We start from the raw sequence: 51,804 nt of genomic DNA on the forward strand, positions 1-51,804 counted from the left end.
TTTAAAGGTGGCTAGCGCTTTAAAAAATAGCTAATCAAATAGAAGTGAAATTTAGAGTGGCAGCCAAAACTGCCACTAAATTTATTGTTTCTCGCTTAAGCTCACAAAGTTTCTTGTCTGATTTATAAATTTTATTCTTATCTTGAGCTGGGATAAACGTTTGAAAATGCCTTAAATTTCCTATCTTGGCATAACACCTTGAAAATAAGAATGTGTAAATTTCGCATTTTGCTCGATCTTACTATCGCCTGTTTTGGCTAAATTTTTATCTCTAAAATCACAAAGTCCCCAAAGTCCAGCTCTGATCTTATAAAATTCTTTATTAGTCTGCACTATTCGTCTTATACTAGCAAATGGAGTTTTGCTGCCCCAAGTACTCACATCAGTTTTATGGTAAAGATCAAAAAGCGTTGCCATGCCGCCAAGGCTAACCAACGCTTCTACTACGCACTCTTTTTGGTTCATCTCTCGCTTAGATACTCTTGTAAGCTTTTTACTTCAAGCGCTTTGCCAGTTTGAACTGTGCTTAGCGACTTAGCAGCTGCAAGTGCTGCGCGGATAGTTGTGAAGTAAGGGATCTTAAATCTAGCCAAATTTTAAGCTCTCAAGCATTTTTATATCACTAAATTTATCTCTAAATTTTATAAAATTTGCTTCTAGCTCAGCCTTTCGTTTAAGTGCGATATCTACAAATTCTGGCTCTTTTTCGAAGCACAAAAAATCCCTATCAAGCATATTCACATACGGGTATATTTATTTACATATTTTATTAGCAAATTTATCTAGAACAACAAATCGAATGCAGAATTTATTAAAGGCAAGGATTTGTTTAGATCAATAATCATATCAAAATAGTAGCAGGTATTTTTGATATGAAATTATAAAATTCTTTTTTATCTATCTAAAGCATTTTGTAATAAGTTAAAACAAAAATTTATGAATAAATTTACGTTTAAATGGTATCAGACTCAGGAGTCTTAATAAACTTTCACCATTATGCTTCTTTGATAAAGCTGACAGCCTCATGTGGATTTGCAAATATATGCTCGCTAAACTGCCTTAAATCAGACTCTTTGCCATATCCGCATGTAAGGCCAACGCCCGTTATAAGAGCAGCTTTAGCAGCCTTTAGATCCATTATGGTATCGCCAACCATAAACGCATTGTCTTTTTCTTTTTCTAATCTCTTTAAAGCTAAATTTATAGGTTCTGGATCTGGTTTTGGATTTACTACATCATCTCGTCCGACAACCGTTTTTATAAATTTCATAACGCCCAAATGTTCAAGTAAAATGATAGAAAATTTTGATGTCTTTGTCGTAACAACACCAATATCAGCAAACACACTAGCTTCTTTTAAAGCATCCATAGCATGCAGTAAAAGCACAGTCTCATCTAAATAGATCTTCTCGTAGCAAGCTTTATACTCTTTTACATATTCACCTATTAAATTCTTCTTGGCACCGAGTTTTTCAAACATTATTTCAAGCGGATATCCTACTAGAGATTTTAGCGCATCATGATCAGGCTCTTTCTTGTCATGAACTAAAAACGCCACATCAAAACCTTTTAAAATAGCAGAAGTAGAGTCTATAAGTGTGCCATCTAAGTCAAAAAGTATAGTTTTTTTCATGATAATCTCCGCAGAAATAAAAAAGGGCTCAGCCGAAGCCAAGCCCTAAAGAAGTAATTTTAAATAATAAAATTATTTATGGAAAGTAGCTTCAACACGTCTGTTTTGAGCGCGACCTTCTTTAGTTTTGTTTGTAGCGATTGGTTTAAGTTCGCCGTAACCAACTGTAGAAATTTTAGCTTTTTCTACGCCGTAACCAGCAAGGACCTCAGCCACTGCTTTTGCTCTTTTTTCAGATAGTTTTTGGTTGTAAGCTTCCGCACCTACACTATCAGTGTGACCAGCAAGTACAACTTTATAATCTGGGTGTTCACCCATAAAGTCAGCTACTTTTTTGATCTCAGCTGCATATTTTGGTCCAACTTTGTAGCTATCAAATGCGAAGTTAACATCTAGGTCTCTAAGAACGATAACTTTCTCGCATCCTCTTTCGTCAACAACTACACCAGCTGGAGTGTTAGGGCATTGATCGATATCATTTGGCACACCGTCATTGTCATCATCAAGAACTGGAGCTGGAGCTGCTGCTGGAGCTGCTGGAGCTGCTGCTACAACTGGAGCTGCTTTTGAATCAAGACCGATGCCAAAGCCTAGTGAATAGAATAGATTGTGATCAGCGTGCTCAAATTTGATAGCGTCTCTTGCCTCTGCTTTAAGAGCAAATCTATCTGTTACTTGGTATCTTAAACCAAGACCATATTGACCAAAACCACCATCTTTATTTTTCACAAAAGCGTTTGGTATATCTTCATAACCAGCACCGATTAAACCATATAGGCTAACTGGTCCAAAGTCAACGATATCTTTTACAAGGTTTGCGTGGTATCTAAGAGCTCTACCATGTCTTACAACGTCGCCTGTTCTCTCTTTTAGTTTTTGAGAGTAATCAACACCAAGTTCAACTTGATCAAAGAAGAAATCTTCAAGGTTTCTAGCTGCTCTAATACCAACAAAATTGTGGTCTTTTACACGTAGATTTCCTTCTGGATGAACACCACCGATAGTTGGAGTGATCTCATAGTTGTATGCTGCGTTAGACGCAAAAACCGCTGTTGCGGCAACCATAGCTAAAGCAATCTTTTTCATAATAGAATTCCTTTCAAATAGGGATTTTTAATGTTGACTATAATTTTACCTAAATAAAAATAAATCAACTTTAAATTATAACCAAATTCTTAATGTAAATCTGACAATTTACATAACCTAAATTTTGCAAATGCAAAAGCACTTGCAAAAAACCATTAACGTTTAGAGAATTGTGGGCTTCTTCTAGCCTTTCTTCTACCAAATTTCTTACGTTCAACAACACGAGAATCTCTAGTTAGCAAGCCTTTTGGTTTAAGCGCTGCTCTAAAATCAGCATCCATATCAGCTAAAGCACGTGAAATGCCGTGTCTTAAAGCCTCAGCTTGTGCTGAATAACCGCCACCTAAAGTTGTAGCTACTACGTCTATTAAACTCTCTTGTTTTGTTACTAAAAGTGGTTGAATAACTTTAAGCTTGATAGCCTCGTGACCGCCAAGCCAAGTGTTAAGATCCATACCATTTACTACGATTTTACCGCTTCCGGCTTTTATCCAAACCTTTGCTACGGCAGTTTTTCTTTTACCAGTTGCATAAACTTTTGCCATAATTATTTTCCTTCTTTTTTAGCTATTTGTGCCGTATGAGGATGCTCACTGCCAGCATAAACTTTTAGTTTTTTTATCATCTCTCTTCCAAGTTTTGTCTTTGGAAGCATGCCACGAACAGCTAATTTAAATAGTTTTTCTGGCTTATTTGCTATCAAATCGCCAAATTTCTCGCTCTTTACGCTGCCAAAATATCCTGAGTGTCTGTGATAAAGTTTATCTTCAGCTTTGTTATTACCAGTAAATTCTACTTTAGAAGCATTTATGATGATAACATAGTCGCCACAATCTACGTTTGGCGTGAAGCATGGTTTGTTTTTGCCACGAAGTATAGTTGCTACCTCAGTTAGCAATCTACCAAAGCGCTTACCAGCTGCATCAACTACGATCCAGTCTCGCTTAACTTCGTTTGGCTTTGTTATTTTTGTCATTTTCTTACCTTTGCCAAGTTAATTTTTGAGTTGTGATTGTATTTAAACAATGCTTTGACAAAGCTTAAATTAAGTAGCATTTAAACTTCAATATATGAAATTTTGCCCTCAAGTGCATAGAAAATGACGGCGATTATACTATGTTTTTCATAAAATTTAGCAAGCGCATCTTTATACTCTTTTACCTGCTTTTTGTTCTCTTCTATATTTTTATCTGTCGTTTTATAATCAATCACGCAAATTTCATGCTCATTAAAGCAAAAAAGGTCCATCTGCTTTAGCTCATTTTTTACTTTAAATGGCTGCTCTTTATAAATTTCTTCGCCTTTTATGCACTCTATAAATTTTGGCTCTCTTATAAGCATTTTTGCCCTAGAAAAGGCATCTTCAAGTGCCTCAAGTGGTAAAAATTTATGAAATTTATTTAGCATCAAATTTTTAGCTTTTTCTAGTGAAATTTCATCAAATTTCTCGCTCATCTCAAGCAGATAGTGAAACGCCAGACCAAAATATATCGCGCTTAAATTTTTGCCGCTTGTTTTTTGCTCTTTTGTCTCAACCTCCTGCCTCCCTATCTTTAAAATTTCAGGCATTTTTTCATCTTTTTTTGCCTCTTTTTGCTCGCTCTTGCTAGGCAAAATTTTGCCAAAGCTAAATTCTTTTAAGTCAAGATAGTCATTTGCTTCGCTCTTGTCGCTTCTTGTGTAAAACGAGAAAAAGCTTGGACTATTTCCGCTTGGGACGGCTTGTTTGATGATGATGAGCGACTTTGTTGCCCTTGTGAAAGCGACGTAAATTTTATTGATATTTTCTTGCTTTTCAAGCTCCTTCATCTGCTCTAAAACGCTTGCGTATTCGCTATCAAAATTTTCTCTGCCTGAAATTTTACTCTTTACGATCCACTCGCCCTTTTCGCTGTATTCGGTTATGAAATTTGAGTCATCTCCCCTGCCCTTGCCCATCATGTCGCAAACTATGACGTGAGCGAACTCAAGCCCCTTTGACTTATGCACGGTCATCACTCTCACGCCGTCGCTACTTTTTGGGCTGATTTTAGAGCTAAAGTTTTCAAGGTTAAATATAAAATCACTTAAATTTTTATACCCCGCGCTTAGCTCAAAAAGCCTTAAAATATCAACATCAGCCATGCTTATGCCTAAATTTTTCGCTAGGTAAAATAGACTATTTGTCGCGCTCACTTCTGGCTTTATATTTAGTTTTTTGACATTTGCATTTACTAGCGCTTTTACATTTTTTTCATAAATTTCTTCTTTAAATAGGCAAAATTTCGCATACTCGATGATAGTAGCGACAAGCGGCGTTCTTTTTAGCTCCAAAGTGCCTTCATTGACGCTTTTGATCCCCTCACTACCAAGCACTTCTGAGATGAGGCTAATGTCGCTATTTTTCCAGCAAAGTACGGTTATATCGCTTGCATTTACGCCAGCTTTTAAAAGCTCACTTGCCTGCGAAACGACCGCACCTGCGATATCTTCATCACTTAGCACACGCAAGTAGCCGTAGTCATCTTTTTCTACTTCAAAATAGTCGCACTCGCCACTTACCTCGTAGCTTAGCGTCTCATCTTTTTTAGCTGGCTCTTGTGGCTCAAAACTAAGCCCATATCTATGATAAATTTCTTCAAAAACGGCGTTATTAAATTTCACCAAAGCCTTTAAACTGCGGTAGTTGCTTGGCAAATTTTCTATATCTATCTGAGTAAAATCATCTCCCAGCTTGTCAAAAAGCTCCTTTTTACCACCTCTAAATTTATAGATGCTCTGCTTCGTATCGCCCACGTAAAAGAAGCTTCCAAGCCCGTTTTGTCCGTATCCAGAGACGATTTCAGCGATTAATGGCAAGATGATCTCATACTGGATCACGTTTGTATCTTGAAACTCATCGACTAAGAGGTGATTTATCCTGCCATCAAGCCTAAAGTAAAGCGCCTCTTTATCCAAATTTTGCACCAAAAGCTTAAAAACCAGCTTGTTTATATCAGCAAAACTTAGCGCATTTATCTCTTTGTTTAGCTCCAAATTTGAAGCCTTATAAAGCTTTAATAGCTTGCTAAAGCCACTTAGTCTATACTTTTCGACCTCTAAAATGTAGTTTTTCGCTGCCTCTTTTAGCTCGAAAAAGAGCCTATCAAGCTCAGGAGTATAAATTTTGTTAAAAGTGCGGTAGTCTAGGCTTTCTCTAGCAAAAACCTTACTTTTAAATAGCTCAAATAAATTCTGCTCGCCAAATGTCTTTTTAGCCACATCGCTAGCGCCATTTTGCAAGGCTATATGCTCATTTATCGCCCTTTGCGCCGCCCTTACTTTGCTATCATCTGGATAGCTTGCGCCACTATCTTTTAGCTCGCCACCAAAGCTTTCATAAAATTTCGCCAAAGTTTGCGAAAAGCTAGCCTCTTTTTGGCTTGAAATGATCATCATTAAGGCTAGCTCACTAAGAAGCTTTTTATCCTTGCTCGCCTCTTTTACAAATTTTTTCCACGCCATATCTTGCAAGCTATCTTGCACGCTGTAATCAGGGCTAATGCCTAAATTTTGGCTAAATTTCTTCAAAATCCCAGAGAAAAACGCATCAAATGTATAAATTTTTAGCTCACTTTGCAAAAAGACGCCAAGGCGCTCATCTCGCCTTTTTATCGCCTCATCTTGGCTTATATCAAGCTCCGCGCACACCGCTTCAAGCTCGCCATTTTTGTTTTGCAAATCCAAAAAAGTTGCGATTATGCGCTCTTTCATCTCGTTTGCTGCCTTTTTTGTAAAAGTTAGAGCGACGATCTCGTTTATATTTTCGCCTCGAAGCACCAAAGCGATGTAGCGAACGCTTAGCGCAAAGGTCTTACCGCTTCCAGCGCTTGCTTTTAGGGCTAAAAAATTTTTCATAACTCTCTCCTACAAAGTGTGACGTATTCGCAAAATGCGCAAGCACCGCTCTTTCTTTCAAAATTTATCTTAGTTTTGTTTATGGCTTTTAGCTTTTCTATCTCGTCACCTAGATCCTCTACGCTTTTTTTAGAGCTAACTAAGCTAGGCTCGTTTTTTAGGGCATAGTAAGCACTTCGCACCTCTCCGCCGTAAAGTGCTTCATAAAAGGCAAGCTGGAGCGAATTTACATTTGCCTCGCCCGTTTTATAATCAAGTATAAGCATGTCGCCGTTTGCGCCAACGTCGATCCTATCGATAAATCCCTTTATCTGCACGCCACAAAACTCGCTTTGCACCTCTTTTTCGCACTCAAGCACCCTAAAACCAGCCCTTAAACGCTCGTTTTCATAAATTTCATACTCTTTAAATTTATGCGTCCAAATTTCAAACTCAAGTGGCGTAAGATTTTGCCTTGCTAGCATCTCTTTAAAAATGGCTAGATCAAAGGTGTTATTTTGCTTATAAAACTCACTCGTATAGTATTCAAAAAGTGCGCTATGAACGCTATTTCCTTGCTTTGTGCCAAGCTCACCAGCTATAGCTTTTGGCGCATCTATGTGAGCTATCTTTGTGTAGTAGTATTTTCTTGGGCAAGTTAGAAATAAATTTAACGTCGAAAATGAGAGTGGATTTGCGAAGAAATCATGCTCTAAAATAACCTCATCATCACTTAAATTTAAGCTCGCACCACCTTTTAAAAATAGCTTTAAATAGGCCTCATCGCTAAATTTCTCATCTTTTATCGTTTTGAAATTTTTTAAAAATCTTGAAGGTATGCTCTCTTCATTTACGCAGCAACTTATCGCCACTTTTTTGGCGTTATTTATGAGGCTTTCGTAGTAAAATCTCTGCAAATTCTCACGCTCAATATAGCTTATAAGCCCCGCTTTTTGCCTCACTTTTGAGTTTAAAAACATCTCATTTGCGCTTCTTGCTGGGATGAAGTTGTCGTTGAAATCAACTATGATAACGCCATCAAATTTCATCCCGCGGCTCTCTAGCATGCCCATGACGCTGATCTTTCCTCCACCCACGTCGTCAATGCTTAGGCGCGAGATATTTAGCAAAAAAATCTCACTTAACTGCTTTAAGCTAAAGCTAAAATACCTGCATAAATTCTCCATCCTAAAAAGCTCAAGTGCAAGCTTCTCTTCGCATCTTGGCTCATTTTCAAGCACCAAAAGCTCATCTATTAGCTCTTTAAATTTAGTAAATTCACACGCCTCAAAATAGCCAGCCCTAAATTTCTCAAAAAGCTGCTCGCTCACGCCAAATTCGCTTAAAATAAAGCCAAGCTCCTCGTAGCTCTCACACTTACTTTGATTAAAAACTGGGCTTGCCTCTTCATTGATCGCTCTTGTGATGTAGTAAAGCGCCTCATAAAATTTTGTATTTTTAAAGCTCTCACCCATGGCGTAATTGAAAATTTTAGCGCTATCATGAAGCCTTAAAATCTCGCTAAAGCTCTCATCTGGCAAGATCACTGCGATGTTTTCAGGCTTTATGCCCTCACGCACAAACTCGCTCGCCTTTGCCATAGCGTAAGCGCACTGCAAGCTTCTTGTAGCAAATTCTCTTACTAAAACTGGCTCAAATTTTGTGATATTTTCTAAGCAAGTTAGCTCGTTTTTGTTTAAATTTAGCTCATATTTTTTATAGTTTTCAAACTCGCTAATGGCTGAGATTTGCCTTATCTTTTCGATTAGTTTTTTGTTAAAAACGCTAGTTTGAAAGATGATCTTTAGCGTGGTTAGTTTTGAAATTTTCTCTAAAATTTCCCACTCAAATTCGCTTAAAATGCCATCAATGTGCAGTGAAATTTCACTAAAACTTCTTATGTAAGCTTCATTTATCGAGTAAATTTTCGGCAGGGTTATATCATCATAAAGATCCTCTTTATCAAGCAACCTCTCATACTCTTTTAAAACCGCTTCAAGTATGCTTAAATGCTCCTCAAAATCAGCGTAAATGTCGTTAAATTTGATCTCTTTAATGCTCTTTTTACTGATGGCAAGCTCTTTGAAAAATGAAAAAAGATAGTCGTTGTTTTTCAAAAACTCAAAAAACTCAGTTGGGATTTTAAGCACCGAGTTTGCCTCTTTGACGCTGGCACAGGCTCTGTTCATAAGCACTAAAGCGTAGGTGCTATCGCACTCAAAGCGGCCATTTACAAAAACGGCCTTTTTATAAAACTCGGCGATACTTAGGCTCTTTGGCATGAGCTCGTCGTTAAAACCAGCGTTAAATTCCCTGATCTTACGCGAGTTTGTAAAGACGAAAAGTTGATTTAGATTGCGCATTTTTCTCTCTTAAATTTTTAAAAATGATAGCCAAAAGCTGATAAAAGAGCGCTTTTTCTCACTTAAGCTAAGCTTTGAAAATTTTTCTAAATTCATTAAAAATTTAAGCCTTAAAGTGCTAGGGGCTACAATTTCAAAAAGGAGCAAAAATGCATAAAGAGTTAAACAGATCTGGCTTTTACTACGGCTTTCCTGTCCTACTTGCCACTACAAAAGATCAAAAAGGGCGAGATGATATCACCGTGCTTTCCTCCTCTTGGACGCTAGGAGATAGCGTGGTGCTTGGCATCGGAGTTGATAACAAAGGCTATAAAAATATCCAAAATGGCTCAGACATCACGCTAAATTTATGCGATGAGAGCTTGCTTGAAGCTATAAAAAAGATAGAAAAACTAACAGGCGATGAGGACGTGCCAGAGGAGAAAAGAGCTCTTGGATATAGCTACGAAAGTGATAAATTTAAGGTGGCAAATTTACACAAAGAGCCTGGCATAAAGGCAAAAAGCGTGCGCATAAAAGAGTGCAAGATACAAATAGAAACGATCGTAGAAAAGTGCGAGATAAAAGAGTGGTTTTGCATCGTTACTTGCAAGATAGTTGGCATATTTGTGGATGAAAATTTGTTAAAAGATAAAAAGCTAGATACGCAAAGATACTCGCCTCTTATCTATAAATTTAAAGAATACGTTGCAACTGGCAAGCGTTTGGGATTAAATTTTGGCTTTAAAGAGGTTTGAGTAAGCGTTTTGGCTGGCTAGAAAGTAAAATTTACGGGTAAATTTATTTGGTTTTGACCTTGGCTAAAAACTTTTGGATGCAAATTTAGCCCTGCTATCAAGTCTCAAAAGCTCGCCGCAAACAGCCTTTGTACGCTTACATATATCTAAAATTTCATTCATTTTCGCTCCTTAATCTATAAAAACCGTGCGCAAGCGTCCCGCTCCCGCAAGCGCGGCATGGCAAATTTTAGCGACGCGTCTACTAAATTTACCTTTAAATTTGACTTGATTATAGCCAAATTCGCCCGAATTTTATGCGAGCGTAAAAATACGCTATAATCGCCAAAATTACGAAAAGGAAGCAAAATGGGCGGAATAAAAGAGTTTTTAAAACACGAAGCCAGCGGCGGGATTTTGCTGATGGTAGCTACGATCGCGGCGCTACTGTGTCAAAACACGTTTTTGAGCGATTTTTACAACGAATTTTTAAAGACCAAATTTACCGTAAGCTTCGGCGAATACGGACTAAGCAAACCCCTGATCTTGTGGGTGAACGACGGGTTGATGGCGGTATTTTTCTTTCTCATCGGACTCGAGCTAAAGCGCGAGGTGCTGGAGGGCGAGCTAAAAAATCCGTCGCAAATCGCGCTGCCAGCGATCGGCGCGGCAGGCGGCCTGATAGTGCCTGCGGTTATCTTCTATCTTTTTACGAAACACGACTCCTTCGCGCTTGGCGGCTGGGCGATACCGACGGCGACGGATATCGCGTTTGCTCTGGGGGTTTTGAGCCTACTCGGGCCTCGCGTACCGACTAGTTTAAAAATTTTCCTCATGACGCTAGCGATCGTCGACGACCTTTGTGCGATCGTGATTATCGCGCTATTTTACACGAGCGAGCTTAACGCCCAAATGCTTGCGGTCGCGAGCGTTTGTCTAGCCGCGCTTTTCGCACTAAACAGACTCGGCGTAAAGAGCAAGGCGGCCTATCTAATCGTAGGCGCGGTGATGTGGGTAGCAGTGCTAAAATCAGGCGTTCACGCCACGCTTGCGGGCGTCGTGGCGGCCTTTTTCATACCGCTTAGCTTTAAAGACGAGCCTGGCAAATCTATGCTAAAAAGTATCGAGCACGACCTGCACGGCTGGGTGGCGTTTGGCGTGCTGCCGATATTTGCCTTCGTAAACGCAGGCATCTCGTTGCGAGGCGTCGGACTGGACGAGATTTTGTCTCCGGTCGCGCTAGGCACGGCGCTGGGGCTTTTCATCGGCAAGCAAGTCGGGGTATTTTCTTTTAGCCTTTTGGCGATCAAATTTAAGCTAGCCAAGCTGCCAGAAGGGTCAAATTTCATCCAGCTTTACGGCATCGCCGTGCTTTGCGGCGTAGGATTTACGATGAGCCTTTTCGTTAACGGCCTAGCCTACAACGACACGGACGCCTTTGCCTACACCGACAAGCTCGCTATCTTGCTAGGTTCGGTAGTTTCAGGCGCCGCGGGGTTTATATTGCTTAAATTTAGCGCCAAAAACCAAAGCGCGCGCATAAAAGAGTGCAAGATACAGATAGAAACGATCGTCGAAAAGTGCGAGATAAAAGAGTGATTTTGCATCGTTACTTGCAGGATAGTTGGCATCTTTGTGGATGAAAATTTGTTAAAAGATGAAAAGCTAGATACTAAAAAATACTCGCCGCTCATCTATAAATTTAAAGAGTATGTTACAACTAGCAAGCGTTTGGGATTAAATTTTGGCTTTAAAGAGATTTGATCTAGCGTTTTGGCTGGCTAGAAAGCGAAAATTTAAATTTGATTTTGACCTTGGCTAAAAACTTTTGGATGCAAATTTAGCCTATTTTGTAGCGTTAAAATCAAATTTATAATATCTCGTATCTTGCTTATCGCTTAGCCTTAAAAGTAGCTGCCACCTGCCCTCTTTTAGGCCAACACTCTCGCTTACAAGCTCATTCTCTTGCCATGAGGCGCTTAATGTTTTGTTATCTTTGTTTGTTTGTGGGCGGGTTAGTAAAATTTCATAGCTAAGGCTTGAAATTTCGCCATTTTTTGGCATTAGAAGAAATTTAAACTTACCCTGCAAACCTTTAAATTCTGGCTCAAATTTAAGACCAAATTTCTCATCAAACCTAGCCTCGCTCTCTTTTATAAATGTGATGTTTTCATCGACACTTTGGTGACTTTGCATATAAGCGCTATCCATCTCGACTGGGTTGTTGATCGCAACAACGATGGTTGCGGCGCAAGCCAAGATGATAGCAACTATGCTAAGCACGATGCCGTAAGGCCAAAAGCTCTTTTTAGCCATTTTTTACCTTTTTATAAAAGATGATGAGAACAAAAAATGCGATCAAGCCGTAGATGAAAATTCGCAAGAAATTTAAGGTCGTTTTGTTTGAGCTACCGATACCGCTTTCTAGCTTTAAATTTAAGCTCTCAGCGATCTGCTCGGCGATATCAGCGTAGCCGTTTAAGATAGCGGCGTTATAGACATCTTTGCCGTTTTTTGAGACCAAAATGGGGATAATGCTGCCGGACTCTGGATTTACACTTAGAATTTGCTCCTTGTTAAAGAGCTTTGAAGTGTTTGTATCGCTAAAAATTTCAACCTTTTGCTTATCTTTTATGAGTGCTAAAAATACAAAGAGCGAGCTTAAATTTTGCTCTTTAAAAAGCATGCCAAGCTCGCCATCTTTATATACGCCAACTACTAAATTTATGCCGCTTTTTTGATAAAGCTCACTACCGATCTCATTTAGCTTTTGGCTCACTTTTTGGCTTAAAATTCCATCATCATTGATAACAAAATTTGCACCCCAAGCCAAATTTTGCCAGAGCAAAATGATAAAAATGAGTGCAAATTTCTTCAAATTTAACCTACAAATAGGTGATTTGGTGTAAGCACTGACCAAGCACAAATTGTGCCTGCGACGACTATTAGCAGGATAATGGCTTTTTCTATTATGCCTAGCATCGCTACTCCTTTACAATGACGTGTTTAGCGTTATCAACGCTCTTCATCTCGATGCTAGCTGCATCTTTTAGTGAGTAAGGCTTGGTTGCGACATCTTTTTGCAAGCCGATGCCAACGTATGTAAGCACCGCTAGGATAGAGAGCAAAAGCACCACCGCTATTAAAAATCCGCTAATGCCATTTAAGGCAAAGACATTTCTATTGTTATTTTCCATTATTCGCCCTTTGATAGCGATATGACGTACTCGCCAACTGCTTTTTGCTGGATCTCGTTTAGCCTGCCATCATTAAATTTAGGCATAGTGCCGATCGCTCCTTTTTTGCCACGATTTAGCACGTCAGCTACAAAGCTAGCCGAGCCATATTTGCTAAGATCAACTGACATACCATCCATGCCCTTGCCATCTTCGCCGTGGCATGAGGCACATGCAGCGTAAAGCTCTTTGCCAGTGGCTACTAAATTTTCATTTTTAGTGCTTTTTATCGCGCTTATCTCTTTAGCTACGTATGCTGCGATCGCCTTTGCGCCATCAGCGTCAGCTAAACCTGCTGGCATCTCACCCATAGGATAATCAAGTCCTTTTGAGCCATTAAGTATAGTCTCAACTATGCCTTTCTCGCTGCCCCAAATTTGTAAATTTGCAGCCTTGCCGCCTATGCCATCGCCTGTGATGCCGTGACATGCTGAGCACTGCACGAGATAGATACTCTCGCCCATAGCGTGAAGCGTCTCTTTGCTTGGATTTGCATACTCTTTTTCAAATTTAGCGTTTGCTTCTTTGACCTCTTTGTTGTACTCGCCGATTTGTGAGTAAGAATTTAGTGGGTAGCCCAGCAAATAGTACCAGATCGCCCAAACTAGCATAAGTAAAAATACAACCGCCCAGCCAAGTGGGACAGGGTTTTTATACTCACCTATGTCGTCCCAGTTGTGCTCGCTAAGCTCCACGTTATCTTCTTTTTTTGTTTTCATTTGTCCAACGTATTTACCGGCTATTACAACGGTTATTACGATTGTTAAAATGGCACCTATTAACGCAAGTAAATTTATATTATCTTCTAAATTTAACCATTGCATACACTCTCCTTTATAGCCTTGCGCTCTAAAATTTCGCCACCGATCTCATCGTTAAGCGCTAGTTTTGAGTACTTCTCGTAGTTTCTTCTGCCATTTTTTTCGCTCTTATAAAGATGAAAAAAATAGGCATACAAAGTGATCGCCAAAAATGCTGTCAAGAAAAAATAGCCATAAGCTTGAAACTCTCTAATGTTCTCCATCTTACGCTCCTACTTTAGGCTATTTAGATAAGCAATGAGTGCTACGATCTGGCGAATTTCACCTTTTTCAAATGCACTTTTTACCTGCTCATCTTTCATATTTTCAACGATAACTGCAGCCTCAGCCTTGACGTTAGCATTTGTCTGCTCTAGCGTGCCAAGTGCTGGCATATCTTTTTCGTCATAAGGCGTGTTAAAGACCTTTTTAACCGTTAGCGCTTCAGCGTAAGCGGTCTCGATATCAGCATTTTTCTTAAATAAAAATGGATATGCAGGCATGATCGAGCCTGGCACTACTGAGGCTGGATTTAGCATGTGATTTTCATGCCAGTCAGTCGTTCTATAATTACCCACACGCATAAGATCAGGTCCTGTTCTTTTTGAGCCCCAAAGGTGCGGACGATCATAGGCAAATTCGCCACTTAGTGAGTACATGCCGTATCTATCAGTCTCAGCTTTAAACGGACGGATCATTTGTGAGTGGCAAGTGTTGCAGCCATTTTGCATATAGATGTTTTTGCCAGCTAGCTCTAAAACAGTGTAAGGCTTTGTGCCCTCAAGTGGTCTAGCTCTGTTTGCAAAGTCTGGTAAAATTTCAACTATGCCAGCGTAAGCGATGACAATAAAAACACAAACCGCAAAAAAGAATGGATTTTTTTCTAGCCAAGCAAACATCACATCACCTCCGCACTAGATTTTGCCCCGCCGCCCATTGGCGAAGCGCTTTTTGGCTCTGCTAAGATAGCTTTAGCAGAAGTTGATTTGTAGATATTATAAGCAAACATCAAGAAGCCAACTAGATAAAGAAGTCCGCCAATAGCCCTTATGTAGTAGTATGGGATAAGCACGACTACCGTGTCTATAAACGAGTAGAGTAAATTTCCATAGCTATCAGTCGCTCTCCACATCATACCCTGTGTGATACCAGCGATCCACATAGAGGCAAAGTATAAAACAATGCCTGTTGTTTGTATCCAAAACTGAGCTTCCATTAGTGACTTTGAGTAAATTTCACGCTTAAACACGCGCGGTGTCATGTGATAAAGTGCCGCCATGATCATAAAGCCAACCCATCCAAGAGCACCGTCGTGAACGTGTCCTGGTACCCAGTCAGTAAAGTGCGCTAGGGCATTTACAGACTTGATAGAAAGGATCGGACCTTCAAGTGTTGAGAACATATAAAATGTCGAAGCTAGGATCATAAATTTGATAAGCGGACTCTCTCTAAGCTGCGCCCACTCACCCTTCATCGTAAGAAGGATGTTTATCGCTGAGCCCCATGAAGGCAGGATCAAAACGATAGAAAAGACTGAGCCCATAGTCTGCATCCAATCAGGCGTAGCAGAGTATATGAGGTGGTGTCCGCCAGCCCAAAGGTAGATGAACATCAGACCCCAAAATGAAAATAGCGATAATTTATATGAAAATATCGGCTGACCGCTCTCTTTTGGCAAGAAATAATAAATTTGAGCGATGATAGCCACTGTAAAGACGAATGCAACCGCGTTGTGGCCGTACCACCACTGAACCAAAGCGTCGTTTGAGCCAGCGTACATAGATACAGAGTGTAGCCATGAGCCATATCCACTAACGAGCCTTGTTGGAACTTCCATATTGTTAAATAGATATAGCATCGCAACGCCTAAAAATGTAGCGATGTAGTACCAAACTGAGATGTAAAGTGTCTTTTCGCGGCGGATACCGATGAGGCCAAATATACTAATACCCCAAAGTACCCAAACCAGAACCACTGCGATATCTAGTGGCCACTCAAGCTCGGCGTACTCTTTCGCTGTGCTATCGCCCATAAAAAGCGTAACAACAGCCAAAACCATAACAAGCATATATAGCCAAAAGTGAAGCTTGCCAATAAACATCAAAAATGGCGACTCGCTCATCGAGACCTTTAAAACACGCTGTCCGATGTAGTACCAAGTGGCAAAGATACCCGAGAGCATGAAGCCAAAGATAATGCCATTAGTGTGAAGGGGGCGCAGTCTTCCAAATATAGAATACTCGCCAGCTATGTAGTTAAGCTCTGGACAGGCCATTTGAAAGGCTATAACTACACCAATAACCATGCCTATGATACCAAAAAGTATCGTGGCAAACATGAATAGCTTTGCTACACTATAGTCATAGTGTAGCAGCTGAGATGGTTGCATCAATTCTCCTCCTAGTTAAATTTATATTAACGAATTGTTATTCTAAGATAAAAAATCTATAAAAAAACTTAATTAATATAAATTATTTAATACTAGGAAATTCTTCTGTCTATTTTGTAACCAAGTCCAGGAACATTTTTTATAAAGCTATTGCCAACTTTGTCTCTAACACGCTTAACAAAAGTCCTAATAGCTGCCTCAGTAACGCTCTCGCCAACCCAAACGACGCTTTTGATCTCATCGTGAAGCACAAGCGTTCCAAGTCTTTTTATCAAAAGTGAGATAAATGCAAGCTCTTTTTTGGTAAGTGAAATTTCAACACCATCTCTGATAAGCACGCGTTTAATTTTGTTAAAGCTATATCCGTTTGCAACTTGGATGATACTTGATGTTTCTATTTTATTTTTTGCAACATTTTCTAACGTATTTAAAAGATCATCCACCATGATAGGTTTTATAAGATACTTATCAACGCCAACATCGATCGCCTTTAATAAAGTCTCTTTTTCACTGTGCGCACTTAGGACGATGATAGGTGTGTCCTTAGAAATTTCCTTGATATATCTTGTCATATCAAGTCCATCGCTAATTGGCATAAAGGCGTCTGTAATTACCATATTCGGATTATATTTTTTAAATTTTTTCAAACCTTCATCACCATTTTGAGCAGTAAAAACTTTCTCAAAATTGTCACTTAGCACATCGTGCATGATCTTTTTGCTGTCGCTATCGTCTTCGACAAGCAAAACCGTTAGGTTCTTTAAAATTTTATTCATCTATCTCTCCTTTGTGTGGTAACTTTATTAAAAAACAGGCTCCATTATCGCTGTTGCCCGCTGTTATTTCTGCGTTAAATTGATCGATTATTTGCTTTGACATATAAAGTCCTAAGCCAGTGCCTTTGGCATCTTCTTTGGTAGTAAAATATGGCTTAAATATCTCATCTATCACATTTTTATCTATGCCACCACCATTATCTTCTACACTTAAGTAAGCAAATTTTTCATCGCTATCAATCTTTATTTTTATATTTTTATCTTCTATCTTTTGTAAATTTAGTGCGTCTTTTGCGTTATTTAGTAAATTTATGATGACTTGCATAAGTCTGTTTTTGTGGCCATAAATTTTAGAATCGCCTAGCACTTCAAGCTCTATATGAACGCCATCTTTTTTCATCACACCTTTTACAATCTGTATCGATGCTCTAGCTGCGTCTGCTAGGCTAAATTCTTGCGAAAGTGTGTTTGGGTTTAAAAACGAGCTAAACTCATCAGCAGTTTCTGACATATACTTTATGATCTGCATAGCCCTCTCATAAGAGCCAATAAATTCGCCGTCTTCGCTGCCTGCAAGCTTTTTCATCTTGTATAAAACTAAGCTTAGCTCATTTAGCGGCTGCTTCCACTGGTGAGTTATATTTGCCATCATCTCGCCCATCATCGCAAGCTTAGCAAGTCTCATACCCTCGCTACTTGATAGAAAATTTTCATCTAAATTTAAACTAGGCATTTGCTCTATATCCTAAAAATGATAGATAAAGTCCGTTTAAGATCATTATGCAAGCCGAGAGCTTAAACATGATCTCTTTAAATTTCTCTCTTATCAAACCAAAAACAAAGCTAGCTAACAGCATCGCTGGCAAAGTACAAAGTCCAAATACAAGCATTATGAGCGACGCATCGGCTGCATTTGCGCTTAAAACTCCAAGCGCTAAAAAATAATAGACCACTCCACAAGGCAAAAGCCCATTTAAAAAGCCAAGTAGCAAGAAATTTGCTAAATTTCTCTTTTGCATGCTTGTTTTTGCCATTTTTACTATAAATTTAAGTGCTTTTTCGCTCTCTACAAATTTTAAAAGCTCGCCCCTAAAAAGCAGTGCGATGCCAATAAATGCGATCACTAGGCCAACTATAAAAAATATAACACCTCTTGCTTGCAATCCAAAGCCAATGACCGCTCCAAAAGCGCCAAATAACGCGCCCAAAGCCACATAAGCAGAAATTCTAGCCATGTTATAAAGCGTGCTTAGCATTAAAATTTTACTCTTACTTTTGCCTTTAAAAAATAGAGCTTGCAAGCCCAAAAACCCGCTACACATGCCAACACAATGACTAAAGCTGCTCATAAAAGCAACCGCGATGATCGTGTAGAGGCTTATATCTTGCATTATAAAATTTCTAAAAACTGCTTAAATATATATTTGCTCTCGTTAGGACCGCTGCTTGCTTCTGGGTGGTGCTGGACTGAAAAGATCGGATAGTCCTTGTATCTTACGCCCTCGATCGTGTTGTCAAACAAATTTCTATGTGTCACAACCGCCACCTCTACGATGCTCTCTGGCACGTTGTAGTTGTGATTTTGCGTTGTTATCTCGATCGCTTTTGTCTCTAAATTTAAGACTGGATGGTTTGCTCCATGCTGACCAAATTTAAGTTTATATGTCTCGTATCCAAAGGCATTTGAAAGCAGCTGATGTCCAAGGCATATGCCAAATATCGGGATTTTTGCCTCTATCATCTTTTTGATCTCAGCGATTTCGGCCTTTAAATTCTTTGGCTCGCCTGGGCCATTTGATAAAAATACCCCGTTTATCTCGCCATTTTTAAATTTATCTATCAAAACTTCAGCCTTAGTATCGTGTGGCACGACGATGACCTCAAGACCAGTTTCGCATAGCTCATTTAGGATATTTCTCTTTACGCCAAAGTCAAAAACAGCTATCTTTTTGCCGATACTTTTTAGCGGCTTATATGACTTTAAATTTCTATCCCAAGCGCCTTTTTTATGCTCGTACTCGTCCATAGCGCTGACCGTTTTTACGTAGTTTATATTTTCTATGCGCCCGCTGCTTTCAAGTCTACGTTTTAGCTCGTCTTTGTCGCTTATCTGCGTTGAGATGTAGGCCATTAAAGCGCCTTCATCACGTAGCATCTTTGTCAAATATCTAGTATCAACGTCATAAACGCCAAATTTGCCCTGCTCTTCGAAAAATTTGCCTAAAGACTTTTGCGAGCGGTAGTTTGACGGGATTTCGTTGTAGCTTCTCATTATGACGCCACTTGCATGAATTCTAAGGCTCTCCATATCATCTTCGTTTATGCCAACGATGCCGATCTCTGGCATAGTAAAGACGATAAACTGACCAGCATAGCTTGGATCGCTCATGATCTCCTCATAGCCAGTCATAGAGGTATTAAAAACGAGCTCGCCTGCGCACTCGCCGTGAGCACCAAAGGCTTTTGCCTCTAAAAAAACGCCGTTTTCAATGTAGATATAAGCTTTCATTAAAGCATTCCTCTTTTTTTAAGCTCATCTTGATACAAACGCTCGAAAATCAGGTCGTATTCGTCAGTTCCAGGGATAAGTTTGCGTTTGTAGTTTTGCATCATCTCATAGACGCTATCTTCTATCTTCTCATAGTTTTTTAGATACTCATCTATTGAGCTATAAATGACATTTTTCACGCGATTTTCTGATACATTATACTCTACCAAATCGCTCTTCCAGATAGCTTCAAGTATCTTGTGAGCGACATTGCTAAATCTATCTTCATGAGTTAAAATGACGTCAAATTCGCCAGCAAGTTTCTTTTTAACGAGCCAAAACATATTTTTGCGGTCGATTTGCATAGTTTGCATCTCGTCCTCGTTTTTCTCTAAAAGCTCATTTACTCGCTCATCTAGCGCTCTTTCTTTTTGAACGTCAGTAGTTAAAATTTCACTTGCTTTTGCTACGATTGGCTCGATACCTTTGTTTAACTTTACAAAACCACAGTTTAAAAGATCTATTGCTATTTTATGTGAGACATAAGGTACATGTGGAAGTTTTATACGCATTTTAAACCTTTAAATTTTTATGCCATTGTAACTAAATAAAGGTAAAACTTTACTTTGAAATTTTAACGACTTTATCATTGTCACTTCTTAGAAAATAAATTTCTCTTCGTCCGTCATAAAGGACTTTGCCACTTGTTTTTTGATCACTTTGTAAATTTGAAGATAGATCCATCTCAAGTGGCTTGCTCATAAAATAAGCCTCGCCCAAACTTCGTCCAAAATCAGGATACCAACTGAGCGCGCAAAGCACAAGCAAGAGCAGATAAAAGGCTCTAAAAATTTTTCTAAATGGCGCGTAAAAGAAACAATATCCAAATATAAAAAACACAGGTAAAAGCCACAAAAAAGGCACATTATCCACAAAAATCACATTGAAATACTCATTTATGCCATAAAATGAAAAGTAGTTGTTGTAAATTCCAACAAATAGCGTAAAAATAGGAGCTAGAACAAATATAATGCCAGTAAAAAATGCATTGAAAAATTTCATAGACTCTCCTTTTTTCGTGGGATTATATTAAATTTTAGCTTTATTATTGCTCTAAATTTATTAGCCAAGATGTTTTAAACTCCAAAATGTCACAAATTTTCAAATAATGGGGAGTTAAAACGATAAATTTAAGATGAGTGTGACATTTTTTAGATAAAAAATAAGAGATTTTTTTGAAACTTTTAAGGTAAGAAAGAGAGAAATTTAAAATTTAGCCTTTGCCATAAAAGCAAAGACTAAAAGTTAGTTTTAAGCTTTTTTCTTCATATCAAATTTATTAGCCATGAAGCCAACAAGACCAACAAAGAAAAGACCACCGCAGATGTTGCCAAGTGTAACTGGAAGCAAGTTTTTGCTTAAGAAATTTGTCCAGTTGATGACATCTAGTTTATCAGCTGTAGTGTGAAGTAAAGCTGCTGCAGCGTTGATATCGCCGCCACTTGCTGCTATGTAGTGAGCTTTAGAGATGATAGCTTCAGTGATGATGAACATATTTGCAACGCAGTGTTCCATTGAGCAAGCAACGAATGCGCCGATCATCCACATAATGGCAAAGAATTTACCAGATAGGTTGCTCTCGCTTGTCGCAGTCCAGATAGACATACAAACAAAGACGTTACAAAAGATACCACGAAGAAATAGCTCATGAAATGGTGCTGTGATCTTGCCAATAGCTGCTGGTACGAAGTGTTGCAAGATGTAGCCGTCGTATTTTAGTGGCAAACCAGAGTAGTAATACATATAAGCGATCAATGCGCCACCAACGAAGTTAAATATCCAAACAATTACCCAATAGCCTATGGTTTTGCCAAGTGGCAATTTGCCATCATATGCACTAACACCACTTAAAATAGAGCTAGTAAATAGGTGACCGCCATAAAATACAACCATCATGAGGCCGCAACTAAATGTGATACCACCGATGAAGTTTGAAAGACCGATAGACTGTTTTTCAGCCATACCAACTGTTGAGTGAGCCCAAAAAATATCACCCATTGCAATAGCAGCTCCAGCCATAATAGCAAGGAAGATAATGCTTACAAGTGGCGTATGAGCTTTATGCTCCATAGAACTTGACACCGCTTGAGCGGTTTCTGCCGGATTTAACATCACGTCTCCTTTTTATTTGACCTTCTTTGATCTATAAGAAATAAAAGCAAAGAAGTAGTGCCAAAGATAGACATTTTAGCGTCAAAATTTAATGTTTAAAAATTAGTTTTACACTAAATTTCAAATCCAAAATGATCAAATTTATCTTTAGCAAACCCCAGATTAAATTTAGCTCTTACTAAATTTAACCAACTAAATTTTTATCAATCTCTACAATTCTTAAAAAAGCTTTTCTGGCACTTTTTTTAGCCTGCTCGCTTAGCCCTTCCTCAAAATCAAGGACATTTTCAAGCAGGACGCTAATGCCAAGAAAAAGCGTCTTTGGACAAATTTTACGCAAATAGCTTAAAAGCACCGGCGTTGGGAGGTTGTGGGTTGAGTAGATGTAGTCTCTATCGTCACTTAGGTCAAAAAACTCTATCTTATCCTCATCAAAGCCGCTCATCGCATCGACTACTATCAAAATGTCAGGCGCAAATTCTCTAATAGCTGAAAATTCATTCTCAGGCACATCTTGCCCAAAAAAGACCTTCCACTCTTTTAGCTCAGTTTCTACGATGCGGCCGACTTCATTGCCAACATCATCGTCGCCACGCATAGGATTACCGATGCAAAGGATGGCCTTTTTCATCAAAAGTCCTTCCTAAGCACGATATATCCCTCTTTTAAATTTGCCAAAATTTCTTTAAGCTTACACTCACAAAGCTGTGGCAAGAGTCTAGCGATATGCTCAGCAAAAATTTCAACTTCAAAATACTTGCTTAAATTTCCGATCTTAAATTTCACATATTCGCCTGAGTTTTTGATCATCTCGTCAAATTCCTCATCGCTTAACTCTAAGACCTTCTCGCTAAAATCAATCGTACCAACGCCGTGTCCCACGCAAGTGGAGAAAATTTTTATCTCCTTTAGCTCGCGTGGAAGCTTCTCGTTGTCGTCCATATGCCTTTTTGTAAGCTTATAAACTTGTATCATCTTTTACTCCAAACCTCACTATCAACATCAATCGCAAAATTTTTACCAGCTTTTGCATATTTTAGATAGACATCGTTGTGTAAAAGTGCCATACACTCAGCATATCTAGGATCATCTTCTTTTTTGATAGCTGCTATAACCGCTTCACGTGCAAGCTCTGGGTTGTGGATATCACTTGAGCCCTTGATAGCGTCCATATATTTTTCAAATAGTGTTCTACCAAAGATATAACTCATCAGCCTTTTACTTTCAGCATGCAAGTCACGTTCAAACAAGATATCGCCCATTACTGACTTTTTAACTGGAGGAGGCGTAGTGCTGTCGTTTTCGTAGCTTTTTTTGTGTAGCTTTTGATCAATGATACCAAGAGCCATACCTAGACCATAAATAACACTTGCTGGGTGTGGAGGGCAGCCTGGGATATAGACATCAACTGGGATTATCTTATCTATACCGCCCCAAACACTGTAAGCGTCGTGGAAAATTCCACCAGTACTTCCACAAGCACCAAAAGCAACTACGATCTTAGGATCTGGAGCTGCTTCATAAGCACGAAGAAGTGGGTAGTACATCTGTCTTGTGACTGGTCCTGAGCAAAGCAAGATATCAGCGTGTCTTGGGTTTGCTACAAGCTTAAAGCCAAAGCGCTCTGGGTCCCACATCGGAGTGATAGCAGCGAAAATTTCGATCTCACAACCGTTGCAGCTTCCGCAGTCGATCCTATAAACGCTAAAGCTTCTTTTGATATTTTTTAAATGCTCTAGCTTTGCAGTTAGGTCATTTGCTGTTTTTATGTCCTCTGGGACTTGATATAGACTCATTTTATAGCCTCCTCAACGCCTTTTGTTAGCCTCTCAGCAGATTGATTTTTCTTGCACTCTGGGCAGATAAAAAGATACTCTTTTGCCTCTTCAAGTCTGCCTGGGAGTAAATTTGCTGTGCCAAGCTTTTCAAGGGTGAAATTTATAAGCCTTTTTGGCGTAAATGGCTTGCCGCAGCATTTGCAAGTTTGCATCTCAAGCTCGCCTCTTTGTATAAGAGCGCTCTTGTCAAATTTAACCGCAAGCTCAAAGCTATCGCTAAGTCTTACAGCTCCAGTTGGGCAAACCTCATCGCAGCGTCCGCAGAATATGCAGCGACCACAGTCAAACTGCCAAACAAGCCTTGTTTGCTCATCGTTCATCTTAAGCTCTATTGCGTTACTAGGGCAAGCGATACCGCAAGCTGCACAACCTATACAAAGATCGTATGTATAGTCTGGCTGACCGCGGAAATTCTCAGGCACAATATATGGCTCAAATGGATAGGCGTATGTCGCCTTTCCATATTTTTCTGTGATGTCAAATAACTTCATCATCTTAAATCCTTCTTACTAACCCCGCCATCTTGACAGAATTTTTTAAGGTCTTTTTCTGTTAAAATTTTACTTTTTTTAGTCCTTACATCAACCAAAGTAACACGCTCGGTGCATGAGTAGCAAGGGTCAAGTGAGCAAACGATAAGTGCAGCGTCACTTATGTTGTTTCCTCTAAATTGATACCTTAGGCTTGGCCAGTTGTTATATGTCGCAGCCCTACATCTCCAGCGATATACTTTTTGAGCGCTACCTTGCATGATCCAGTGAACATTCTCACCACGTGGTGCCTCATCGTGACCAAGTGCGAAATTCTCTGGCTTGATCATAGTCACAGGATCGATCATGATCGGAGTTTGAGGCATCATCTCAAAGCATTGGCGGATGATGTGGATAGAGCTTTTTAGCTCTTTATATCTAACCATCTCACGAGCAAAAACGTCGCAACCATGCTCAACTGCTACTTCAAATTCTATCTGTTTGAAGAAGTCGTATGGGTGATCATAGCGGTTATCACGTTTAAAGCCAGAGCCTCTCATATTTGGACCAACTGGGCTAAAATCACGTGCTATTTGGCGGTCTAGGATACCTACACCTTTCCAGCGTCCGATTTGGCGTTTATCTTCCAAAACTGCATCCCAAATTTCTGAAATTTGAATGTCAAGTTTGTTGATGATCTCTAAGCCTTTTTTGATCTCATGGTTTGTCATATCACGTCTTAAGCCACCCATAACGACGTTGCCGTATGTTTTACGTCCGCCAGTTACAAGTTGAGCTAGCTCCATAGAGTACTCACGAACCCTAAAGATATGCATGAAAGCGTTGTAGTTACCAGTGACCTCACAAGCTAGACCAATATTTAAAAGGTGGCTGTGAAGACGCTCGATCTCAAGACAGATGACGCGTATAGCTTGAGCCCTTAGTGGGATTTCAAGCTTGATAGCTTTTTCTGCTGCTTCGATACACGCAATAGCATGAGCATAACCACAAATTCCGCAAACGCGCTCTGCAAGATAGCCCATTTGATCATAGTTCATTCTGTTTTCAGCTAGCTTCTCCATACCGCGGTGTTGATAGAATAAGCGGTAGTCAGCGTCGATGATCTCGTCGCCGTCACAGAAAAGTCTAAAGTGACCTGGCTCATCAGATGTAACGTGTAATGGTCCAAGTGGCACATCGACTACTGCATCACCTGTTGGGAACAAAAACTCCGCATCAGGCTCATCTCTGTGATCTACTGGATCAGGGCGGTAGCGGTAGTCCATAGCATCTTTTCTAAGTGGGTGAAGTCCGTCTGGCCAGTCATCACTTAAAACTAGACGTCTTTTATCAGGCAGACCCTCAGCTACTAGGCCAAACATATCATAAGCTTCTCTTTCATACCAAACACAAGCTGGTACAAGTGGAGTAACTGATGGGAATGTCGGATCGCTTCCTGGGATAAGAGTTTTAACTGTGATAAAGCACTTATCCTCAGCTGCAAAGTCGTCCGCCTCAGTCATCTTGCTACCTTCCATTGAGATAGCATAGTAAAGCGCATAGCAGCCATTTATCTGGCGTTCGTCGTTTGGTATCATAGTGCTTATAAAGCCACCGATATCATAATAAAGTGTTTTAACAGCTAGTGGAAGATCGTTTCTATCGACCAAAACTGTGATCTGATCGTCTGCTTGACGAGTTACTTCTAAAATTTTTACCTTTGTTTTTAGGATTTCAACAAATTTATCGCCTCTCATTTTAAAGCTCCCATCATTATATTAACACCGTTATTTACTAGCGTATAAAAGCTATCTACGTGCCATACGCCAAAGATTATGATAAGGGCACAGAGTGCTATAAGAGGTAAATTTTCAAATAAACTCATCTCTTTATTATGAACAACCACACCTTTTGGCTCGCCAAAGCTTGCCATGTTAAAGTGCGCAAAGTCAGCTATGAAAATAACTGCAAGTGCAATAGCAAATAGCGCAACTGCGATGTATTGACCACTTGTGATAGCTCCAACAAAGACGTTATATTCGCTAACAAATATAGCAAATGCTGGAACACCAACTAGTGAGCATACAGCTGCACCAAACATAATAGTTGTAATAGGTGCGATCTTAACCATGCCGCCCATCTTACTCATATCTTTGTGGCCGTAAATTCTTGCTATGTTACCTGTTGAGCAGAAAGCCAAAGCTTTTGTGAAGCTGTGAGCTAAGCAGTGGAATATCGCTGCAAATAGACCAAATTTACCGCCAACACCAAGTGCAAATGCGATAACACCCATGTGAACGATTGAGTGGTATGCAAACATTCTTTTTACGTTGTGTTGTCTTATTAGGAAAAATCCTGCTACAAAAAGTGTGATAGTTCCTGAAACGATCATTACGCCTTCAACAAAGCTAAATCCAACTGCTTGAGCTGTGATAGCGTAGTATCTTAAAAGTGCAAGCATCGCACATTTTAAAAGTACGCCTGATAGCAATGCTGAGATAGGTGCTGGACCTTCAGCGTGAACGTCTGGCAACCAAGTGTGAGTTGGAGCAAGACCAGCTTTTGTACCAAAACCAATTAGCGCAAACACAAAGATAAGTTTTGCTGCATCTGGGTTTAGATTTTTAGCGTTAGCCATTATGCTTGAGAACTGCATAGAAGCCTCGCCGTCTCCTAGTGTGCTATATGTAGCTGAGTATAGAAGAACGGTTGCATAAAGAGCAAATGCTAGACCGATTGAGCAAAGAACGATGTATTTGTAACCACTCTCTGTTGATTTTTGATCTTTGTGGATAGCAACCAAAAATACAGAAGCTAGTGTAGTAGCCTCGATAGCTGCCCACATAAACGCAACGTTGTTGCAGATAACGCTTAAAGTCATTGTAAAGATAAATACATGGCTTAGTGCGTAGTATTTTTTAAGATCACTTAGGTGGATGTGTCCATCTTCAAGCTCCCATCTCATGTAATGGATAGAGTAGAAATTTACTATAAATCCAGTTACGGCGATAAGCACCAAGAAAACACAGCCTAAGCTATCTAAGAATAAAAATTTATCAAAACTATAAAAAGTTCCGCCACTTAAAACTTTAAGAACATTGTTAAGTAAAGCCACTGATGTCGCAGCAGAAAACAAGACATGAAGTCCGCTAAGTACTGCATAGTTTTTAGGACTTAAAAACAAGATCAAAGCACCAAGGAGCGGTAAGATAAGTATTAAAGCTAAACTATCCATCTCTAACCCCTTAAATTTGAAGCTTTAGAAGTATCTAAGCTATCATAAGCTTTATAAAATCTAATCGCTAGAACGCTCATGATAATAACAGCAAATATCGCATCTGTTAAAATTCCAAGCTCAACTAGCTCATGTGAGTTGTAAGCCATTAGAGCAAGGCTTAGGTGGATACCGTTTTCAAACAAGCAGTAAGCTAGAATTTGTTTTATAAATGAGTTTCTTAGCATAAAGCCAAAAATTCCCATCATAAAGACTGTTCCAGCAGCGATTAACATAATCTCTTCTTTGATAAGAGAGAATTTTAAAAATATAGGGTGGATACTCATTGAAAGAGCTAGAGAAAATCCCATAGCAATAACAGGACTTACAAAAAATCCACCAACTGGCTCATCTTCGCTAACTACGCCAAGTTTTTTGATAAGCCAGAACAAAATTCCTGGCACGAAAAGAACTTTGGTAAAAAACGCAACGATCGCCCAAGTTTTTAGCTGCTCAGCGTTAAATTTCTCAGATAGCAAGAAAAATATACTAACTAAAAGTAGTGTCTCTATCGCATAAGCGATGATTGAGAGTTTCAAGCTTCTAAGACCAAAAACCGCAAGCGAAGTTACGATCATGCAAATGGCTAATATATCTAGTGTTTGCATCTCACGCTCCTACTACATAAAGTGTTAGTGCAACAAACGAGATAGCAAGTGCACCAAGAGCATTTTTGCGTAAAGATGAAGTCATTTTAAAGCGTGGTCCAAAGTTGTCTATAAATACAGCTGCGACGTAAAATACTCCAGTTTTTATCACAAAAACGATAATAGCTAAGAAAGGATTGCTAAAATTCCATGGCTCAAATATGCTTAGGAAAAGTCCGATCATAGCAAACTGTTTTAATATAAGTGATGCTTGAACTAAGCCAAGGTCGCTACCAGCATACTCACCAAGAACACCCTCTTGAAGCTCTTGTTCTGCTTCAGCTAAGTCAAATGGCTTTCTACCAGTCTCAACATACATACACCACAAAAATGCGATAGAAGCAACGGCAAAACTTGGAATTTGATATCCGATAACGCCAGTTCTTACCATCTCTTGGATCTCAACTAAATTTGATGTTTTAGCTGCAAGCATAACTACGATTAAGCACATAATCATAACTGGCTCAACATAAACACCAAGCATTTGCTCCCTGCCGCCACCTGTCGCTGCAAATGGGTTGCCGCTATCCATTGAAGCTGCACCAAATACAAATCTAAGTAGCGCACCAAGATATAGGATAACAAATATATCTGAGTAAGCTCCAAATACAGTGTCTTTGCTGTAAGTGATAGGTATAGCAGCTAGCACTGCAGCTGAAGTTGCAAAAAGGAAAAATGGAGCCCATCTAAATACCCAGTGAGAGCACTCAGGGACGGTTCTTCCTCTTCTAAAAAGCTTTATAATGTCGCGATATGTTTGAAAGAAATCGCTACCTTGTTTTGATTGAAGTTTAGCTCTAAGTTTTCTTGCCATACCATCAAACAAAGGAGCTACCAAAACGATAACGACTACTTGAAATATCATTAAAAGTATAGTTTGCATTTTCGTCTCCTAAACTAAAAAGTAGCTCACAGCAAGTATGACACAAAGATATAGCAAGATATAAAGTGTATATACATTTGTATAACCACTTTGAACGATACCTAGCTTATCAGCAAATTTCACACACCATTTAATGACTGGCTCATAAAACATTCCCCACCAAATATCTTTTGGATGGTTGTGATACTCAACCGCGTCAAAATAATTTCTAGTAACTACTTTTTTATCAGCTCTAAATAGCCATTGCATAATTTTTCTAAGGTCGCCAGTGAATGGACCACCTGTCATTTGCATACGTGAGCTATATTTAAAGCCACAAGCCCAAGGATCAGTTTCGCGTGGTTTATCTCTGTTTGCTTTCATAACAGCAAGGATGATAAATGGCAAAATCATAGTTGCACATAGGACTAAAGCGATAAGTGGAGTTGAGATCATGCTGCCCATAGGTGAAGTTACATTTATAGCACCAAGGCTAGCTTTATAGTCGCTTATAGCGATAGAATTTACAGCTTGCATGATGTAATCAACTATGTAGTTTGCGCCAAGACCAAAGCCAACGCAGCCTATCATTAGGATGATCATACCAAGAACCATTCCTATCGGACTCTCTTTAGCATTTTCCCAAATTTTTTGATCTCTTGGAGTACCTGCAAAGATAACAGCGTAAAGTTTAAGGTGCATACCAACCAAAACGCCTGTTAGCGCAAGAGCTACGACGCCAAGTGTAAATGCATATCTAACTAATGTTCCTTCTCCCATCGCACCTTGAAGCATACCTTGATATGTAAACCACTCTGAAACAAAGCCATTTACTGGAGGTAAAGCTGCGATACCCATGATACCTATAAACATACCAAGGCTTGTCCATGGCATTTTTTTAGCAAGACCACCAAGGATGTCCATATTTTGTGTATGAGTAGCGTGGATAACTGAACCAGCGCAAAGGAAAAGAAGACCTTTAAATATAGCGTGATTGACTACGTGGTAGCAACCTGCTAGAAAACCTACTGCTGCAAGTGTTAAATTTCCAGCTGCAACGCCGTAGATACCTGTTCCAAGACCTAGTAAGATGATGCCTATGTTCTCAACTGAGTGGTAAGCAAGCAAAGCTTTGAAGTCGTGTTGGCAAAGAGCGTATAAAACACCAAATAGTGAGCTAGCTGCACCAAGAGCGAGTATTGTAAGACCAAAGTATGTGCTAAGTGGTAGGTAAAGTGTAAATTTAACTAGTGTAAATAGAGCAACTTTAATCATAACGCCTGACATAAGGGCTGAAACGTTTGATGGTGCTGCTGGGTGAGCTTGTGGAAGCCAAACGTGGAATGGCCACATACCAGCTTTACTACCAAAGCCGACTAAGAATAGTATAAATACAGCAGCAGAAGCGCCAAATGGCATCTTAACACCCATAAATGCGCTAAATTCAAAGCTTCCTGCGTAGTAAGCTGTGATAAGCAGGCCACAGGTTATACAAAATGCACCGATTTGTGCGATACCAAGATATACCATAACCGCTTTAAGTGTATTTTTACCGTCATTGACGATGATAAGAAATGATGATACAAGAGTCATAAGCTCCCATAAAACAACAAAGCAAAATACATTATCAGCGCTGATTACTAGAAGCATTGAAAGGATGAATGTGTTAAACAAACATGCAAACACACCAACGTTTGCTTTTTTTATGTACTCTTCTGCATAGCTCATACCATAAACACTACTTGCAAATCCGATGAAAACGACGACAAAGCTGAAGAAATTTCCAAGTGGATTTAGCGCAAATTTTGGCGAATACAAAAAGCCATCCATAAGAGCAAAGCTATCACTTACTCCCATATTTGCAACGAAGTGACACATCGCATAAAAGCAGCTTATAGCACTTAGTCCAAAACCAACTTTAACAGCGGCTTTTGGAGCGCAGTAGAGCAAGATACTAACGACGGCACTTACAAGAAATAGCATATAAACCGTAGTCATCTTATGCTCCTTGTCCGTTTAAAATTTTAGTAGCAAATTTATTCGCTGCTTCGTAGTCTATCCTCTTGCCAAGCTTATGTTTGCCCTCTTCTGGATCAACCATTATAAGAGCGCTTGTTGGGCATACATCAACGCAAGCTGGTCCATTTTCACGGCCAAAGCACATATCACATTTTACTGCGATGTTTTTTGCGCCTGATTGTGACTCTACTTCAAGATAGTATTTTGGCTCGACAGCGTAATTTACTGAAGGCATAAGCTCTGCACTTGAGCTTATCGCACCATAAGGGCAAGCGATCGTGCACATCTTGCAACCTATACAAATTTCCTCGTGAAGTTCGATGCAATTATCGTTAAATCGCAACGCTCCAGTTGGGCATACATTTGCGCAAGGGCCATCGTCGCATTGTCTGCACTGAGTCGGCATAACACCACTAGCTTCTCTTAGCACACTTAGCCTTGCACGTGATAGCTTGCCGCGTTCATAAGCACTTTTAAAACATGCAGCCATACAGGTCGCACATCCTATGCAGCGTTTAGAATCGGCAATCACAAATTTATGTTTTTTCATAAATTCCTCCTAAAAAACAAGGCAAGACCGCCCTGCTCACTAATAGAGTGATTGTTAATCACATGAATAGAGATAGTTAAATTTTTATTTAACATCTCAAACGCTCCTTCCTGAATTTTTGGAACAATTCTATAACTTCTGGCGATTAAATTCCGTCAGCTATCTGACAAATTTTGTATTTTTGAAATTAAATTTTTATTTTATATTAGTTTAAGATATGCTATTAAAAGGCGTTGTTTTCGTGTGATTAATCAAAAAAGATTAATATTTCATAACAGATAATTAGTAAAAAGAGTAAAATTATCTTAATTAAGTTTAAACTTAAAAATTAGTTTTTTAAGCTTGGGTTAATTAAATGAAACTGAAATTTAAAAATATAAAATATAATCCAACCTTTAAATTTAAAAGGATTATTGATGGAAATTTTTATAGTCATATTTTTGCCTATTTTTGCAGGTTTTGCATTTATGAAATTTGCCCCTGTTTTTGGCGGTAGACCAGATGCCAAAAGCCAAAAACTTATAGAGACTTCGCCAAATTTTAACGGCAAAGTTTTTATAAATTTAGAGCCAACGATTGATATGGTAAAGAAAAGCCCACAAGCGTCTATGTTAAATTACGTCCCTCAAGCGCTCTTTCCACCAAAAGGCAAGCTACCAAAGCGCCCTTTGCCAAATTTAAAATTTGACGCAAACGCCATCAAAAATGGCGAGTTTATCTGGCTTGGGCACGTTAGCCTAATCTGCAAGCTTGATGGCAAAACCATCGTCACAGACCCAGCTTTGCACCGAGCATTCCCTCTTCAACTTGGCGGCAAGCCCTTTGCCTACGAGCACGCCATCACCGCCAGCGACTACCCGGAGGTGATCGACATCGCCCTCATCTCGCACGACCACTACGACCACCTTGACTATAAAACGATCCTTGAGCTAAAGGATAGGATAGCCAAATTTCTAGTGCCACTTGGAGTCAAAGCTCACCTCGTAAAATGGGGCGTAAACGCAGACAAAATTTACGAGTTTGACTGGTTTAACGAGCAAAAGATAGGAAATTTAAACTTCACTTTTTGCCCCTCAAGGCACTTTAGCGGGCGCACATTTAAAAGAAATACCACGCTTTGGGGCGGCTGGGCGGTAGAGGAGGCTGGCTTTAGCTTTTATTTTAGTGGCGATGGCGGATATGGCAAGCATTTTAAGATGATAAGTGAGAAATTTGGCGGTTTTGATCTAGTTTTTATAGAAAATGGCGCTTACAGCGATGGCTGGCCTTACGTGCACATGAAGCCAGAGGAGTCAGCGCAAGCGCTAAAAGATCTTGAAGCTAAGCTTGGCGTGCCGGTACATTGGGGCAAATTTGATCTTTCTTATCACGCTTGGGATGAGCCGATCAAGCGTTTTGAAAAGGCTGCAACAAAACTTGAGCTAAACTACGCAACACCGATGATCGGAGAGGTTTTCACCGTGCAAAATCCACCTAGAAAAAAGTGGTGGGATGAAATTTAGGAATAAAATTTGCTCTAAATTTTAAAATCCAAAAGGAAGTGCAGATGAAAATTTCTGAAAATTTATCAAATTTAAAAAATGCCATCGACAAGGCTGCAAAAAACGACCTTGACTCAAGCGCAACTGGAAGCTTTTTGCAAAATTTAGAAAAAGCAAACAAAGAGACAGAAAAGATCTACGAGAAGCTTGAAAAAGAGCTAAAGAGCGACGCACAGATGTTTAAGCAGTTTGACTTCATGCAGATGATGACAAAGCTTCAATACGGCAACCTAAAATCAAGCGAGCGTGAAGAGCTGATAAACAAAATGAGCAAGATCGCCAAAGAAATTTAGCCGTTTAGTGTGGCTTTACGGCGAGTTAAATTTGGCTGTTTTGCGTAAATTTATGTGGTTTTTGCTGAGTAAATTTGCTAAAAATGTAAATTTACTCGCTTAGTAGCTGTTATTATCCTCACATTTGCCGTATCTTTTGTTAAGCACATCTTTTCTTACACACTGCACGTATAACGCCATTAATGCGCAAAATTCAAGCAAATTTCTCAAATGCTTTTATTAAGCTAGTCAATAAATAAAGGCAAATTTTAAAATTTCATGAGTGAGTAATTTCGGCTCTAAAATTTGAGCTAAGCGGTTAGCGAAGCCAAATTTTAGTAGTCAACTCTTGCGAGTGAATGGAATTTTAAAATTTGCTTTGAAATACAAATTTATCAAAAGGGAGACAAGGGGACTCGAGTTACGGTCTGCTTGCAGTTGCGAGCTAGCGAAGCAAAGAAGTTCCCTTATCTCCCTTTAGATCCCACACTCCCCCTCGCACGTTCAAAGGGCATGCAATCGTGCTAAAAGCACTGCATGCGGTTATAAACTCTAGTGAATTTTAATTTTGCAAACAGTTTTACTTAAATTCATAAATTTTTACCAAGCAAAATGCCAAGATAGCTTGCAAGTAGGCAAAGGCTAAGGTTTAAAAATATATTTAAAAAGCCTTTTACGAGTTCGCCTTCTAGTAAAAATTTAACGCTATCAAGGCTAAAGCTTGAAAACGTGGTAAAGCCACCAAGTATGCCAACGACTAAGAACACTCTCACGCTTTGGCTTAAATTTAGGCAAAATAAAACGCCTATAATGAAGCCGCCAAGCACATTTACACCAAGCGTGGCTAGCGGAAAGTGACTAAATTTTAGCAGCTCGCCAGCTAAAAACCTGCACCCAGCCCCGATAAAGCCTCCAAGCCCCGCAAAAAGTAAATTTACAAACATTAGTGACAGATACTTGCAAAGCTAAAACCGCGCTTTGTAAGCTCCTCGATGTCCTTGCTCGCCTTCTCGCCCTTTGCGGTGAGGTAGTCGCCTATCACGATCGCATCTGCGCCATTTTCGAAGATCTCATACTGCCTCTGGCCCAATATCTTCTCCCTGCCGCCAGCTATCATGACCCTAGTTTCTGGCAGCGCGCTTTTGGTCTCACGCACTATTTTTAGGGCTTCATCCGCGCTAAGAGGTGGCTGATCAAGCCTTAGAGCGTCACTTTTTATGAAAAAATTTATAGGCGATGAAAACGGCTCAAGCTCCTTTAAGCTGGCTCTAAAGCTCACCCTGTCATCCTCGCTCTCGCCGACGCCGTAAATGCCGCCAGTGCAAAGCATGAGCCCAGCCCTTTTTGCGTCTAAATTTGTCTGATATCGCTCGTCCCAAGAGTGTGTTGTGCAGATTTTTGGGAAATATTCGCGGCTAGTTTCTAGGTTGTGGTTGTAGCTAAAAACGCCAGCATTTTTGAGCTCACAAAGCTGCTCGTAAGTCGCCATGCCGTTACATGCGATGAGCATCAAATTTGGCACTTCTTTATGCACAGCTCTTGCCAAAGATGCGATATAGTCGGTCTTTTTGTCATTTAGCCTAGCGCCACTTGTGACTAAACAAAAGCCAAGAGCGTGGTTTTTATATGCCATTTTGGCCTCGTCCACCACCTGCTGCACGCTTTTTTCTTTAAATTTCGTGATATCAGCGCCAATTTTGGCACTTTGTGTGCAATAAGCGCAGTCCTCAGCGCAGTTTCCCTGAGTGACGGAGCATATCGCACAAAGCATAATTGTCTTCATTTTTTGTCCTTTTTTGGGGAGCATTATAGCTTTGGTAGGTTTAAAATTTAAGTAGAGTGGCTTGAATTTATGAAAAAAACGGGTAAATTTTAAAATTTAATAAGCGAGCATATCACGGCTCTAAATTTAGTGCTAAACGAAGTGCAGCCTAAATTTATTAGTCTGCTAAGGCGAACGAGTAAGATTTTAAAATTTGTAAATTTGCTTTATTAAAACAGGTAAGTGTCAAGTAAATTTTAAAATTTCATGAACGAGTAATTTCGGCTCTAAAATTTGAGCTAAGCGATAAGCGAAGTCAAATTTTAGTAGTCAACTCTTGCGAGTGAGTGAAATTTTAAAAATTTACTCTGCGATATAAATTTATCAAAAGGGAGACAAGGGGACTCGAGTTACGAGGCCGTCCCCTTATCCCCCTTTTTAAATCCTCCAAACCCCTCGCACGTTCAAAGGGCATGCAATAGCGCTTTGCGCCGCATGCGTTTTATCATCATGCAAGTGTCAAGCAAATTTTAAAATTTACGAGCGAGTAAGATTTTACAATTTACTCTTAAAAATAAAACTATGCGAAAATTTAAATTTTACAGCATTACTTTTTATTATAAATTTCCGCTCTCTCTTTTAAAAGACCTGTTTTTAAATTTGGCAAAGCACTAAGCTCGTCAAAAAGTCCAAAAAGTGCGTGCTGTGGTGGCAGGCTTAGGTGAGTGATGGATTTTAGAGATAAGATAGGCGAGTAGTCCTTGCTTTTTAGCCTAGCCACCAAGATCACAAGGCTGGTTAGCCCAGGCATCTGGCGCAAAAACTCTAAGCTTTCGATGTGGATAAATTTAGGCGAAAGTCCGTCTCCGCTAATCTCTAGGCTCTTTAAATTTTGCAAATTTGAAAGCGCAGAGTAGTTACTTATCTTTTGAAAATTCTCCACCGCAAGGCTTTCAAGTCCAGTAAGTGTCGCAACCGGTGCGATGCTTTTTACGCTAGCTCCTGAGCCTACAAAAAGGCTCTTTAGACTAGAAAGATTTGCTAGCGCATCAAGGCTCTCATACGAGCCCCATTTGATGTGAAGGCTCTTTAAATTTCTTTGGCAACACGCTGCGTCAAAGAGCTCTTGAGGCATTTTGGTGCAAAAGTTAAGCTCGTCAAATGCCTCTTGCTCGCTTCTTAAAAAGTCGCACCACTCATCAAGCACTGCTCTTTTTTGCCTGGCGGTTTTATACTGCGGCGTGAAGCTGTCCCCTAGCTGAGTGCAGTTTATCACAAGGCTCTTTTGCCCTTTATACTGGCTAACTTCTACGATAGTTTCAGGCATTTAAAGTCCAAATTTATAAGCCAAATTTAGGCTCAAGGGCTAAAATTTGGCTAGAAATTTTAATTTTCAGAGATAAGTGTCTTTTTCTTACACTTTGTGCACTCTATAAAAGTGCCTTTTTTAAGCTCTTTTTTGATCATATCGCCGCCGCACTCGTCGCATTTTTGCGCGACTGGCTCGTAGTTTGAGATGAAGTCGCATTTTGGATAGTTGGCACATCCATAAAATTTACCGCGCCTGCTAAATCTCTCGACGATCTCTCCACCACATTTTGGACATGGCACGTCAAGCTTTTTAAGCTCGCGTTTTGGCTTAGCTGCCGTTGCAGAGCCAGTTTCTGCACTCTTTTCATTATCTTTTGCGACATTTCTTGAGTATTTGCATTTTGGGAAATTTGAACAAGCGATAAACTCGCCGTATCTGCCCTTTCTAAGCACTAGCTCGCTTCCGCACTCTGGGCACTTCTCGCCGATCGGAGTGGCTGTTTTTAGGCTCTTTATGCCAGTTTTGCCAGCGCTTATTTTTTCCATAAATGGATAGTAAAAGTCGCTTAGCACCTTTTGCCAGTCAGCCTTATTAAGTGCGATCTCATCGAGCTTTTCTTCAAGATGTGAGGTAAATTCGCTATCGACGATGTTGCTAAAGTGCTCCTCCAAAACGCCTATCATGCTAAATGCGATCTCGTTTGGTATGAGCTGCTTTTTCTCGATCCTCACGTAGTCTCTTGATGTTAGCAGCGAGATGGTCGGTGCGTATGTGCTTGGGCGGCCGATGCCAAGGCTTTCTAGCTTTTTAACAAGGCCAGCTTCAGAGTACCTAGCTGGTGGCTCAGTGAAGTTTTGCGTGCTTTTTATGCTTTGCAAACTCATCTCGTCGCCCTTTTTTAAATTTGGCAAAATTTTATCCTTATCAAGCTCGCCATAAACCTTGTAAAAGCCGTCAAATAGCACCTTTCTGCCACTTATCTTAAACTCGCCTTTTTCGCTTGTGACATAGACATTTTGCGTTTGGCTCACACATGCGCTCATTTGGCAGGCTAAAAATCTATTGTAGATGAGCGTGTAGAGTTTTAGCGCATCTTTTTCTAGAAATTTAGCGGCGATTTGCGGTGTGAAGTTTAAATTTGTAGGGCGGATCGCTTCGTGGGCTTCTTGCGCGCCTTTTGAGCTTGTCGTGTAGCTTATCGCTTTGGTTGGCAAGTACTCTTTGCCGTAGTTTTGCAGGATGTGCTCTCTAGCGGCTGCGACGGCCTCTTTGGCTAAGTTTAAGCTGTCCGTTCTCATATAAGTGATCGCACCCATGAAGCCCTCGTTTGTTTGCACGCCCTCATAGAGGCTTTGCGCGATCATCATCGTCTTTTTAGGGCTAAAACCAAGGCGGTTGCTCGCACTTTGCTGAAGGGTTGAAGTCATAAATGGCGGGCTTGGCTGGATCTTTCTATCCTTGCTCTCGATCTCACGGACGCTAAATTTCTCATTTTGTAAATTTTCAATGATGTATTTTGCGCGGTCTGGATTTTGGATAGTGAGCTTTTCGATCTTTTGGTTTTCAAATTTAACTAGCTCGGCGTCTAGGTCTTTTTTAAAAACGGTGTCAATGGTGTAGTATTCAACCGGCTTAAATGCCTGAATTTCACGCTCGCGATCGACTATTATCTTTAGCGCTGCACTTTGCACACGTCCAGCGCTTAAGCCTTTTTGTATCTTTAAATTTAAAAGCGGGCTTAGCTTGTAGCCAACGATGCGGTCAAGCAAGCGCCTTGTTTGCTGGGCATTGACGCTGTTCATATCGACGTGTCTTGGGCTTTTTAGAGCGTTTTGTATGGCGCTTTTTGTGATCTCGTGAAAGACGATGCGAGGCAGGCTTGTTGGCTCTTTGCCGATGGCATTTGCAATATGAAATGCGATCGCCTCACCCTCTCTATCCTCATCGGTCGCGAGGTAAATTTCATCTGCACCCTTGGCAAGCTCTTTTATCTCTTTTACGATGGCGGAGTGGTCGCTACTGATGCGATACTCTGGGGTAAATTTATCATCCTCTATCTTGATGCCAAAGCTCGTTTTTGGCAAGTCTCTGATGTGGCCTTTTGAGGCGATGACGTTGTAGCTTTTGTCTAAGAAATTTTTGATAGTTTTTGCTTTTGCGGGAGATTCCACGATGATTAAGCTTTTCATTTATATATAGCCTTTAAATTTTTTGGCGTAATTGTAGCAGAAATAAAATCGATTGAAACCATAAAATCTCTTTAAGTGCTTTTAAATGTAATTACAATATGATTACACAAAAGGAGCAACTGCATGATAACAAATTTAATCCAAATAGGAAATTCTCAAGGCATAAGGCTTCCAAAGGCTGTTATAGAGCAGTTTGGATTTAAAAAAATTTCTCTTGAAATTTTAAAAGACGGCATATTTTTAAGACCAGTAAAACAAAACGACATAGACGAGTGGGATACTTTAGAGCTTAGAAAACTAGCACAAAGTGAAAAGATAGATAGTGAGTTTGAAGCCATTGATATAGGCGATAAAGAGTGGCAGTGGTGATGAGCAGATATGAAATTTGGTTTATCAACCTTGATCCTACGATTGGAGCTGAAATACAAAAAACTAGACCTTGCGTCATTATTTCGCCACCTCAGCTTGTCTATCTACAAACTAGGCTAATTGCACCTATTACAAGCAAAGGTTTTGATGCGCCATATAGAGTAAATTTTGAGTTGCTTGGCAAAGAGGCAAAAATACTTTGTGATCAGATAAGATGTGTAAGTGTTGATAGATTTATCTCAAAAGTTGGCGAGCTAGAGGGCGAACAGGTCGAAGAGTTAAAAGAAATTTTACATCAAATGTTTTTATGATATAAATTTTTTACTTCATCTATAAACTTTTTTCAAAATCAAGCGATATAGTTTTTGTGCGGCACGAAGTCGTAACATAAAAAAATTAAAAGGATTTACAATGAGTTTTCGTATTAACACAAACGTAAACGCACTTAACACACACGCTAACGCAGTTAGCAACAACACTGACCTATCTAAGTCACTTGGTAAACTTAGCTCAGGTCTTCGTATCCAAACAGCTGCAGATGACGCTTCAGGTCTATCTATCGCAGATAGCTTAAGAAGCCAAGCTTCAGCTCTAGGTCAAGCTATTGCAAATGGTAATGATGCTATTGGTATCATTCAAGTTGCCGACAAAGCTATGGACGAGCAGTTAAAAGTTCTTGACACTATCAAAGCTAAAGCTACTCAATCAGCTCAAGACGGCCAAACAACTCAATCACGCCAAGCATTGCAAGCTGATATCGTTCGTCTAATGGAAGAGCTTGACAATATCGGTAACACTACTTCATTTAACGGTCAGCAACTACTAAACGGAACATTCTCTAATAAAGAGTTCCAAATAGGTGCTTATTCAAACCAAACTGTTAAAGCAAGTATTGGTGCGACTACATCTGACAAGATCGGTCTTACACGTTTTGAGAGTTCAAAACTTCTAACAGTTGGTGGAGCTGGTGCAGTTAGTATCACATTCCTTAACGTAGATGGTGTAAATAACGTAAAAGCTCAAGCTGCTACTCTCTCGTTTGGTCTTGGTAAAGGTGTAGGCGCTCTAGCAGAGAACATCAACAAAGTTGCAAAAGAAACTGGCGTTCGTGCTACTTATGATGTTACTTGGGTAGGAAACAAAGCTATCGCTGCTGGCGAGATGAAAGATTTAGAGATAAATGGCGTTAAAATAGGCGACATTAGCATTAAAGCAAATGACGAAAATGGCGCACTTATAAACGCTATCAATGCTGTTACAGACCAAACTGGCGTAAGAGCTTCACTTGACAAAGGCAAGCTAGTGCTTACATCAGTAGATGGTCGCGCTATACAAGCTAAATCAAAAGCAGATGGAGCAACAGCTGCAAACAATATGTCTGCTATCTTTGGTTATGCTGCCGAAGGTAAAAATGCGACATCATTTGGAACAGCACTATCTACTATGTTTATCGGAAGATTAAACCTAGTAAAACTTGATGGACGTGACATTAAGATGGATACTGGCAACATCGGCAGTAAATTATCAGTGGCTTTTAGTGCTACTAAAACTGGTAGTAACGGTGGCGCTCAAGCATCTGTCTCACTACGTGAGATCAAAGGTCAGATAGATAAAACTCTAGCTGCTGCTATGGGCTTTACTAGAATGAACAATAGTGGTGCTATGACATCTAACCAAAGTGCTGGTGTTATGACACTTCGCGGTGCGATGGCTGTTATGAGTATCGCTGAGTCAGCTCAAAAAACACTTGACCAAATTCGTTCAGACCTTGGTTCAGTTCAAAACCAACTTCAAGCTACAGTTAATAATATCACTGTAACTCAAGTTAACGTAAAATCAGCAGAATCACAAATCAGAGATGTTGACTTTGCTAGCGAGTCTGCTAACTTCTCAAAACATAACATCCTAGCTCAATCAGGTGCTTATGCTATGAGTCAAGCAAACAGCGTTCAACAAAACGTAATGAAGCTACTACAATAGTAGGAGCTGAGTGAAGTTTTAAATAAGGCTTTGTAGCAGTAGCAAAGCCTTAAACGTGTTAATGCTTTTACAATACGCAAACCCCCAAGCCTCAAAGCCTAGCTTTGGGGCTTTTTAAATTTATAAAAATAAAATCAAATATGTAAATAGTGTTTTGAATAATCAGCCTTCAAAGCTAGAAACTTCAAAGGCATTTTATAAAATTATTTGAGATTTGGTTTGTCTATGTTTAAAAAGCTTGGCTTATATAAGTCCAAGCTTTTTAACTTCATTGAGTAAATTTTTACTAGCCTTCTTAGTAGTTTTTATCTCAGCATCTAAACCACCAGCTAAAGAAAATATCCAATACTTATGCATCTCAACCCACTCTGCTAATTTATTTACCTTTTGCATAACTGCATCACTAGATTCAACTGAAATTTTAGCAAGCTCAAGCTCTTGGTAATATACAGAGATCGACAAGATGTATTCGATATATCGTCTATATTGTTGTCTTCCTACGAAATTTTTGATCTTATCTATCTTTTTAGTTATAGATAATAGTTTCTTGAAATGCTTCTCACCAAGCTCTCCTTTATCTCTTATCTCTATCATTTTGTCTATATCTGGAGTGATTTCTAAAAAGACCTCTTCAAGCTTTTGTTTTATCTCTTCTTCAAATTTGATCTTAGTTTGTATAAATTTATAGGCTTGCAAAAGCTCTTTTTTTATAGTCTTTTCACTAGGCAAGCTAATGTGAGGCAAATTTTTTATCTCTTTGCCGCGAGTAAGCTCCTCCATGACTTGAATAAAAGGCTTTTCAATGGTACCTTTGATCATAGCTCCACCTTCTGTACAGTTGTAGTTTTTTATGCCTTTTTTATTTGTTGATTCAATATCTGATTCGTATTGGTTTTTAAATTTATCCCAAACATAAGTAGTTCTAACCTCGCCTACTCCGCCGTAAGCTGTAGTGTATAAATTTTCATCCGCTTGCGCAAAAGCATGACCTGTTGCGTGGCTTTTGCCATCTGGTGCAAAGGCTAAGTCTTGACCTATCAAGACTATATTTTTATGATCTAGAGTATAGGCTAGTTGATAGGCTTGATTTGCCGTGCTAAGTCCGATACCAAGATAGCCATGCTTGTTTAAACCCATAGCGCGTTCAGCCTGTGGGCGAAACGTAAGCACTAAGCGTCTTGGCAAGATATTTTTCACACTTTGAGGATGCGTTAGCGATGCTACGATAAAGTATGCGTCTTTATCTAAATTTCCATTTCTCTTTTTAAAAAAGCTTGATGTTTCTATAACCCTTTCTATAGAAGTAACATAGTCTGGCTTGATGCCATGCTTTGCTAGTATCGGTAAAGAGGCATCTAGGCTGATAACAGTAACATAAGGGGCAAATTTCTTAAGTGTGTCAAGCTGTTTATCTAGGCTTGGCCCAGTAGCTACTATCACAGCCGTATCCATAAGACCTTTTCGTTTTTTTATGAGATCTTGATAGACATAGCCCTTTATAAGCTGAGGCAGGTTCTCGGTGTTGTTTCTAACACCTTGAAGCAGGTCATCTACACTATTTCCATGTGATGCTACGACTTGTGAAATGGCTCTTACAAAATATTGATTAATTCTATTATAGTCATCTGCAAATTTATCATAAAAAGGCGTGTGAACATGAAAGTTATAGGTTTTGGCATATACAGAATAAACCTGACCTATCATAAGCTGATAAATTTGCGAATAGGTTGTAAGCTCTGAATAGAAGATGATAAGTCTTTCGCTAAGTAACTCTTTTGATAGATCAACTAAATTTAATGTGATATAAAGTATCTCAAGGTCTGGTTCGACGACAATTATATGCTGGTGAGTTTGGTTATAAAGCAAAGCTTTGTAAAACACTCCGTTGCCAAGTCCATAGAAGAACATCACTGGATAGCGCTTGCACTGGGAGCCAAGGCCTTCAAGCATATTTTGTATATCAGAAGCTGGCTTTTCATAGACATAAGATAGAGTTTTTTTGTCTATTATATTTATATCGATCGGATCTTTGCCGATAAATACTTCATAGTTTTTTTGCTCGCCCAAAGAAAAGAGCCTAGTAGCCAAAATCTCATCTTGAGAAAATAGCGCATTTAGATTATTTCTAAAAACAGCATTTTCTATTTTATTGACAGTTTGGGCGTATTCTTTTGCCCTCTCTTCACTTTTTTCTTTTGGCGCAACGACACCATCATGAAATTTAATAGCCATTTTTCCTCCTTATAAATCCTCTTTTGTTAATCTCTCGCTAAATTTTATATCTCTTTTTGCTTTTTTACCGACTAGCTCTTTTAGAAATTTAGGGTGCAAGCCATATCCTGGACGCACGCTCCTTACATTTTGCTCGCTAAAAATTTTGTCTTTTTTTATATCTGCGCTTGCATAAAGCGAGCGAGAAAATCTCCTGTTTAAAACCGCTTTTTCATCTAACTCGTAGTTTACCACGCCCAAAAGCTCCTCAGCCTCCCTAACGCACTTTGTCATAAGAGTAAATTCGCTCTCATCAAGGCTAAATGCGCCATCAACGCTTTTTACGCTTTTATCAAGTATAAAATGTTTTTCAACTATCCTAGCACCCAAACTAACCGCCACTACTGGAGCCGTCACACCCAAAGTGTGATCTGAAAAGCCAACTTCAACGCCAAATTTCTCTCTCATATCAGCTATCGTTTTTAAATTCATGCCATTTAGCGGCGCTGGGTAGCTTGAAGTGCATTTTAAAAGGGCGATGTCGTTATTGCCCACATTTTTGCAAATTTGCACCACGGCTTGTATCTCTTCTTCGTAGGCTATGCCAGTTGAGATGATGATGGGCCTACCTTTTTTGGCCACAAACTCTACAAAATCATAGTCCGTCACTTCAAAGCTTGCGATCTTATAAGCTGGTGGGTTAAACTGCTCTAAGAAGTTGGCGTCGTCCTTACAAAATGGGCTTGAAAAGCAGATAAGTCCCTCCTCTTTTGCCACTTGAAAAAGCTCAGCATGCCACTCTCTTGGCGTTAGTGCCTCTTGGTAGAGATCGTAAAAATTTCTCCCATCCCAAAGTCCGCCCTTTATGACAAAATCATCTAGGTGCGAATTTAGAGTCAAACTATCAGGCGTATATGTCTGAAGCTTTATCGCGTCAGCTCCAGCTCGTTTAGCCGCCTTTATCGTATCTACCGCCGTTTTTAGGCTACCGCTGTGATTAGCAGAGAGCTCTGCTATTATAAAGACCTTTTTGTCTGTATCAAAATTTCCTATTTTCATCCGCTAGTCCGTTTCATTTTTAAGCTCAAGATAGCTAAACTCATCATCTTTTGCATAGATCCTAAAGCCAAAATTTTCATAAAGTGAGAGCGCTTTTTCGTTGTTATTATAAGCTTTTGCCTTTAGCGAGCCAACTTTTAATGTAAAAAAAGCGTAGTCTTTTATGAGATCAAGCAGCTTTTTGCCCACACCTTTTAGCTCTGGGTTTTTATAAACGCCAAATTCGCAACTCTCTTTCGTTATATCAACGAAGCTCACCACTCCGATAAATTCACCCTCGTCTTTTACTAAAAAGTAGATCTTATCTTGAATGCTCTTTAATCTCTCTAAAAAAGCAAAATGCTCCTCTTTGCCAACGCTTTTGTTTTTCATGAATTTGGCTATACGCTCGTCGTTTCGCCACTTTAAGACCATCAGTTTTTGCTCTCCACTAAGCGAGGTAAAATTTATAAGCTCAAGCAAATTTCATCTCCCCAGTAAGCCTCATACCCATTTTCTTTGAGCCAAGCAAAGATCTCTTTTTGATTATCCGCTACGCAAACGGCTTTAAATTTAGCTCCCAAAACGTAAGCCTCATTTACAAGCGAACTTGCTGTTATGATGAGCATTTTGGCCTCATTCATGAGCTTTGCTACGTTTTTGCTATCTACAAAAAGGCTAAAATTTTCGTTTTTACTAGCTAGCTCTTTTAGTGCGCTTAAGTTTTTATTTCCGCTAGTTGTTATGACGGCTGTTTTTAGCCCTTTTAAGAGCAATTTTTCTGAAATTTTAGCACTTAGCCCTGAGATATCAGTGCCTCCAAGAATGATAGCGTAGTCGTAAATTTTCTCCCTTTTTACCTGCGCTTCTTCATAAAACTCATCTCTAACTAGCAAAAACTCACTCCCGCAAAATACCTCACAGCCTTTTTCTACCAGCCCCTCATATCTTGCCTTTTTCGCATATAAATTTACATTTAAAATGTAGTCTGCAAAATGTTTTTCGTAAGTGTCGTCAAATGATAAAATTTTAACGCCAGTTTTTTCTTTTATAGCTCTTTCATATTCAAAGCTAAAGCCGTAGTGATCGATGATGAGAAGTTCAAATTTATTATCTTTTATAAGTTCGCAAAGCTCATCTATCTCGCCACTTGTTAAGCTAAATTTAGGGTAGTTTATCTCATCAAAAATGTCACCTTCAAGCCTTAAAGATGCAAATGAGATGTTATTAAATTTTTTAGCAAGCAAAAGGTCTCGCCTGATGTGCCCATGCCCTATCTTGCTGCTACTATCAGCGCGCACGAGCGTTTTTAGCAGGGGGAGTCCTTTAAATTTTTTCAATCAGATCTTTCCATTATTTATCAAATAAAGCTTCTTAGCAAACTCAAAATCCTCTAGCGTGTCGATGTCGCAGACTAAATTTCTTGGCAATAAATACGCCTTTGAGTGTGGCGCAAACAAAGCACTGCACTCCAGCCAAGCCTCTTTTTTGCCAAAATAAAATGCCCCAGCGTCATGAAATGCAGGCTCAAGATCTTGCGAGCGCGTCTTTTCAAACTGCGGGTAAAACATGCTAACTCTAGCGTTTTCATCAAGTTTTATCGCCCTTTGTATAGGAAAATCAAAAGCAGTGGCTGAAAATAAAAATTTACACTCCTGCTTTTTAAACTCTCCTGCGGCCTCTTTTAAAATTTCAGCCGTTATGAGTGGTGCTGTGGCATAGAGGCAACAGACGTCAGAGTCAGAATTTACGCGCCTTATCGCGTCTTTTACCACGTCAGTGCTTGTCGCGTAGTCATCGCTTAAGCTCGCATCTCTAAAAAATGGCACGCTAGCTCCAAATTCTCTAGCCACATTTGCGATCATTTCATCATCGGTGCTTACGATTACTTCGCTAAAAACTTTAGAATTTAACGCAGCCTCGATGCTATATGCGATTAAAGGCTTGCCTAAAAAGTCTTTTATGTTTTTGCCAGGTATTCTCTTGCTGCCGCCTCTTGCTGGGATAATGCAGATCATTTTTGCTCACTAAAGCTTTTTAGCACGTCAAAAAGCGTGCTTGCGACAAATTTAGCATCATCCACGCTCATGCCATGGTGGCATGGGATGCTAAGCTCGGCGCTATAAAATTTCTCCGCATTTGGCAGTGAAATTTCGCCAAGAAGCGCTTTATAAAAGCTAAATTTATATGTTGGTTTATAATGCACCTGCACACCAACTCCTTTTTGCAAAAGTGCTTCAAAAATTTGCTCTTTTTTATCCCAAAATTTCTCATCCAAAAGCACTGGATATAGGTGCCTTGAGCTTGTTGTATTTGCTGGGATTTTTATAGTTTTAAAATATTCACACCCGCTAAATTTCTCATCATAAAATTTAGCTATCTCATTTCTTTTGGCGATAAAGCCGTCCAGCCTTTTTAGCTGGCTAAGCCCCAAAGCGCAGGCTACGTCTGTGATCCTGTAGTTGTATCCAAGCAGGCTCATGTCGCTATCCCAAAGCTTTGTTTTAGCGATGCCGTGGCTTCTATATAGCCTTGCAAGCCTTGCTAGTTCATCGTCGTTTGTAGCAAGCGCGCCGCCCTCAAGCGTGGTGATAGGCTTTACTGGGTGAAAGCTAAATATGCTAATATCAGCCTTAACGCCCACTTTTACGCCATTTTGCACGCTACCAAGGGCGTGAGAAGCGTCATCTATCACTTTTATGCCGTATTTTTTGGCTAAATTCATGATCTTATCTAGCTCCACGGGGTTACCGCCGTAATCAACCGCAGTTATAACCTTTGTCTTTGGTGTGATAAGAGCTGGAATTCTCTCTTCATCGATGTTACCATTTGCTTTTACATCGCAAAATTTAACCTGCGCTCCTGCCATCAAAGCCGCATTTGCAGTGGCTGCAAAGGTGATAGGCGTCGTGATCACTTCATCGCCCCCCTTTACTCCAAGGCTAAGATAGGCTACGTGAAGGGCCGAAGTGGCTGAGTTCATAGCGATCACGTGCTTTACGCCAACATACTTTGCCAGCTCATCTTCAAATTTACTGACCTTTTGACCACCTGTTAAGATGTCGTCTCTTAGCGCATCTGCTACTACTTTGATATCTTCTTCTGTGATCTGCTGACGGCTGTAAGGGATCATTTAGCATCTCCTATCATCTCAAGAAGACCTGCTCTATCGAGCCAAATTTTATTTGTATTTGAGCTATATTCAAAGTCTTCGCTCACTGGTTTGCCCTTTTGATGAAGAGCGTTTGTCGAGAAGTCCTGCGCTGTTAAAAACTGAATAGACGGACTAATAACATAATAATCATCAAATTCATAGGTTAAATGCGCATCATCTCTTGATATCATCATCTCATGCATCTTCTCGCCTGGGCGAATGCCGATGATCTTTACACCAATATCTGGTGCAAGGGCCTTTGCAAGATCGACCATCGTCATTGACGGGATCTTTGGTATGAAAATTTCACCACCTTTCATCCTCTCAAAGTTTTTAAGGACGAAATTTACGCCTTGCTCAAGCGTGATCCAAAATCTTGTCATCTTCTCATGCGTGATAGGAAGCTCTTTTTCCCCTTGCGCGATTAGCTTTTTAAAGAGTGGCACGACTGATCCACGAGAGCCGACGACATTTCCATATCTTACGACGCTAAATCTTGTTTTTTTGTCTCCAACAATGTTATTTGCAGCGACAAAGAGTTTATCGCTAGCTAGTTTTGTGGCTCCATATAAATTTACAGGGTTGCACGCCTTGTCAGTTGAGAGTGCGATAACCTTGCTAACGCCACACTCCAAAGAGGCATCGATGACGTTTTGAGCGCCATCTATGTTTGTTTTGATGCACTCCATTGGGTTGTATTCGGCGATTGGCACGTGTTTCATCGCGGCTGCGTGGATGACGTAGTCTATGCCGTTCATCGCAGTTCTTAAACGTTTATAGTCCCTCACGTCACCTATGAAAAAACGCATAGCCTTATCTTTAAACATTTGAGCCATTTCGTATTGTTTTAGCTCGTCACGTGAATAGATAACTAGCCTTTTTGGCTTATATTTTTTTAACAAAATTTCGGTGTACTTTTTACCAAAACTTCCTGTTCCGCCGGTGATCAATATCGATTTGTTGTTAAACATTTTGCGCCTTTTTGCTAGTCATTTTTGATTTATAAATGGCTAATTAGAGTTAATTTTTATAATTTTTTAAGCAAAAGCCGTGCCAAATTTAAAATTTGTTTATCAAAGCTTCGCTCTTTCTAGCTTCTATTTCGTCAAAATTTCGTTATTGTTTAGGGTTTTATAAAAAGTGGTCGATAAATTTAGCCTTTGCAAAGTCGCAAAGGCATGAAAATTATTTTAAAATTCTAGGCAGCGTGATGCCTTCTTGAGCTTGGTATTTGCCGTTTTTATCAGCATAAGTCACCTCGCAAGGCTCATCGCCCTCGATAAATAGCACCTGTGCGATGCCCTCGTTTGCGTAGATCTTCGCAGGAAGTGGCGTCGTGTTTGAGATCTCTATCGTGATATGCCCCTTAAATCCCGGCTCAAAAGGCGTCACATTTACGATGATGCCGCATCTTGCGTATGTGCTCTTACCAAGGCAGATTGCTAGCACGTTATCAGGCATGTTAAAGTACTCGATCGTGCGTGCCAAAGCAAAAGAGTTTGGCGGCACGATGCAGACATCGCCCTTAAAATCGACCACATTTTTCTCATCAAAATTCTTTGGATCAACGACGGTTCCGCCGATGTTTGTAAAAATTTTAAACTCATCGCCCACGCGGATATCGTAGCCATAGCTAGAAACCCCGTAACTAACGACGCCACGCCCCACTTGCTCCTCGGCAAATGGTACGATCATCTTCTTTTCAACCGACATTTTCCTTATCCAAGAGTCTGATTTTAAACCCATTTTTGCTCCTTTTTTGGGCGATTATAACGCTTTGCGTCTTTAAAATAAATTTAATGGCAATTTGCAATAAAATTTAAGAAAATCAGTATAATTTTGAGAGAAAATTTAATAAAGGACAAAAATGCAAGAGAGAAACGCTGAAATTTTCACTGGCGAGCGCGCGATGTTTGGGGCAAAGGGGCTAAATTTTACTAACTGCATCTTTGAAGATGGCGAGTCACCACTAAAACACAGCTCAAATTTAAAGCTAAACGAGTGCGTTTTTGCCTACAAATATCCACTTTGGTACGCAAGCGACATCACGCTAAATGGCGGATACTTGGAGCCTCTAGCAAGGGCTGGCATGTGGTACAGCACAAATTTAAGCTTCAAAGATGTGGTCATAAATGCGCCAAAAAGCTTTAGAAAAAGCTCGCAAATTTCACTTGAAAATGTAAATTTTTCAGACGCTGCCGAGACACTTTGGGGATGTGCGGACGTGAAGATAAAAAACGTCTTTGCAAAAGGGGATTACTTCGGGGCAAATAGCGAAAATTTAGAGGTTGATGGGCTAAACTTAGACGGCAACTACTGCTTTGATAGTTGCAAAAACCTTCGCATCACAAACTCAAAACTCATCTCAAAAGACGCCTTTTGGAACTGCGAAAACGTGGTCGCTCAAAACTGCCTTATCTCAGGCGAATACCTAGCTTGGAACGCTAAAAATGTGACGCTCATAAACTGCACGATAAAGAGCTTGCAAGCGCTTTGCTACGTGGAAAATTTGGTCGTGAAAGATTGCATTTTTATGGACACAAGCCTTGCTTTTGAGTATTCAAGCGTCGATGTGAGCACAAAAAGCTGCATAAAAAGTGTAAAAAATCCAAAAAGTGGCGTCATAAGAGCTGGCAAGATAGAGGAGATCATCATAGACGGCAGCTTGGTTGATGCAAGCAAGATAGAGATCATCACGGATGAAATTTAGCCAAAATTTAAAGAAATAACATGCAAAATGAAAAATTTAGAGCGAAATTTAGTATAAAAAACGATGCTAAATTTAAAAAGCTACTACGCAAGGTCTCGAGCGTCGTCTATAAAAAGAATAAATTTGTATTTTTGATGAGAGCGATCGAGCTGCCATTTGCTGCGCTATGCGCAGTAGCTTTGCTTGTGCTTTTTGACATTTTTGAGAACGACTTAACAGTTTTTTTGGATATGACCGACGTCTCTTTTTTGGCAAAAAATTTAGCCATTGTTCTTTGTGTCGGCATAGTCTTGCTCTATATTTATGCGACTATAATTAAACCAGTTTTATTTACTAGAACCATTTACTCTAAAATCGATGTTGAGCGCGAACAAGAGATCGTTATATATGATGATGAGGTCTTGTTTGTCACGGCAACGAGCATGGTTCATTTTTCATATGGTGCGTTTCTTGGCACTTGCGAAACGGATGATTTTGTAGCTTTGATCTTAAAAGAAGGCAGCTTCTTGCAGATCCCAAAAGAGTCGCTAAATGAAAAAGCACAAGAAATTTTGGAATTTCTAAAAGAAAAGATAGATCAAAATTAGTGAAATACTTTTGGATATTTTGAATTAAAAACCATACAAATTTGCCATGCCAGCAAATTTGTTGGCTATATTCAAACAAAATTCTCTAAAAATATAGATATTATTGCTTTAATGATGCCAAATATCAATCTTTCAGCGATAAATTTTAATATTAAAATAATTAATTGACGTCTAAAAAGATATCTAAACACTATTTTATTGATAGCTGGTTTTAACTCTGCGCCGATAAACACATCTTTTGGAGTTGTGCCTGCATCCCAAATGTTTTGAAGTAGTTGCGATAGCACAGTTTCAGTTAGTGCTGCTGGGGTGCCTTTCCAGTCGCCTGAGCTATCAAATGCTACAACGTTTCCACGCTTGCCACTTGCAAACGCAGCCGCACCTTTAGCCAAGAAGTAAAATAGTCCTGCCATTTCTCCAGCTGTTGCATCAGTTCTAACGCTCGGTGCTTTAAACACACTCTTTTTAACATCAGCATCACGACCAAGACCAAAGATAGCATACTCCATATCTAGCTTATGCTCTTTTGCTCTTTTAGCAGTCTCACGCTCTAGCTCTTTACCGCCGTAAGTAACCACTGCTTGCATACTTCTTGAAACGCTAACGTTTGAAGTAAAAATTTGCACTGCGTTTGAAGTCTTTTGCACGCTTGATTTTATCTGATCATCAAAGTCAGAAATTTCCAGCTGTGCATTTTTCTTTGGGGCAGCTAAGCTGTCAGTTGGAGAGGAGTGCTCTATACCTTTAACACTTGAAGTGCCAATTAGTTTAAGTATAGGCGTCTCGTCAGCACCTATTAAGATTATGTTGTCATAGACTGAGGGCTTTAAGCCATCACGTTTTGTAGCTGGGGCTTGAAACCCAGTTGTAGTTATTGCCATTTCTTTGCTCCTTTTATGCAATTTAATGGCAATTTATCATTTGTGGCTGTGCCAAATCTACCCTATTTTGGCAAAAAAGAATAAATTTTGTTTAATTATAAAAAAAAAGAGTAAGCCCTAAAGATAGGGCTTTTAATTATTTTTGGAGCTTTTAGTAGATGTATAGCTAGTTTTTGCACCTTGACTAATTTTATTTTTAGTTAGCCTATTAACTGCTTTGGCTTTTACTCCGTCGCTTATGTCTTTGTTTAGTAGCACTTTTTTAACTAAACCTACCTTGTCGCTACTTGTGTCTATCGCATCAAGTAGCTTAAGCTTTGGGTTTTCAAACTTCATAGGCTCATTTTAAAAAAATAAAAACATTGTTAAAATTTTAAAAAATTTATATCAAATTTTATAAAGACATATACATTGGAGCTTTAATATAAAAAATTAATCAAACATAACACTTGTTTATGATTCAACTTTAGCCATGTCTTTATTTTTTAGAAAAACTCTTAAGTTAGATTCAGCCTAAAGAATTTAAAAATTGATAAAAACTAAATTTAAAAAGACAAATAAACCCAATAACATAAAAACAAATATAAAAAATTTACTACATTTAATCAATAAAACCTAATCTAA

Annotated in this window: 57 protein-coding genes; 10 read left to right on the forward strand and 47 right to left on the reverse strand. The window is 39.5% G+C overall.

Features of this window, described 5'->3' with window-relative positions; translation table 11 throughout:
- Positions 1–180 precede the first annotated feature (180 nt).
- The 9 genes from UNSWCS_RS04510 to UNSWCS_RS04540 form a co-directional block, all read right to left on the reverse strand.
- Entirely contained in the window at positions 181–465 is a 285-nt protein-coding gene (locus UNSWCS_RS04510) for a hypothetical protein (RefSeq protein WP_051267825.1), read from the reverse strand.
- On the reverse strand, positions 462–593 hold the full coding sequence (locus UNSWCS_RS12635) for a hypothetical protein (RefSeq protein ID WP_021087514.1): 132 nt from the start codon (positions 591–593) through the stop codon (positions 462–464). Before UNSWCS_RS12635 ends, UNSWCS_RS04510 begins: the two co-directional genes overlap by 4 nt.
- On the reverse strand, positions 586–735 hold the full coding sequence (locus UNSWCS_RS11945; protein WP_021087524.1) for a hypothetical protein: 150 nt from the start codon (positions 733–735) through the stop codon (positions 586–588). The genes UNSWCS_RS12635 and UNSWCS_RS11945 overlap by 8 nt, the downstream gene beginning before the upstream one ends.
- A gap of 259 nt (positions 736–994) precedes the next feature.
- Complete coding sequence (locus UNSWCS_RS04515; protein ID WP_021087544.1) at positions 995–1,633, reverse strand: HAD family hydrolase; 639 nt, start codon at positions 1,631–1,633, stop codon at positions 995–997.
- Positions 1,634–1,705: 72 nt separating this feature from the next.
- A complete protein-coding gene (locus UNSWCS_RS04520) occupies positions 1,706–2,719 on the reverse strand; it encodes an OmpA family protein (protein WP_021087531.1) in 1,014 nt (337 codons plus the stop codon).
- A 155-nt stretch (positions 2,720–2,874) separates the two neighbouring features.
- Positions 2,875–3,264, reverse strand: coding sequence for a 30S ribosomal protein S9 (gene rpsI, locus UNSWCS_RS04525; protein ID WP_021084780.1), 390 nt, complete (start codon positions 3,262–3,264; stop codon positions 2,875–2,877).
- Positions 3,265–3,266: 2 nt separating this feature from the next.
- Complete coding sequence (gene rplM, locus UNSWCS_RS04530) at positions 3,267–3,695, reverse strand: 50S ribosomal protein L13 (RefSeq protein ID WP_002939292.1); 429 nt, start codon at positions 3,693–3,695, stop codon at positions 3,267–3,269.
- Positions 3,696–3,775: 80 nt separating this feature from the next.
- Complete coding sequence (locus UNSWCS_RS04535; RefSeq protein WP_021087536.1) at positions 3,776–6,595, reverse strand: RecB-like helicase; 2,820 nt, start codon at positions 6,593–6,595, stop codon at positions 3,776–3,778.
- Positions 6,592–8,937 (reverse strand): PD-(D/E)XK nuclease family protein, encoded by a 2,346-nt coding sequence (locus UNSWCS_RS04540; RefSeq protein WP_021087549.1) that lies wholly within the window; start codon positions 8,935–8,937, stop codon positions 6,592–6,594. Before UNSWCS_RS04540 ends, UNSWCS_RS04535 begins: the two co-directional genes overlap by 4 nt.
- Positions 8,938–9,086: 149 nt before the next feature.
- Here UNSWCS_RS04540 and UNSWCS_RS04545 point away from each other — a divergent pair, with 149 nt between their 5' ends.
- From UNSWCS_RS04545 to UNSWCS_RS12640, 3 genes are all read left to right on the forward strand, one after another.
- Positions 9,087–9,674, forward strand: coding sequence for a flavin reductase (locus tag UNSWCS_RS04545; protein ID WP_021087535.1), 588 nt, complete (start codon positions 9,087–9,089; stop codon positions 9,672–9,674).
- 348 nt (positions 9,675–10,022) lie between these two features.
- Complete coding sequence (nhaA, locus tag UNSWCS_RS04550; protein ID WP_021087526.1) at positions 10,023–11,252, forward strand: Na+/H+ antiporter NhaA; 1,230 nt, start codon at positions 10,023–10,025, stop codon at positions 11,250–11,252.
- 36 nt (positions 11,253–11,288) lie between these two features.
- Positions 11,289–11,417, forward strand: a complete 129-nt coding sequence (locus UNSWCS_RS12640; RefSeq protein ID WP_021087518.1) for a hypothetical protein — start codon at positions 11,289–11,291, stop codon at positions 11,415–11,417.
- Positions 11,418–11,498: 81 nt separating this feature from the next.
- Here the strand turns inward: UNSWCS_RS12640 and UNSWCS_RS04555 are convergent, their stop codons facing one another.
- From UNSWCS_RS04555 to UNSWCS_RS04670, 24 genes are all read right to left on the reverse strand, one after another.
- Positions 11,499–11,969 (reverse strand): FixH family protein, encoded by a 471-nt coding sequence (locus UNSWCS_RS04555; RefSeq protein WP_021087534.1) that lies wholly within the window; start codon positions 11,967–11,969, stop codon positions 11,499–11,501.
- Positions 11,962–12,531, reverse strand: coding sequence for a hypothetical protein (locus tag UNSWCS_RS04560; RefSeq protein WP_021087546.1), 570 nt, complete (start codon positions 12,529–12,531; stop codon positions 11,962–11,964). Before UNSWCS_RS04560 ends, UNSWCS_RS04555 begins: the two co-directional genes overlap by 8 nt.
- 106 nt (positions 12,532–12,637) lie before the next feature.
- On the reverse strand, positions 12,638–12,850 hold the full coding sequence (locus tag UNSWCS_RS04565) for a DUF4006 family protein (RefSeq protein WP_021087527.1): 213 nt from the start codon (positions 12,848–12,850) through the stop codon (positions 12,638–12,640).
- Positions 12,850–13,713, reverse strand: coding sequence for a c-type cytochrome (locus UNSWCS_RS04570; protein ID WP_021087542.1), 864 nt, complete (start codon positions 13,711–13,713; stop codon positions 12,850–12,852). The genes UNSWCS_RS04565 and UNSWCS_RS04570 overlap by 1 nt, the downstream gene beginning before the upstream one ends.
- Positions 13,701–13,913: a cytochrome c oxidase, cbb3-type, CcoQ subunit gene (locus tag UNSWCS_RS04575; RefSeq protein ID WP_021087538.1), complete on the reverse strand. Its 213-nt coding sequence runs from the start codon at positions 13,911–13,913 to the stop codon at positions 13,701–13,703. The genes UNSWCS_RS04570 and UNSWCS_RS04575 overlap by 13 nt, the downstream gene beginning before the upstream one ends.
- Positions 13,914–13,922: 9 nt before the next feature.
- Positions 13,923–14,588: a cytochrome-c oxidase, cbb3-type subunit II gene (gene ccoO, locus UNSWCS_RS04580; RefSeq protein ID WP_021087548.1), complete on the reverse strand. Its 666-nt coding sequence runs from the start codon at positions 14,586–14,588 to the stop codon at positions 13,923–13,925.
- Positions 14,588–16,078 (reverse strand): cytochrome-c oxidase, cbb3-type subunit I, encoded by a 1,491-nt coding sequence (gene ccoN, locus UNSWCS_RS04585; RefSeq protein ID WP_035143518.1) that lies wholly within the window; start codon positions 16,076–16,078, stop codon positions 14,588–14,590. The genes ccoO and ccoN overlap by 1 nt, the downstream gene beginning before the upstream one ends.
- A gap of 92 nt (positions 16,079–16,170) precedes the next feature.
- Entirely contained in the window at positions 16,171–16,854 is a 684-nt protein-coding gene (locus tag UNSWCS_RS04590) for a response regulator transcription factor (protein WP_021087555.1), read from the reverse strand.
- Complete coding sequence (locus UNSWCS_RS04595; protein WP_021087513.1) at positions 16,847–17,587, reverse strand: sensor histidine kinase; 741 nt, start codon at positions 17,585–17,587, stop codon at positions 16,847–16,849. Before UNSWCS_RS04595 ends, UNSWCS_RS04590 begins: the two co-directional genes overlap by 8 nt.
- Positions 17,580–18,245 carry a sulfite exporter TauE/SafE family protein gene (locus UNSWCS_RS04600; RefSeq protein WP_021087554.1) on the reverse strand — a complete coding sequence of 222 codons (666 nt, stop codon included), beginning with the start codon at positions 18,243–18,245 and terminating at the stop codon, positions 17,580–17,582. Before UNSWCS_RS04600 ends, UNSWCS_RS04595 begins: the two co-directional genes overlap by 8 nt.
- Positions 18,245–19,363: a glutamine-hydrolyzing carbamoyl-phosphate synthase small subunit gene (carA, locus tag UNSWCS_RS04605; RefSeq protein WP_021087553.1), complete on the reverse strand. Its 1,119-nt coding sequence runs from the start codon at positions 19,361–19,363 to the stop codon at positions 18,245–18,247. Before carA ends, UNSWCS_RS04600 begins: the two co-directional genes overlap by 1 nt.
- Complete coding sequence (locus tag UNSWCS_RS04610) at positions 19,363–19,914, reverse strand: DUF507 family protein (RefSeq protein WP_021087551.1); 552 nt, start codon at positions 19,912–19,914, stop codon at positions 19,363–19,365. Before UNSWCS_RS04610 ends, carA begins: the two co-directional genes overlap by 1 nt.
- Before the next feature lie 49 nt (positions 19,915–19,963).
- Positions 19,964–20,404 carry a hypothetical protein gene (locus UNSWCS_RS04615; protein ID WP_021087556.1) on the reverse strand — a complete coding sequence of 147 codons (441 nt, stop codon included), beginning with the start codon at positions 20,402–20,404 and terminating at the stop codon, positions 19,964–19,966.
- A 249-nt stretch (positions 20,405–20,653) separates the two neighbouring features.
- Positions 20,654–21,514: a formate/nitrite transporter family protein gene (locus UNSWCS_RS04620; RefSeq protein WP_035143519.1), complete on the reverse strand. Its 861-nt coding sequence runs from the start codon at positions 21,512–21,514 to the stop codon at positions 20,654–20,656.
- 184 nt (positions 21,515–21,698) lie between these two features.
- Positions 21,699–22,145, reverse strand: a complete 447-nt coding sequence (locus UNSWCS_RS04625) for a hydrogenase 3 maturation endopeptidase HyCI (RefSeq protein ID WP_021087517.1) — start codon at positions 22,143–22,145, stop codon at positions 21,699–21,701.
- A complete protein-coding gene (locus UNSWCS_RS04630; RefSeq protein ID WP_012001185.1) occupies positions 22,145–22,489 on the reverse strand; it encodes a formate hydrogenlyase maturation HycH family protein in 345 nt (114 codons plus the stop codon). Before UNSWCS_RS04630 ends, UNSWCS_RS04625 begins: the two co-directional genes overlap by 1 nt.
- The gene (locus UNSWCS_RS04635; protein ID WP_021087529.1) at positions 22,486–23,310 is read right to left on the reverse strand and encodes an NADH-quinone oxidoreductase subunit B family protein; all 825 of its coding nucleotides are present in this window, start codon (positions 23,308–23,310) and stop codon (positions 22,486–22,488) included. The genes UNSWCS_RS04630 and UNSWCS_RS04635 overlap by 4 nt, the downstream gene beginning before the upstream one ends.
- The gene (locus UNSWCS_RS04640) at positions 23,307–23,846 is read right to left on the reverse strand and encodes a formate hydrogenlyase complex iron-sulfur subunit (RefSeq protein WP_002939210.1); all 540 of its coding nucleotides are present in this window, start codon (positions 23,844–23,846) and stop codon (positions 23,307–23,309) included. The genes UNSWCS_RS04635 and UNSWCS_RS04640 overlap by 4 nt, the downstream gene beginning before the upstream one ends.
- On the reverse strand, positions 23,843–25,579 hold the full coding sequence (locus UNSWCS_RS04645; protein ID WP_009294856.1) for an NADH-quinone oxidoreductase subunit C: 1,737 nt from the start codon (positions 25,577–25,579) through the stop codon (positions 23,843–23,845). The genes UNSWCS_RS04640 and UNSWCS_RS04645 overlap by 4 nt, the downstream gene beginning before the upstream one ends.
- Entirely contained in the window at positions 25,576–27,057 is a 1,482-nt protein-coding gene (locus tag UNSWCS_RS04650) for a hydrogenase 4 subunit F (protein ID WP_012001182.1), read from the reverse strand. The genes UNSWCS_RS04645 and UNSWCS_RS04650 overlap by 4 nt, the downstream gene beginning before the upstream one ends.
- Before the next feature lie 2 nt (positions 27,058–27,059).
- Complete coding sequence (hyfE, locus tag UNSWCS_RS04655) at positions 27,060–27,704, reverse strand: hydrogenase 4 membrane subunit (RefSeq protein ID WP_012001181.1); 645 nt, start codon at positions 27,702–27,704, stop codon at positions 27,060–27,062.
- A gap of 1 nt (position 27,705) precedes the next feature.
- Positions 27,706–28,626: a respiratory chain complex I subunit 1 family protein gene (locus UNSWCS_RS04660; protein ID WP_002939300.1), complete on the reverse strand. Its 921-nt coding sequence runs from the start codon at positions 28,624–28,626 to the stop codon at positions 27,706–27,708.
- A gap of 9 nt (positions 28,627–28,635) precedes the next feature.
- Positions 28,636–30,603 (reverse strand): proton-conducting transporter membrane subunit, encoded by a 1,968-nt coding sequence (locus tag UNSWCS_RS04665; protein WP_012001180.1) that lies wholly within the window; start codon positions 30,601–30,603, stop codon positions 28,636–28,638.
- A 1-nt stretch (position 30,604) separates the two neighbouring features.
- The gene (locus tag UNSWCS_RS04670; protein WP_002939266.1) at positions 30,605–31,174 is read right to left on the reverse strand and encodes a 4Fe-4S dicluster domain-containing protein; all 570 of its coding nucleotides are present in this window, start codon (positions 31,172–31,174) and stop codon (positions 30,605–30,607) included.
- 416 nt (positions 31,175–31,590) lie between these two features.
- Between UNSWCS_RS04670 and UNSWCS_RS04675 the strand changes: the two genes are divergently transcribed.
- Positions 31,591–32,676 carry an MBL fold metallo-hydrolase gene (locus UNSWCS_RS04675; RefSeq protein ID WP_021087525.1) on the forward strand — a complete coding sequence of 362 codons (1,086 nt, stop codon included), beginning with the start codon at positions 31,591–31,593 and terminating at the stop codon, positions 32,674–32,676.
- A 44-nt stretch (positions 32,677–32,720) separates the two neighbouring features.
- A complete protein-coding gene (locus UNSWCS_RS04680; protein WP_021085374.1) occupies positions 32,721–33,008 on the forward strand; it encodes a hypothetical protein in 288 nt (95 codons plus the stop codon).
- A gap of 569 nt (positions 33,009–33,577) precedes the next feature.
- Here the strand turns inward: UNSWCS_RS04680 and crcB are convergent.
- The 4 genes from crcB to topA form a co-directional block, all read right to left on the reverse strand.
- Positions 33,578–33,931, reverse strand: a complete 354-nt coding sequence (crcB, locus tag UNSWCS_RS04685; protein WP_021087528.1) for a fluoride efflux transporter CrcB — start codon at positions 33,929–33,931, stop codon at positions 33,578–33,580.
- On the reverse strand, positions 33,931–34,770 hold the full coding sequence (locus UNSWCS_RS04690) for a biotin synthase (RefSeq protein ID WP_021087532.1): 840 nt from the start codon (positions 34,768–34,770) through the stop codon (positions 33,931–33,933). The genes crcB and UNSWCS_RS04690 overlap by 1 nt, the downstream gene beginning before the upstream one ends.
- Positions 34,771–35,356: 586 nt before the next feature.
- Positions 35,357–36,076, reverse strand: a complete 720-nt coding sequence (locus UNSWCS_RS04695) for a hypothetical protein (RefSeq protein ID WP_021087540.1) — start codon at positions 36,074–36,076, stop codon at positions 35,357–35,359.
- Between the two features lie 59 nt (positions 36,077–36,135).
- Positions 36,136–38,250, reverse strand: a complete 2,115-nt coding sequence (topA, locus tag UNSWCS_RS04700; protein ID WP_021087516.1) for a type I DNA topoisomerase — start codon at positions 38,248–38,250, stop codon at positions 36,136–36,138.
- Between the two features lie 123 nt (positions 38,251–38,373).
- Here topA and UNSWCS_RS04705 point away from each other — a divergent pair, with 123 nt between their 5' ends.
- The 3 genes from UNSWCS_RS04705 to UNSWCS_RS04715 all read left to right on the forward strand — a co-directional run bounded on the left by UNSWCS_RS04705 (position 38,374) and on the right by UNSWCS_RS04715 (position 40,599).
- Positions 38,374–38,619, forward strand: coding sequence for an AbrB/MazE/SpoVT family DNA-binding domain-containing protein (locus tag UNSWCS_RS04705; RefSeq protein WP_021087541.1), 246 nt, complete (start codon positions 38,374–38,376; stop codon positions 38,617–38,619).
- Positions 38,607–38,930, forward strand: a complete 324-nt coding sequence (locus UNSWCS_RS04710) for a type II toxin-antitoxin system PemK/MazF family toxin (protein ID WP_021087550.1) — start codon at positions 38,607–38,609, stop codon at positions 38,928–38,930. The genes UNSWCS_RS04705 and UNSWCS_RS04710 overlap by 13 nt, the downstream gene beginning before the upstream one ends.
- A 100-nt stretch (positions 38,931–39,030) precedes the next feature.
- Positions 39,031–40,599: a flagellin B gene (locus UNSWCS_RS04715; RefSeq protein WP_021087533.1), complete on the forward strand. Its 1,569-nt coding sequence runs from the start codon at positions 39,031–39,033 to the stop codon at positions 40,597–40,599.
- A gap of 243 nt (positions 40,600–40,842) precedes the next feature.
- Here UNSWCS_RS04715 and UNSWCS_RS04720 read toward each other — a convergent pair whose 3' ends face one another.
- The 8 genes from UNSWCS_RS04720 to dcd all read right to left on the reverse strand — a co-directional run bounded on the left by UNSWCS_RS04720 (position 40,843) and on the right by dcd (position 48,748).
- On the reverse strand, positions 40,843–42,831 hold the full coding sequence (locus UNSWCS_RS04720) for a motility associated factor glycosyltransferase family protein (RefSeq protein ID WP_021087552.1): 1,989 nt from the start codon (positions 42,829–42,831) through the stop codon (positions 40,843–40,845).
- 9 nt (positions 42,832–42,840) lie between these two features.
- Positions 42,841–43,869 (reverse strand): pseudaminic acid synthase, encoded by a 1,029-nt coding sequence (gene pseI, locus UNSWCS_RS04725; RefSeq protein WP_021087522.1) that lies wholly within the window; start codon positions 43,867–43,869, stop codon positions 42,841–42,843.
- Between the two features lie 3 nt (positions 43,870–43,872).
- A complete protein-coding gene (pseH, locus tag UNSWCS_RS04730) occupies positions 43,873–44,331 on the reverse strand; it encodes a UDP-4-amino-4,6-dideoxy-N-acetyl-beta-L-altrosamine N-acetyltransferase (protein ID WP_021087537.1) in 459 nt (152 codons plus the stop codon).
- Entirely contained in the window at positions 44,316–45,188 is an 873-nt protein-coding gene (pseG, locus tag UNSWCS_RS04735; RefSeq protein ID WP_021087543.1) for a UDP-2,4-diacetamido-2,4,6-trideoxy-beta-L-altropyranose hydrolase, read from the reverse strand. The genes pseH and pseG overlap by 16 nt, the downstream gene beginning before the upstream one ends.
- Positions 45,189–45,866 (reverse strand): pseudaminic acid cytidylyltransferase, encoded by a 678-nt coding sequence (gene pseF, locus UNSWCS_RS04740; RefSeq protein ID WP_021087530.1) that lies wholly within the window; start codon positions 45,864–45,866, stop codon positions 45,189–45,191.
- Complete coding sequence (pseC, locus tag UNSWCS_RS04745; RefSeq protein ID WP_021087519.1) at positions 45,863–46,981, reverse strand: UDP-4-amino-4,6-dideoxy-N-acetyl-beta-L-altrosamine transaminase; 1,119 nt, start codon at positions 46,979–46,981, stop codon at positions 45,863–45,865. The genes pseF and pseC overlap by 4 nt, the downstream gene beginning before the upstream one ends.
- A complete protein-coding gene (gene pseB / locus UNSWCS_RS04750) occupies positions 46,978–47,973 on the reverse strand; it encodes a UDP-N-acetylglucosamine 4,6-dehydratase (inverting) (protein ID WP_021087523.1) in 996 nt (331 codons plus the stop codon). The genes pseC and pseB overlap by 4 nt, the downstream gene beginning before the upstream one ends.
- A 214-nt stretch (positions 47,974–48,187) precedes the next feature.
- Positions 48,188–48,748 (reverse strand): dCTP deaminase, encoded by a 561-nt coding sequence (gene dcd / locus UNSWCS_RS04755; RefSeq protein ID WP_002939953.1) that lies wholly within the window; start codon positions 48,746–48,748, stop codon positions 48,188–48,190.
- A 121-nt stretch (positions 48,749–48,869) separates the two neighbouring features.
- Between dcd and UNSWCS_RS04760 the strand changes: the two genes are divergently transcribed.
- Together UNSWCS_RS04760 and UNSWCS_RS04765 are read left to right on the forward strand one after the other, a co-directional pair.
- Positions 48,870–49,712: a DUF3737 family protein gene (locus UNSWCS_RS04760; protein WP_021087539.1), complete on the forward strand. Its 843-nt coding sequence runs from the start codon at positions 48,870–48,872 to the stop codon at positions 49,710–49,712.
- Positions 49,713–49,732: 20 nt separating this feature from the next.
- The gene (locus UNSWCS_RS04765) at positions 49,733–50,299 is read left to right on the forward strand and encodes a YcxB family protein (protein ID WP_021087545.1); all 567 of its coding nucleotides are present in this window, start codon (positions 49,733–49,735) and stop codon (positions 50,297–50,299) included.
- A 71-nt stretch (positions 50,300–50,370) separates the two neighbouring features.
- Here the strand turns inward: UNSWCS_RS04765 and UNSWCS_RS04770 are convergent, their stop codons facing one another.
- Together UNSWCS_RS04770 and UNSWCS_RS04775 are read right to left on the reverse strand one after the other, a co-directional pair.
- Entirely contained in the window at positions 50,371–51,180 is an 810-nt protein-coding gene (locus UNSWCS_RS04770) for a DUF5309 family protein (RefSeq protein ID WP_021087521.1), read from the reverse strand.
- Between the two features lie 132 nt (positions 51,181–51,312).
- Complete coding sequence (locus UNSWCS_RS04775) at positions 51,313–51,516, reverse strand: hypothetical protein (protein WP_021087547.1); 204 nt, start codon at positions 51,514–51,516, stop codon at positions 51,313–51,315.
- Between the last annotated feature and the right edge of the window lie 288 nt (positions 51,517–51,804).

The sequence above is a fragment of the Campylobacter concisus UNSWCS genome, from assembly GCF_000466685.1.
GTDB classification, from domain to species: Bacteria; Campylobacterota; Campylobacteria; order Campylobacterales; family Campylobacteraceae; genus Campylobacter_A; species Campylobacter_A concisus_A.

Bases quoted from the DNA above. Each gene is read 5' to 3' on its own strand.
- UNSWCS_RS04535 (WP_021087536.1), bottom strand. From the start codon at position 6,595: ATGAAAAATTTTTTAGCCCTAAAAGCAAGCGCTGGAAGCGGTAAGACC.
- nhaA (WP_021087526.1), top strand. From the start codon at position 10,023: ATGGGCGGAATAAAAGAGTTTTTAAAACACGAAGCCAGCGGCGGGATT.
- UNSWCS_RS04540 (WP_021087549.1), bottom strand. From the start codon at position 8,937: ATGCGCAATCTAAATCAACTTTTCGTCTTTACAAACTCGCGTAAGATC.
- UNSWCS_RS04720 (WP_021087552.1), bottom strand. From the start codon at position 42,831: ATGGCTATTAAATTTCATGATGGTGTCGTTGCGCCAAAAGAAAAAAGT.
- UNSWCS_RS04770 (WP_021087521.1), bottom strand. From the start codon at position 51,180: ATGGCAATAACTACAACTGGGTTTCAAGCCCCAGCTACAAAACGTGAT.
- UNSWCS_RS04595 (WP_021087513.1), bottom strand. From the start codon at position 17,587: ATGCCTAGTTTAAATTTAGATGAAAATTTTCTATCAAGTAGCGAGGGT.
- UNSWCS_RS04760 (WP_021087539.1), top strand. From the start codon at position 48,870: ATGCAAGAGAGAAACGCTGAAATTTTCACTGGCGAGCGCGCGATGTTT.
- pseB (WP_021087523.1), bottom strand. From the start codon at position 47,973: ATGTTTAACAACAAATCGATATTGATCACCGGCGGAACAGGAAGTTTT.
- UNSWCS_RS04630 (WP_012001185.1), bottom strand. From the start codon at position 22,489: ATGATACAAGTTTATAAGCTTACAAAAAGGCATATGGACGACAACGAG.
- UNSWCS_RS04590 (WP_021087555.1), bottom strand. From the start codon at position 16,854: ATGAATAAAATTTTAAAGAACCTAACGGTTTTGCTTGTCGAAGACGAT.
- UNSWCS_RS04775 (WP_021087547.1), bottom strand. From the start codon at position 51,516: ATGAAGTTTGAAAACCCAAAGCTTAAGCTACTTGATGCGATAGACACA.
- pseI (WP_021087522.1), bottom strand. From the start codon at position 43,869: ATGAAAATAGGAAATTTTGATACAGACAAAAAGGTCTTTATAATAGCA.
- UNSWCS_RS04650 (WP_012001182.1), bottom strand. From the start codon at position 27,057: ATGGATAGTTTAGCTTTAATACTTATCTTACCGCTCCTTGGTGCTTTG.
- UNSWCS_RS04615 (WP_021087556.1), bottom strand. From the start codon at position 20,404: ATGAAATTTTTCAATGCATTTTTTACTGGCATTATATTTGTTCTAGCT.
- pseF (WP_021087530.1), bottom strand. From the start codon at position 45,866: ATGATCTGCATTATCCCAGCAAGAGGCGGCAGCAAGAGAATACCTGGC.
- UNSWCS_RS04715 (WP_021087533.1), top strand. From the start codon at position 39,031: ATGAGTTTTCGTATTAACACAAACGTAAACGCACTTAACACACACGCT.
- UNSWCS_RS04765 (WP_021087545.1), top strand. From the start codon at position 49,733: ATGCAAAATGAAAAATTTAGAGCGAAATTTAGTATAAAAAACGATGCT.
- crcB (WP_021087528.1), bottom strand. From the start codon at position 33,931: ATGTTTGTAAATTTACTTTTTGCGGGGCTTGGAGGCTTTATCGGGGCT.
- rpsI (WP_021084780.1), bottom strand. From the start codon at position 3,264: ATGGCAAAAGTTTATGCAACTGGTAAAAGAAAAACTGCCGTAGCAAAG.
- UNSWCS_RS04665 (WP_012001180.1), bottom strand. From the start codon at position 30,603: ATGACTACGGTTTATATGCTATTTCTTGTAAGTGCCGTCGTTAGTATC.
- dcd (WP_002939953.1), bottom strand. From the start codon at position 48,748: ATGGGTTTAAAATCAGACTCTTGGATAAGGAAAATGTCGGTTGAAAAG.
- UNSWCS_RS04640 (WP_002939210.1), bottom strand. From the start codon at position 23,846: ATGATGAAGTTATTTGACATCACAGAAAAATATGGAAAGGCGACATAC.
- UNSWCS_RS04510 (WP_051267825.1), bottom strand. From the start codon at position 465: ATGAACCAAAAAGAGTGCGTAGTAGAAGCGTTGGTTAGCCTTGGCGGC.
- UNSWCS_RS04625 (WP_021087517.1), bottom strand. From the start codon at position 22,145: ATGAAAAAGGCCATCCTTTGCATCGGTAATCCTATGCGTGGCGACGAT.
- UNSWCS_RS04565 (WP_021087527.1), bottom strand. From the start codon at position 12,850: ATGGAAAATAACAATAGAAATGTCTTTGCCTTAAATGGCATTAGCGGA.
- UNSWCS_RS04680 (WP_021085374.1), top strand. From the start codon at position 32,721: ATGAAAATTTCTGAAAATTTATCAAATTTAAAAAATGCCATCGACAAG.
- rplM (WP_002939292.1), bottom strand. From the start codon at position 3,695: ATGACAAAAATAACAAAGCCAAACGAAGTTAAGCGAGACTGGATCGTA.
- UNSWCS_RS04695 (WP_021087540.1), bottom strand. From the start codon at position 36,076: ATGCCTGAAACTATCGTAGAAGTTAGCCAGTATAAAGGGCAAAAGAGC.
- UNSWCS_RS04705 (WP_021087541.1), top strand. From the start codon at position 38,374: ATGATAACAAATTTAATCCAAATAGGAAATTCTCAAGGCATAAGGCTT.
- hyfE (WP_012001181.1), bottom strand. From the start codon at position 27,704: ATGCAAACACTAGATATATTAGCCATTTGCATGATCGTAACTTCGCTT.
- topA (WP_021087516.1), bottom strand. From the start codon at position 38,250: ATGAAAAGCTTAATCATCGTGGAATCTCCCGCAAAAGCAAAAACTATC.
- UNSWCS_RS04610 (WP_021087551.1), bottom strand. From the start codon at position 19,914: ATGCGTATAAAACTTCCACATGTACCTTATGTCTCACATAAAATAGCA.
- UNSWCS_RS04575 (WP_021087538.1), bottom strand. From the start codon at position 13,913: ATGGAGAACATTAGAGAGTTTCAAGCTTATGGCTATTTTTTCTTGACA.
- UNSWCS_RS04520 (WP_021087531.1), bottom strand. From the start codon at position 2,719: ATGAAAAAGATTGCTTTAGCTATGGTTGCCGCAACAGCGGTTTTTGCG.
- pseC (WP_021087519.1), bottom strand. From the start codon at position 46,981: ATGATCCCTTACAGCCGTCAGCAGATCACAGAAGAAGATATCAAAGTA.
- UNSWCS_RS04670 (WP_002939266.1), bottom strand. From the start codon at position 31,174: ATGAAAAAACATAAATTTGTGATTGCCGATTCTAAACGCTGCATAGGA.
- ccoN (WP_035143518.1), bottom strand. From the start codon at position 16,078: ATGCAACCATCTCAGCTGCTACACTATGACTATAGTGTAGCAAAGCTA.
- UNSWCS_RS04620 (WP_035143519.1), bottom strand. From the start codon at position 21,514: ATGTTAAATCCGGCAGAAACCGCTCAAGCGGTGTCAAGTTCTATGGAG.
- UNSWCS_RS04675 (WP_021087525.1), top strand. From the start codon at position 31,591: ATGGAAATTTTTATAGTCATATTTTTGCCTATTTTTGCAGGTTTTGCA.
- UNSWCS_RS04570 (WP_021087542.1), bottom strand. From the start codon at position 13,713: ATGCAATGGTTAAATTTAGAAGATAATATAAATTTACTTGCGTTAATA.
- UNSWCS_RS04545 (WP_021087535.1), top strand. From the start codon at position 9,087: ATGCATAAAGAGTTAAACAGATCTGGCTTTTACTACGGCTTTCCTGTC.
- UNSWCS_RS04635 (WP_021087529.1), bottom strand. From the start codon at position 23,310: ATGAGTCTATATCAAGTCCCAGAGGACATAAAAACAGCAAATGACCTA.
- UNSWCS_RS04660 (WP_002939300.1), bottom strand. From the start codon at position 28,626: ATGCAAACTATACTTTTAATGATATTTCAAGTAGTCGTTATCGTTTTG.
- UNSWCS_RS04690 (WP_021087532.1), bottom strand. From the start codon at position 34,770: ATGAAGACAATTATGCTTTGTGCGATATGCTCCGTCACTCAGGGAAAC.
- UNSWCS_RS04600 (WP_021087554.1), bottom strand. From the start codon at position 18,245: ATGCAAGATATAAGCCTCTACACGATCATCGCGGTTGCTTTTATGAGC.
- UNSWCS_RS04515 (WP_021087544.1), bottom strand. From the start codon at position 1,633: ATGAAAAAAACTATACTTTTTGACTTAGATGGCACACTTATAGACTCT.
- UNSWCS_RS11945 (WP_021087524.1), bottom strand. From the start codon at position 735: ATGCTTGATAGGGATTTTTTGTGCTTCGAAAAAGAGCCAGAATTTGTA.
- UNSWCS_RS04645 (WP_009294856.1), bottom strand. From the start codon at position 25,579: ATGAGAGGCGATAAATTTGTTGAAATCCTAAAAACAAAGGTAAAAATT.
- carA (WP_021087553.1), bottom strand. From the start codon at position 19,363: ATGAAAGCTTATATCTACATTGAAAACGGCGTTTTTTTAGAGGCAAAA.
- UNSWCS_RS04555 (WP_021087534.1), bottom strand. From the start codon at position 11,969: ATGGCTAAAAAGAGCTTTTGGCCTTACGGCATCGTGCTTAGCATAGTT.
- ccoO (WP_021087548.1), bottom strand. From the start codon at position 14,588: ATGTTTGCTTGGCTAGAAAAAAATCCATTCTTTTTTGCGGTTTGTGTT.